This is a genomic window from Helicobacter brantae (assembly GCF_003364205.1).
GTDB lineage: Bacteria > Campylobacterota > Campylobacteria > Campylobacterales > Helicobacteraceae > Helicobacter_G > Helicobacter_G brantae.
This window is the reverse complement of the sequence record NZ_NXLV01000015.1, coordinates 1-41,954: the sequence shown is the minus strand read 5'-3', so window position 1 is coordinate 41,954 and position 41,954 is coordinate 1. Positions and strand designations below refer to the sequence as shown.

The window sequence follows — 41,954 nt, the reverse complement described above, 5'->3', positions numbered from 1 at the left end:
AGTGTAGCACCACCATCTGAAGTGTTTGCAAAATTGATAATGTTGTTTCCAGCATTAAATGTCAACCCATTATTATCTCCATCTACCGCAGCACTATATTGCAATGTAGCATTTTTAGCATTGATATTGAAAACTTGCCCTTTGTCTGCATCTGTTGCATTGTTTGTCAAAGCTCCTGTGATAGTGGCAACAAACTCTGTTGCAGTAGTATCAGCAGCATCAGAGCCAAGATTAAATGTTGTTATTCCAGTAGTTGCTGTGGTAATGCTTGTTGCATTCAATTTCCCCGCAGTTTTATTGAAGTTGAAATTTGCAATATTGTTGTTTGTAAGACCACTAGTGCCAAATGTTAGAGTAGTGCTTGTAGTTCCATTGAGATTGAAAGTGATACCATCACTTGCTCCTACGCTGATGGCACTAGCGAATGTAGTTGTTCCAGAAGCATTGTTGAGGGTAATGATGTTACCCGTAGAGCCAGAAGTAAAAGTAATACCAGATAGCGTATTGTTAGCTCCACCAAGAGTGAGAGTCTTTGCATTACTCCCACTTGCAAAGTTAATGCTTGTAGTTCCATTTGTTGTGGTAACAGCTCCATTGATTGCTCCACTCTTGCCATCAGCAATTGCAATAGTTGTGCTTCCACCATTAGTGCTATTTGTTTCCACTCCTCCTGCAATAGTTCCACTATGATTGAAGTTGATTTGTGTAGTTCCTCCTGTGGTAGTGATAGTTTGAATTGCACTTCCTGCACTATCTTTCCAAGAGAGTGTAGCACCACCATCTGAAGTGTTTGCAAAATTGATAATGTTGTTTCCAGCATTAAATGTCAACCCATTATTATCTCCATCTACCGCAGCACTATATTGCAATGTAGCATTTTTAGCATTGATATTGAAAACTTGCCCTTTGTCTGCATCTGTTGCATTGTTTGTCAAAGCTCCTGTGATAGTGGCAACAAACTCTGTTGCAGTAGTATCAGCAGCATCAGAGCCAAGATTAAATGTTGTTGTTCCAGTAGTTGCTGTGGTAAGTCCATTTGTGAAAGCCAATTTTACACCATCATTGAGAGTGAATGCTAGTGCTTGATTTTCACTTGCTGCCCCTACACTTAAACTACTTCCACCAAAAGTCGTTGTTCCTTGAGAGAGGATAATAGTGTTGTTTGTAGAATCTCCTGTTTCAAAAGCAAAGTTTGTGATTGTGTTATTACTTCCACCAAGAGTGAGAGTCTTTGCATCACTTCCACTTGCAAAGTTAATGCTTGTAGTTCCATTGGTGTTTGTAATATTTCCATTTACACCAACATTTGCATTACCTTGCAAACTAAGAGTTGTGCTGGCACTAGCTCCATTTGTTGTGATTGTTCCTGTGATTGTTGAAGTTCCTGCAAAGGTTAGGGTGTTTGCTCCCTTTGTTGAACTGACATCTCCCTCAATCCCTGCATTGTTTTGGAAAGTCAAACCAGCATTGACAGATGAGAGGGTTACATTTCCTTTAATTCCTTTTCCACCAAAGTTCCCAGTAAAACTTGCTCCAGTGACATTTCCCACTGCTTCTAATTCAAGATTTCCCCAAAGTGCATATTTGTTAGAATCACTATTTGCAAGATTGAGAGTAAAATTTCTATTATTTGAACTATCATATGAGAATTTAAGCGTTCCACTTCCATCTGCTCCCATTTTCAAACCATTTGTATTTGATGTGAAAGTGGTGCTAGTATTATTGATTCTGAGTACATATAAGCTACCGTTATAAGTAAATTGTGCTTGATTTTGAGCCACACTATTCCCACCGCTGTTTGTAGCACCAATATAAAATCTAAAATCGCCGATTGCTGTGTCGTTTTGAATAAAAGAGTTGTAGCCATCAGTAGCATTTAGGGTTAAATCAGTAATTGTAGAACCACTACTTCCAGTTGCACTTGTATTGGTAATCTCTAAATTTGTTGGACTATTTAGTGTATTTGTATTCTGAAGTCCTTCTAGTGTATAAGCACTCGATATACTCACACCCAAAGCAAGAGCTAGAGAGCTAGCAACAAGAGGTTTGAAAAATCTGCTAGGGTTAGCGACTAGGGTTTGAGAAGAGCAAGGGGTTGATTTAGTGCTTACCCCCCCCCCCCTAAGAGTTTTATTGTTCAGCTTATTCATAGATTTCCTTGTGTTGATTTAAAAATGATTGCAATTTTACTATAAAAACTTGACAGATTAAATACAAAATGGTTTTGAGATTTTTTGGCTTGATTTTTGTATCTGTATTTGGAGAGGCAAAAAGTGCAAAAGATATTTGAATTTTGTTGAGATTATGCAATAATGTTTGAAATCACACTAAGGAGGATAAATGAAATTAGTCATCTTAGATTCTTTGACTTTGGGAGAAGTCAATCTTGAGGTTTTTAGAGATTTTGGGGAGTTGAGCATCTATCCTTATACAAGCAAAGAAGAGATTTTGCCTAGATGTAAAGATGCAGAGATTATCATCACTTGCAAAGTCCCTTTTGATGAATCCACTCTCAAATCCCTGCCCTCACTCAAGCTCATTGCTCTAACTTCCACAGGGACAAATATCATCGATTTGGAGTGTGCTCAGAGATTGGGGATAGAGGTTAGAAATGTCGCAGGGTATAGCACTTATGCTGTGGCTCAACATACTTTGATGTTTGCACTTGCACTTCTAGCCAAGCTTCCTTTTTATGATGAGTATTGCAAGAGTGAGAAGTGGTGTGCTTCTCCTGTATTTACTCATATTGTGGAGGGGTGCTGTGAGCTTGAGGGGAGAGAGTGGGGGATTATAGGGCTTGGAAGTATTGGAGCTCAGTGTGCAAGAGTCGCCCAAAGTTTGGGAGCAAAGGTAAGCTATACTTCTACAAGTGGCAAAAATACTAGCTCTTTTATCCCTCATAAGCCATTAGAAGAGCTATTACAAAGCAGTGAGATTATCTCTATCCACGCTCCACTCAATCCTCAAACCTATCATCTTCTCAACTCTTCCAATCTCTCACTTCTCAAAGATAATGCTATCATCATCAATGTAGGTAGAGGTGGGATCATTGATGAAAATGCACTTGCTCAAAGAATGCTAGAGAGTGAGATTAGTTTCGGAAGTGATGTGCTAGAGAGTGAGCCTATGAAACCCAATCACCCACTGCTCAACCCACTTCTAAGCTCAAGATTGCTTCTCACTCCTCATACAGCTTGGGCGTATAGGGAAACGCGAGAGCGATTGATGAGAAGCGTGTATGAGAATGTCAAAAACTTCTTAGCTAGACTTTCCTCATAGCTTTAGAAGTCAAAAAGCTCACTCAAAAAGGATTCTTTTTTCTTGGGCTTGTGATAGGATTTTTCATATCCTCTTTCATAGAGATTACCCATAGGAGGGGTTGGGGTGGTGGAGTTGGCTATGATTTTATCTAGCTCTCCTCTATCTAGCCACACTCCTCGACACTTAGGGCAGTAGTCAATCTCTACCCCACTTCTCTCACTCATCAATAAATCTACATTATCACATACAGGACATTTCATTCTCTCTCCTTAAAAGTTTATAGATAAGGTATTATAATTTCTCTTAAGATAACCAAGAGATAGGAGTAAATATGACAAAAAATGATTTTAGAGCTTTTGTAGAAGAGATGTCAAGCCTAAGCACATACAAAGCCCCTTTGGGGTTTGGTATCTGTCGAGTTGATGTGGGGAGAAAGAGTGGGAAGACTTTGTGTGCGACTTACCCTGTGCTAAATTGGGGGGAAAATTTTGGAAGTTTTGCAGTGTTTCTCAAGGCTTCAGAGAGTGCCATAGAGATAAGCAAGAGCGAGAGTGAGAGTGTCTATGGGATCAATGAAGAGTTTATCGCTCAAGCATTAGAGCTATTCTCTCCTTATATTCCTGAAGCTCTTAGCACCCAAAATCACGCTAATATCAAAGTCTTGCTAGAGCTAAAAAATGCTTATGATAGAGGGGAGTTGTATGCTAGGGGTGGAAAGAGTAGGTATCGATTTTGTGTGATTTATGCTGATAGCAAATGCGAGAGCGTAGAGAGTGCTTATATGAAGCTTCTTGCTCTCTCACTTGGCAAAGCCCCTCTAAGAAGCTTGGTGCTTGATGGGATTTTTGGATTGCTTGAAAATGTCGCTTGGAGTGGCAATAAACCCTATGAGCTTAGCTATTTGAGAGAGAAAGAGATTGAGCTTAAGATGAGAGGAGAGTTCCCAAGTATTGATTTTGTAGATAAATTCCCTCGCTACCTTATGCAAGTGCTTCCACAATATGACAATATCCGACTTCTTGATAGTGCCAAAACTCGCTTTGGTGCTTATCTTGGAAGTGGGGGATATACTCAAATGCCAGGGGCTTCTTATGTGAATTTTAATGCAGGAGCTATGGGGGCTTGTATGAATGAGGGGAGGATCAGTAGCTCTGTAATCATTGGTGAGGGCACAGATGTGGGAGGGGGAGCGAGTATTTTAGGAGTGCTTAGTGGAGGCAATAGCGATCCTATCAGTATCGGCAAAAATTGCCTTTTGGGTGTGAATAGTGCCACAGGAATTAGTCTAGGTGATGGCTGTATTGTCGATGGAGGAATTGCAGTGCTTGCAGGGACGATTTTCTTCATCAGTCAAGAAGAAGCCCAGAAGATTAAGGCAATCAACAAAGATTTTGAAATCAAAGAAAGCAATCTTTATAAGGGCAGAGAGCTTTCAGGAAAGAATGGAATCCACTTCAGGGCAGATTCTCAAAGTGGCAAGATGATAGCTTTCAGAAGCAATCGAGAAATCAAGCTCAATAGTGATTTGCACTAAAAAGGAACAGCTCTTGCTTATCTGTGGGAAAAGTTTTTTAAAACAGGAGTTAAAAATGCTAAGGATTGCATTATTAGGAGTGATTTTTTGTGCGATTAGGTTGTTTGGTGCAGGGGAAGCTCAAGCCCCTCAAACTCCACAAGCCACACCACAAGCCCAAGCCACACCACAGGCTAAAGCTACGCCCCAAGCTGTGGCTCAAGCCCCACAAGAGGCTCAAGCTCTTAAAAAAGGACAGAGAGATCCAAACATTACTTTTCCTCCTAACACTCCTGCACCAAAGGTAACAAGAGATATTGCCCCCACATATCCTGATAATTTCAAAATGGAGCGATTCCAAGCTCAGCCTACACTCAATGCTGCTGTGGATTTGGCAAAAAAGGGACAAATGCAACAAGCCCTAGAGCTTTTTAGACAATCTTGCAATGAGGGTAATCCTGCAGGGTGCTTTGGTTCAGGACTTATGTATATGTATGGACAAGGCACACTCAATAATCCTCAAAAAGCAGTGGCTTACTATTTCCAAGCGTGTTCAGGTGGAGATAGTGTGGCTTGTACCAACCTAGCAATCGCTTATGATGAGGGAATGGGAGTGCAAATGGACAAAGAAAAAGCCTTGCAATATTTTCTTGTAGGTTGTGAGGGAGGAGATAGCTCAGGGTGTAATAATGCAGGGTGGATGTATGCCAATGGTGTAGGCACTCAAAAGAATTACTATCAAGCCCTCAATGCTTATAATAAGTCTTGCAATCTTGGTAATGAGCTAGGGTGCTACAATCTAGGACTGATGAGCAATACTTACAATGTCTATGGAATCGACAAAGACAGACTAGGGGCGATTGATATGAATTATATTGCGTGTTCTCAAGGCGATATGGTCGGATGTGCTAATCTAGGCTATCTGTATGCCACAGGCGATGCAGGATCACCTATCAACTACTTCAATGCTGCCAAATACTTTGATATGGCTTGTCAAGGTGGAGTGATGAGTGCGTGCAATAATATGGGAGTGCTTTATGATAATGGGCGAGGGGTTTTGATGGATAAAATCCGAGCGATGGAGCTTTTTGCCTATGCGTGTCAAAATGGCTTTGAAACAGCTTGTCAAAATTATCGTATTATCAACTCCAATCCCAATGGGGTGCAAATGTTTGGGAGATAAAATCTCTCCCAAATTTGCCTTTTTCTCACTTTTTGTCCTCTAAATTTTTTACCATTCCTTTGATAAAAACTTTGTAAAATTGCATATTATTTTAATGATTGAGGCGAGTTATGAAATTTACACATTTGCACTTGCATACTGAATATTCTTTGCTTGATGGAGCAAACAAAATCAAGCTTTTAGCCAAAAAAGTCAAAGAGCTAGGTATGGATAGCGTTGCGATGACTGATCATGGCAATATGTATGGAGCAATGGAGTTTTATACTGCAATGCTTGAGAATGGGGTTAAGCCTATCATTGGAATGGAAGCCTATATCCACAATCAAGAAGATATAGGAGATAAAAGTGTCAAACAACGCTTTCATCTCTGCCTCTATGCCAAAGATTTAGAGGGCTATCAAAACCTCCTAGCTCTAAGCTCACAAGCCTTTATCAATGGCTTTTATTACTATCCAAGAATCAACAAAAAACTTCTAAGGGCTCATAGCAAAGGGCTTGTCTGCTCTTCAGCGTGTCTAGCAGGAGAGGTGAGCTATCATCTCAATAGCACCAATCCTAGACGCCTCAATCCTAGTGCCTCAAAACCTCGTCCCTACAATGCTGAGGGGTATGCAATCGCCAAAGATGTGGCATTGGAGTATAAAGATATTTTTGGAGAGGATTTCTACCTTGAGATTATGCGTCATGGCATACAAGAGCAATACCATATCGATAATCTTCTTATCAAACTCTCACTTGAGACAGGAATCAAGCTCATTGCTACAAATGATTCTCACTATTCCACCCAAGAAGATGCCAAAACTCAAGAGATTGCAATGTGTGTGGCAATGGGGAAAATCCTCAATGACAAAGATCGCCTAAAGCACTCTGTCAATGAGTTTTATGTCAAATCCCCTCAAGAGATGCTAGAGCTTTTCTCTGATATTCCTGAAGCTGTGAGCAATACTCAAGAGATTGTAGAGAAATGCAATCTTGTGCTTCCTTTGAAAAATACTGATATTGTCAATAAAGCCACAGGAGAGAAAATCCTAAGCTTCACTCCTGCCACCCCTCCCTCATTTCGCTTCACAGCTGAATATGCCAAAGAAGAGGGGCTAGATTTTAGTGATGATGCAAACTACTTTGCTTATAAATGCCATCAAGGATTGGAGGAGAGATTAAAGCTAGTCCCACAAGAAAAGCACTCAATCTATCAAGAGAGATTAGAGAGAGAGATTGAAGTGATTACTAAGATGAATTTCCCTGGATATATGCTCATTGTTTGGGATTTTGTCAATCACGCCAAAAAAAATGGAATCCCTGTGGGGCCAGGGAGAGGGAGTGCAGCAGGGAGCTTAGTGGCATTTTGTCTGAAGATTACAAATATTGATCCGATTAAATACGATTTGCTCTTTGAGAGATTCCTCAATCCTGAGCGTGTGAGTATGCCTGATATTGATATGGACTTTTGTCAGAGGAGAAGAGGAGAGATTATTGAGTATGTTAGCAATCGCTATGGGCGTTTCAATGTCGCTCAAGTTACGACATTTAATGAACTCAAAGCCAAAGGGGTGATTAGAGATGTGGCAAGGGTGCTAGATATGCCACTCAAAGATGCTGATGCAATGGCAAAGCTTATCCCTGAAGAGTTAAAAATCACACTTGAAGAAGCCTATGAAAAAGAGCCAAAGATTAGGGAGCTTGTAGAGAGTGATTCTCTTGCCAAAGAGGTATGGAATCAGTCTTTGAAGTTAGAAAATCTCAAAAGAAATACAGGAGTTCATGCAGCAGCGATTGTGATTGATAGTGAAAAAGAGCTATGGCACAAAACCCCTCTTGCTGTGGCAAAAGATGGAGGGACAACCACACAATACTCGATGAAATGGCTTGAGCCTGTGGATTTAATCAAGTTTGACTTTTTGGGATTGAAAACCCTCACCGTGATTGATGACGCACTCAAACTCATCAAAAAACGCTATGGCAAAGAGATTGATTTCTTAAGCATTGATGTGGAAGATCCTAAAGTGTATGAAACGATGCAGAGTGGAAACACACTTGGATTATTCCAAATAGAATCAGGGGGAATGCAAGATCTCAACAAACGCCTAAAGCCTAGCACATTTGAAGATGTGATTGCGGTTTTGGCTCTCTATCGCCCAGGGCCAATGGAATCAGGAATGCTAGATGATTTTATTGAGCGAAAGCACGGACACAAAAATATTGAATATATGTTCCCTGCCCTTGAGCCTATCCTTAAACCCACTTATGGAGTCATCGTCTATCAAGAGCAGGTTATGCAAATCGTTCAAGCAATTGGTGGATTTTCTTTAGGTGGGGCAGATTTGGTGCGAAGAGCGATGGGTAAGAAAATCAAAGAAGAGATGGATAGACTCAAAGATAGCTTTGTAGAAGGTGCTGTCAAAAATGGCTTTGATGCAGAAAAATCAGGAGAGCTATGGGATTTGATTGTGAAGTTTGCAGGATATGGATTTAATAAATCTCACTCAGCAGCCTATGCGATGATAACTTTCCAAACAGCCTATCTCAAAACCTATTATGAACACGAATTTATGGCAGCAATGCTTACAAGCGAGTCAAACAAAGTCGAAGCTGTGGCTAGGTATATTGATGAGGTTAAGGCAATGGGAATCAAAGTGCGTTCTCCTCATGTCAATCTCTCAGAAAATGATTTTGGTGTAAGTGATGAGGGAGATGGAGAGAAAGCCATTGTCTTTGGACTAAGTGCGATTAAGGGTGTGGGAGAAGCCCCCACAGATAATATCGTAGGAGAGAGAGAAAGGAATGGAGCTTATAAGAGCTTGGAAGATTTTGTGGGGAGAGTGGATTGGAGTAAGGTAAGCAAAAGGGTGCTAGAGCCACTGATTAAGTCAGGAAGTTTGGATAATTTGGGATATTCACGCACTTGTATGCTAGAGCATATTGATGAGATTTGTGAGGCAGGAAGAGCCAAAGAAAAAGCAAGTCAATCGATGGAGAATTCCCTTTTTGCAGATTGTGTGGAAGAAGTGGCAAGTGAGATTGTTTTTTCTTTCAAAGACAATCATCAAAACGAAGATGAGAGCAAATTGCTTCAAGATGAGTATGAGTGTATGGGGATTTATGTATCAGGACACCCACTTGATGCCTTTAGTGAAGAGATTAAATCACTTCAAGGAGTGGCTCAAAGTGATAAGCTAGAGCTTTATAAAAATGGAAGTGAGGTTTTGCTTGTAGGCAAGATAATGGAGCTTTCAAGAAGGATTAGCAAGAAAAACCAAAAACCTTATGGAATTGTGGAGATTATGGATTTGTGGGGGAAAGTGGATTTTATGATTTTCTCTGAGCTTTTTGCTCAACTTGAAAAAATGGATCAAACCCAGCCTTTGGCGTTTAGGTGCAAGATTTTCAACAAAGAAGACAAACCCTCAATCTCTGTGAGTGAGATTCTTAGTCTTGCTCAAGCCAAAGAGGTGGAACTTTCAGCTCCTAAAATGTTTAAAACCCCTCCAAAAAATCACACTCCAGCACCCCAAACCCATACCCCTCAAGAAGCTCTTCCCACTTGCCCCCTAGGGATTATCATCTCTTGGAATGCCAAAGATGAAATGATTAAAACCCTAGCAGAGCAAATCAAAAATTATCAAGGCGATAGGGAGCTAAAAGTTGTGCTTGAGGGGGAGAGTGAGAGTTATATTTTCTCTACTCCTTTAAAAGTAGATAGAGATATTAGAAAGAAACTCCCCAAGCTTCAATGGGTGGATTTATGAGATTAAATCAATATATCTCTCACAATAGTAAATACTCACGCCGAGAGGCTGATAGGCTGATTTTGGAGGGGAGAGTCAATATCGAGAAAAAGAAAGCTACTTTTGCAAGTGTATTGCAAGAGGGGGAGAGAGTGTTTATCGATGGCAAATTTCTCAAGCCCAAAAGTGAGGAGAGCTACACGCTTTTAATCTATCATAAGCCCAAAGGTGAGCTAGTCAGTAAAAAGGACGATAAAGGAAGAAAGACAATTTATCACTCTCTAAGCTCTCAATACTCCCACTTTGTGCCTGTGGGAAGACTTGATTATGCTTCTGAAGGGTTGCTTATCCTTACAGATAGCAAAAAGGTGGCAACTAAGCTTATGGAGAGCAAACTAGAGAGGGTATATCTCCTCAAACTTGATGGAAGCATTACCCAAGAGATGATACAAGCAATGCAAGAGGGGCTAGTCTTAGAAGATGCAAGAGAGGGAGGACATCAAAAAAGCGATATTACCTCAATGGAGTTCTCTCCTTTTGTAGATTTTGCTATCATTAAAAATTCAAGAAATTATTCCAAACTCAAAGTTTGTATCAATGAGGGAAAAAATCGAGAATTAAGGAGGTTTTTCGCTCACTTCAAGCGAGAGGTGTTGGATCTTAAGCGTGTATCTTATGGCTTTGCCTCCCTCAATGCCCTGCCTTGTGGGAAAAGCCGATTTTTTAGCAAAGAAGAATACAAGCAACTTCATCAATTTATGAAACAAAAGGATTAAAATGGATTTTTTGCGTATCAAAGAAACTCCCAAACTTCAAGGAAGTGTGAAAATCTCAGGAGCTAAAAACTCAGCTCTCCCCATCCTTACAGCCACACTTTTATCCAAAAACCCTTTGCATATTTACAATCTCCCCAATGTCGCTGATGTCAATACTTTGCTAAAGCTCTTAGAGATTTTGGGAGCTAGTTTTGAGAGGGTGGGAGAGAATCATATCCATATAGAAACTCTAGGGGTGAGGGAAACCAAAGCCACTTATGATATTGTCAGGAAAATGAGAGCTTCAATCTTGGTGCTTGGCCCACTTCTAGCAAGGTTTGGGTATTGTGAAGTGAGCTTACCGGGGGGGTGTGCGATAGGGGCAAGACCAGTGGATTTGCATATCAAGGCAATGGAGAAAATGGGAGCAGAGGTGAGGATAGAGAATGGCTATATCGTTGCCAAAGCCCCCAAAGGATTGCAAGGGGCAAAAATCATCTTTGATAAAATCACGGTAACTGGGACAGAAAATGTGCTAATGGCAGCAGCTTTAGCCAAAGGCAAAACTACGATTATCAATGCTGCCAAAGAGCCTGAAGTGGTGCAACTTTGTGAAATCTTGCTAAGTGCAGGAGTGCAAATCAATGGGATTGGCACAAGTGAGCTAGAAATCATCGGAAGTGAGGGAGAGCTTTTGGATATGCAAGATATTAGAGTGATTGCTGATAGGATAGAGGCAGGGACTTATCTGTGTGCAGGAGCGATTACAAACTCTTCTATCACCCTGCATTCTGTAATCCCCCAACACCTCCAAGCCATCACTGATAAACTTGAAGAGATTGGGTTTGGCTTTGAGGTGGGGGAGGATTCTCTAACCTTGCTTCCAGCCAAAAAGCTTCAAGCTTTTGAGATTATCACTGCTGAATATCCTGCATTTCCTACCGATATGCAAGCTCAATTTATGGCACTAGCAATGGTGTGTGAGGGAGTGAGTAGCATTGAGGAGAGATTGTTTGAAAATCGCTTTATGCATGTCAGCGAGCTTCAAAGACTAGGAGCTAATATCACTCTAAGAGGGCATATTGCAAATGTGAGCGGAGGGGCAGAGATTAAAGGGGCTGATGTGATGGCAACAGATTTGAGGGCATCTTCAGCTCTTGTGCTTGCAGGATTGATTGCTAAGGGGGAAACAAATATCCATAGAATCTACCATCTTGATAGAGGGTATGAAAACTTAGAGAGCAAACTTAGAGGTTTGGGGGTGAGTGTGGAGAGATTGAGAGAGGAAGTTTAGAGATTTTTTGGATTTTTGATTGAAGTTGCTATAATCCCATAGATTTTAGTGATAAGGAAAAGGTTTGGATAAACTACTGCAAGGTGCAATCAAATTCAAAGAAGAGGATTTCAATGAGCATAAAGAACTCTATGAGAGTTTGAAAAAAGCTCAAAATCCTGATACGCTTTTTGTGGGTTGTGCTGATTCTCGTGTCGTGCCTAGTCGAATCACAGGCACACTCCCTGGTGAGCTTTTTGTAGTGAGAAATGTAGGCAATATCATTCCCCCCTTTACTCACAAAAATGACGCCTACCTCTCCACGACTTCAGCCATAGAGTATGCTGTGGTGGTGCTTGGAGTGCAAAATATCATTGTGTGTGGGCATAGTAATTGTGGGGCGTGTCAAGCACTTTATGATGATAATCTTGGCAAAAATACAGAGCATTTGCAGAAGTGGATAGAACTTCTTGATCCTGTCAAAGAGCAAGTTTCTCTCCTCTCTCCCAAAACCAAAGCAAAACGCACTTGGCTAACTGAACAAATCAATATTGAAGTGCAAATCAACAATCTTTTAAGCTATCCTTTTATCAAAGAGAAATTTGAAAAAGGAGAGCTTAAGATCTTTGGTTGGTATTATATAATTGAAACAGGGGAAATTATGAATTATGATTTAGAGAGCAAAAAATTTAGAGTGATTCAAAAATAAAGGAGTGAAAATGATACTAATGAGCGGACCTTGTGTGATTGAGAGCTATGACAACCTAGCCAAAATCGCCTCAATGCTAGAGCCAATAGCAAAAAACCCAAAAATTGACTTCTACTTCAAAGCAAGTTTTGATAAAGCCAATCGAACAAGCCTTGATAGCTATCGTGGGCCAGGGCTTGAAGAGGGGCTAAAAACATTGCAAAAAATCAAAAATGAGTTTGGTTATAAACTCATTACAGATATTCACGAGAGCCACCAAGCTCAAGCACTCTCTGAAGTGGTTGATGTGATTCAAATCCCTGCTTTCCTCTGTCGCCAAACTGATTTGATCGTGGCTGTGGCAAAGACAGAAAGAATCATCAATATTAAAAAGGGACAATTTATGAATCCCAAAGATATGAAACATAGCGTTCTCAAAGCGATTAAGACTCGAGGAGGCAAAAGTGCCACTTATGAAGAGAGTCAAAAATATGGTGTATGGCTGACTGAGAGAGGAAGCACTTTTGGATATGGCAATCTAGTGGTAGATATGAGAAGTTTAGAGATTATGAGAGAGTTTGCTCCTGTGATTTTTGATGCTACTCATAGTGTGCAAATGCCTGGAGTTGGGGAAGGAAAGAGTGGTGGAGATAGTCGCTTTGTGCCTTCTCTCTCAAGAGCAGCAGTGGCTGTGGGAGTCGATGGATTCTTTATGGAAACCCACTTTGATCCAAGCATTGCTCTAAGTGATGGGCCTAATATGATAAAAACTCAAGAGCTTCAATCTCTTATCAATACACTTCTAGCAATCCAAGAAATCTCAAAATAAGGAAAAAATATGCAAATCATTGAAGGAAAACTCAAACTTGAGGGGAGTGAGAAAATCGCAATCCTCTCAAGCCGATTTAATCATATTATTACAGACAGATTGATAGAGGGGGCAAAGGATTGCTTCCTTAGACACGGAGGAGAAGAAAAAAACCTCTCTCTTATCCTAGCTCCAGGGGCATATGAGATTCCTTTTGTGCTTCAAAGACTTCTAGCAAGTAAGGCTTATGATGGGGTATGCTGTGTGGGTGCGATTATTAGAGGGGGGACACCTCACTTTGATTATGTATCTGCTGAAGCCACCAAAGGAATTGCCAATATGGCTTTGCAATACAATCAAGCTGTAAGCTTTGGAGTGCTAACCACAGATAATATCGAACAAGCTATCGAGAGAGCAGGAAGCAAAGCAGGAAACAAAGGCTTTGAGGCGATGAGCTCTTTGATAGAGCTTGTCAATCTTTACAAAAAGGTTTGATATGGCAACTCGCACACAAGCTAGAGAGGCAGTCGTAAGTCTGCTATATGCTTATGATAGTGGGAATGAGGAGATTGTAAGTCTTGCCCCTGAAATCCTAGAAGAGAAAAAAATCAAAAACAAACAGCAAGAATTTGCACTCTCTCTCTTTAATGGAGTGTTAGAAAAGCTAAGTGGGGTTGATGAGAGAATCAGCCAACACCTCAAAGAGTGGGATATCCAAAGAATCGGAGGGATTGAGAGAGCGATTTTAAGGCTTGGAGTGTATGAGATTTGTTTCACTTCCACAGATGCCCCAATAGTCATCAATGAAGCCATAGAATTAGCCAAACTTTATGGAAGTGATAATGCTCCAAGATTTATCAATGGAGTGCTAGATGCGATTGTAAAGGAGCAAAAATAATGCAACTCTGTCTTGCACTTGATATGAGCTCTAAGAGGGAGAATCTTGCTTTGCTCCAAGAGCTTAGAGAGTTTGAATTGTGGGTGAAAGTGGGATTAAGAAGCTTTATTCGTGATGGCAAAGAGTTTTTGCAAGAGATTAAAGCTATCAATCCAAATTTTAAAATCTTTTTGGATCTCAAACTCTATGATATCCCCAACACTATGGCAACAGCTACACAAGAGTGTATCGCTTTGGGTGTAGATATGCTTACAATCCATTCAAGTTCAGGGACTGAGGGGATGAGAGCTGTGAGTGAAGTAGCAAAAGATAGCAATCTCCTTGTCTTTGCAGTTACGGCTCTTACTAGCTTTGAGGATAGCACCTTTACTCCAATCTATAACGCCCCTATTGCTTCTCACGCCAAGACTTTGGCTCTCCTAGCCCAAGAGGGAGGGTGCAATGGTGTGGTTTGCTCGGTGTATGAGAGTAAAGAGATTAAATCTAGCACCTCTCTTCTCACTCTCACTCCTGCCATAAGATTTGAAGAAAATCCTAAAGGAGATCAAAAAAGGGTTGCCACTCCCAAAAGTGCTAAAGAAGCATTGGCTGACTTTATCGTGGTAGGACGCCCCATATATCAAGCTCCCAATCCCAAAGAAATCACACAAAAAATCCTAAAAGAGATTGTATGAAAACCCCTGTGATTTTGAAAACCATTGAGGAGCTAAAAGAGTGGAGGAGGGGTATCAATGCACCTCTAGGGTTTGTGCCGACAATGGGGGCATTACACGCAGGGCATTTGAGTTTGCTAAAAGCCTCAATGGCTCAAAACCCTCACACTCTCCTCTCAATCTTTGTCAACCCCACACAATTTGGGGCAAATGAGGACTTTGGCAAATACCCTAGAACACTTCAAGCAGATATTGCTCTAGCTCAAGGAGTTGATGCGATTTTTGCTCCTGAGAGCAAAGAGATGTATAAAAGTGATGATGAAATCACACTCAATCCCCCCAAACTTATGGGTTATGTATATGAGGGAGCGATAAGAAAAGGGCATTTTGATGGAGTATTGCAAGTGGTCTTAAAGCTTTTTAATCTCACTTCCCCTACTCGTGCGTATTTTGGACAAAAAGACGCTCAACAGCTTTTGCTTGTGCAAAAAATGGTAAAAGACTTTTTTTTGCCCTTAGAAATCGTGCCTTGTCCTATCATCAGAGATGATGATGGCTTAGCATTGAGTTCAAGAAATATCTACCTCTCTAAAGAGGAGCGACAAATCGCTCTTAAAATCCCTCAAACCTTGCAAAAAATTGCTAGGCTCATCAATGAGGGAGAGAGGGAGGTTGGCAAACTTTATGAGTTTGGAATGAGGGAGCTAGAGGGAATGAATGTGGATTATTTAGCTTTTTGCAACCATACTTTAGAACCTCTAGAGCAAATCATTCCCACTCAAACCCTAATCCTACTGACTTGCAAAGTAGGAAATACTCGATTATTGGATAACTTATGGATATGAAAAAGAAGACTTTGGTATTTTTAGGCTCTCTTGCTTTGGCAAGTGCGTATGATAACATTGATGAGGCTCTGAAAAATGGTGTAACTCAAGGCGATGTGAGTTTTTACTCAGATTATTATGATCCTTTTGCCACAAGTATTGCTGATAGTTTTGGAATGAGAGATGAGAGCTATGTGGCTATTACAATGGGATTGCAATATCGCTCAGCATTTTATAAAAATATGCGACTTTCTGTGGGATTTCGTGCGGCTTATCCTTTGTGGCAATGGCACAAGGGAGATATCAATCTTGATTTTGATAGCTCTAATCCTATTTTGCTCAAAGATACATTCCTAGAGTATTTTGATGGGGATACAAGCATAAAAGCAGGGCGATTTTTTGTCAGCAATGAGTGGATAAGCAACCAAGTAGAAGGATTTTGGGTAAGAAATCGCTCATTAGAAAATCTCCTTTTGGAGCTTTGCTGGATCAACTCCTATGGAGATGTTACCCCCACTTCAATGAGTGCATTCTCTCGCTATACAGAGAATTGGAGTGGATATACTTATGCCTCAAGCAAATACAACTTTACCAACAAAGATTGGGAGTTTTGGGCAAAAGTCTATACCTCTTTTGGATATTCAGTCAATTATGTGCTAGGTGCAAGCACAGGATTTGAGTATAAGTTTTCCAAATCCAAAATCGGACTAGCTCTCAATACTGCAGGAAGCTTTGAGTTTAGCAATGGTGATGATAGAGGTGATGGAGTGGATTTTGATGCCAAACTTTATGTAGAGGCAGCAGGATTGGATTTTTCTTTTGGATATATTCAAAGTGGCAAAGAGAGTGGGTGGGGAAGCCTTAATCGAATCAACAACACCATTTCTCCTCTAGGAGTGGGAAATGTCTTAGATTCTAGCTTTGCAGTGGATACAAGTGTGATTTATACTGCTCTTGCAGGGACATTTGATCAAGTAACTCTTTGTCTGCTCTATGGTGTGGGGCTTTTCACTTCAGCGATTCCTTCTATTGGAGGACGCCATATCCAAAACGAAGTCGATCTTGCAATGAGCTTTAATTTTACAAACAATGTTTCAGCCTTTGTCAATGTCTATAATACCCACTTAGGCAATGATGCGATTCCCAATGTAATTCAAGTCCAAGCAGGAATGAGTTTGTCGTTTTAAGTGAGGGGGAGAGGAGAGGGATTAGGCGATTTTGAGGTGGAGTTTTTTTGTGAGATAACGCAAAAACTCTGTTGCCTTGAGTTTGGGGGTTTTGGAGGGTTGGAGATAGACTTTTATATTTGAGAGCAAGAAAAGCATATCAAATCGTGTGATTTTGTTATCCAAGCCAGAGAAGAATTTGAGATGTTTGAGATTTCTAATCCTTTTGTCAAATTCTGTAACCTTATTATCAGAGAAATCAAAGATTTTTAGCTCGGTGAGATTATAGATAGGGGAAATATCTTTGATTTTGTTATCTGAAGCTAGGAGGATTTTTAGCTCTGTATTTTTGGAGAGGTTTTGCAAAGAAGTGATTTTGTTATTCACAATATCTAGCAAATGCAAAGTTTTGAACTCTTCAAGCCATTGGGGTAATGCCTCAATGCTGTTGTGAGAGATGATGAGGGTGTGGAGATTTCTAAGATTTCTTATGCCTTGTGGAACTTCTCTAAAAAGATTATGAGAGAGAGATACTGCATTTACACGCCTTGGGAGTGGGGGGAGGGTGGAGAGCATATTGTGATCAAGCACGATGCGATAAAGGTTTTTGAGATATGCAATATTTTGATGGATTGAAGTTAGGTTTTTGCCTTTGGCTTCAAAAACTTTAAGTGCCAATAACTCTTCTTGAGTTCTTGGGACGCTGATTTTATGGTGATCACACCAAGAGATGAATTCTTTAGCCCATTTTTCCATAGGGTATCCTTTCTGTTTTAAATTTTGGGCGATTCTACTCTTATAAATTTTTACTTAATTGTTACTTTTTTAAGAAATCAATCAAAATACAAAAAATCTATCAAAGCACAATGGGTATAAAAAAGTTTGAGATAAATGAGATGAAGTGGTACGCCCAAGAGGATTCGAACCTCTGACCTACGGCTTAGAAGGCCGTTGCTCTATCCAGCTGAGCTATGAGCGCATAAAGAAGGGTTATGGTACGCCCGAAGGGAGTCGAACCCCTAACCCCCAGATCCGAAGTCTGGTGCTCTATCCAGTTGAGCTACGAACGCACACTCTTTGTATGGGGTGGGTGATGGGGATCGAACCCACGACCCTCAGGACCACAATCTGATGCTCTAACCAACTGAGCTACACCCACCATAAAAGAGTAGAAAAATGGTCGGGGCGAAAGGATTCGAACCTTCGACCCCTTGGTCCCAAACCAAGTGCGCTAACCAGACTGCGCTACGCCCCGACAAGAAAATAAAAACCGAGATTATAAGGAAACTTTGCCACTTTGTCAAGAAAGAGTCTTGTTTTTGTGAGAAAAATTTGCATTTTCCCTCAAAAAGAGGGGTTTTAGAAAAAGAGTTTTGTGAGATTGTAGCCAATGAGGGCAAAGACATAGGCTGTAAGGGAAGTAAGGAGGAAAAGATAGAAGACATATTTTCTCCCCCCTGCCTCTTTGCCAAAGACGATGGTGGCTGCAAGGCAAGGGTTGTAAAACATTACAAAGAGGATAAAGGCGATTGCTGTGGGGATAGAGATATTTTGAGCTAGAGTGCTTTTGAGATCTTGACTGCTCTCATCTAAATCTTCTCCAAGAGAGTAAAGCACACCCATAGTTGAAATCATTGTCTCTTTTGCTGCTAGGCCACTGATGAGGGAGACTGAAAGTTTCCAGTCAAAATCAAATGGAGCAAAGAGCGGAGCAATGCCCTCTCCAATATAGCCTAGATAACTTTTCTCCAAAAGCAAGGCTTCTTTTTGATGCTCTAGCTCTTCTATCTCTTCTGCTTTTGCACCTTTTTGCTCTAGGGTTTGGACTTCAGATTCATATCTAGCTTCAATTTGAGGGTGTTTGGGGTATTGGGTAGAAAACCAAATCAGCATAGAAGCTCCTAGAATAAATGTCCCTGCTTTTTTGAGATACATTTTTGCTTTGTTCCATACGCTATAAGCGATGAGTTTGGCTGAGGGGAAGCGATACTTTGGCATCTCCATTACAAAAGGCTCATCAATCCCCCTAAAGGCAGTGAGTTTGAGAATCTTTGCCATCACAAGTCCCACTAATGCCCCCAAAATATAAATCCCAAAGAGGATATTTCCTGAGTGCTTTTGAGGGAAGAATGCACCGATAAAGAGCACATACACAGGCAGTCTTGCTCCACAGCTCATAAAGTTGATGATAAAAAGGGTTAGCATTTTATCGCCTCGATTTTTCAGCATTCTTGTGCTCATAAACGCAGGGACACTGCACCCAAACCCCGTAACAAGGGGGATAAAGCTCTTGCCGTGTAATCCAAAGCGATGAAAGAATCCATCAAGCAAAAACGCAATCCTTGCCATATATCCACTCCCCTCCAAAATCACAATTCCAAGGAAGAGAATCAAAATATCAGGCAAGAAGCTCACCACTGCTCCTACTCCACCGATGATTCCATCAGCGATAAGAGAGGAGAGGGCAGGGCTTGGGATATACTCTTTTGCAAGTTCTCCAAAGAAAGCAAAGCACTCTTCAATCCCCTCTTTTGGAATCGCTCCAAGAGTAAATGTGGCTTGAAAAAGCAACCACATCAAGAAAAGGAAAATGGGGATTCCTAGATATTTGTTGAGTAGAATTGAATCAATCTTTTGGGTTTTGTCAATTGGGCGTGGCTTTTGGTTTTGCACTTCAAGACTTGCACCTTTGGCATAAGCATAATGCTCTAGGTTGAAAATATTGCTCACTCTCTCTTCTTCTAAAACTTTGCAAATCCTAGAGATACTTTGAGTAAGCATAGGAGCAAGTTCTACCCAGCAAGGCTTGGAGGAGAGGATTTGATAGATTTCTTCATTTTGTTGGAGCAAAGAGATGGAGAGTTTGCGATAGTTGATGATTTGTCCCTCTTTGATAAGAGTATTCACACAAGGGTATTGTTTGGCAATGAGATGATCGCTTAGGGTTTTTATCTCTTCTTCAATGCACTCACTATAAGTGCGTTTGGAGGGACAAAAAGGTTTTTCATAGAGGCGGATAATCATCTCTAAGAGCTTTTGCATATCAGAAGAATTGCTTGAAGTTACTTTCACACAAGGCACTCCTAAGATATTGCTAAGTTGTTTTTCATCAATTTGTATCCCTTCTTTTTGGGCTTCATCATTCATATTGAGTGCGACAATTGTTTTGCGATCTAGCTCTAGGATTTGGGCTGTGAGGGCAAGGTTTCGCTCTAGGTTTGTAGAATCAAGCACATTTAAAATCACATCATAGTTTTCATTTAAAAGGAAGTCTTGAGTGATTTTCTCTTCTTGGGTGTATTGATTGAGTGAGTAAGTTCCGGGGAGATCAATGATAGTGATTGAGTAGTTTTGATGCTCAAATGTGGCATAGGCTTTCTCAATCGTTACCCCTGTGAAGTTTCCGACTTTGAGATTACTGCCACTGATTTTATTGATGATTGAGCTTTTGCCGACATTGGGTTGTCCTGCAAGAGCGATTGTGATATGTTTTTTCATTTTGTCCTCTTTTTGTGAAGTTTTCTTTCATTCTACACCTTTTTTGTCTTTCTGTCAATAAAATGATAGTTATTATCATTTTTGAGGAGATAATGAAAATTTCTTATTTTGAAATTATTGTGGTGGGTGTTTTTGGTGAAGTGTTGTGGCTCACACCACAAACCCCATACTTTTCTCTCCATCAAAGCTTCCATCTCTCTCTTTAATGATTTCTTTGCTAAAGTCTTCAAGTGAAAATGTGGGATTGTCCCTTGTGGCGACTTTGTAGGCTGTGTTTTTGACAACCAATGAGATTTGCCCACCACTAAGATCATAGCTTGAGAGTTTTTTGACTAGCTCTTTTTTGTCCATAGAGTAGGAAGCATTTTTGGGAAGATGAAGCTCCCAAAGTTTGGCTCTTTGCTCTTGGGTGGGGCGTTTGAACTCAATTTTGTAGTTAAATCTCCTAGAAAACGCACTATCAAGGGTTTCTAGCAGGTTGGTAGTGGCGATGAGGATTCCATCAAATTTTTCAATCTGCTCTAAGAAAATATTTTGCATTTGATTATGCATCTTATCTGCTCCTCCCCCACCTGTGCTTCTTGCACTCAGGAATTGATCGGCTTCATCTAGGAGCAAAATTGGCTCACTTTTGCTTTTTTGTGTGATTTCACGATAGCTATCAAAGATTTTTCTCACATTTTTCTCACTCTCTCCCACATACATTGAAAGGATTTTGGAGCAATCAAAGTTGAGAATCTGCTTTTTTAGGCTTTTGGCTAGTGCTAGGGCTGTGAGAGTTTTGCCTGTTCCTGCTGAACCATAGAAAATGATTTTACTCTCAATCCCACTCTTTCTCTCTTTCACTCCCCACGCTTTGAGTTGAGAGATGACTTTGGGATCCATTTGCTTAAGCAAACTCTCTAGCACTTCCCTTGTTGAGGGGGCTAGGACAATATCTTTGAGGTCTTTTTTTGGCTCTAGGATTTCAAAAGTTTCTTGCTCTTTGATGAGGTTAGTGAGAGTGTTTTTGCTCTTTTTCTTTTTTTTGTTGGGGTAGATGATTTTTTGCAAAATCTCCTCATTGATGAAAAATGTCCTAGCAATCCCTCCAAAGGGGTTGAGAATCTCATCATAATCCACTAGATTTTTCTCAATCAAATTGCTTTTTTCATCAAGCAAGGAGCGGTTTTTGATTTTGTCATATTCATCTTCGCTGATAAGCTCTATGAGGGCATTCATCTCTCTTAGATTCCCCTCTCCCCCTGAATACTCCTCTTTGAGTAATGCAAAAAACAGCGTCTGCTCTTTGCTATCAAGCTCGGCATCTTTGATGAGAGAGACGATTTCAAATGGGGTTTGAGTGAGCTTAAGTCGATATTTGATTTGTTGCTCTAGGGTGTTGAGGCGATATTGGATTCTAGAGAGTGAGGGAGAGTCAAGCTTGTAGGAGAGTTTGAGGTGGTTGATTTGCTGAAGTAAGTCGATTTTGAGAAATTGATCTTTGAGGTATTCTAGGTGATCTTGATAGGGGTTGGCTTTGGGGAGTGCGACTTCAAGTGTGCCATCTTCAAGGAGTCTCAAAAAACTATGAGTGAGATAAATATTTTCATTGAGTAGCTCTAGGAGTAGGGTGTTTGTGGGGCGTGAGAAGTTGCTTTGGGAAACCCAGCCAAGCTCTAAGAGATTTTTGATTTTGGGAAGATAGGCAAGAGTCTCTTCACCCTTAAGCCCAAAGAGATTTTCCACTAAACTTAGCACCATTATTTCTACTTCAGAATTCAGCAAGGCTTTTGCCATATATTGCAAGATTTTTGCCTCGTCTTCATCGCACTTGAGTGAGGGGAAAATGGTGGATTTTTGCACTTCTTTGGTATTGATAAAATCTAAATAGTATTGCATTATCTTTCTCGTTTGTGATTTTTGTTTGCGATTTTATCAAAGGAAAATGTAGCTGTGGGGTAAAATGCCAAGTTTTAATCAACAAAAATGGAGCAAAAATGAAACTGATTTCGTGGAATGTCAATGGTTTGAGAGCGTGTATGAATAAGGGATTTATGGAGTTTTTTGAAAGTGTTGATGCTGATGTGTTTTGTATCCAAGAGAGCAAAATGCAAAGAGATCAAGCAAGTTTTGATTTCAAAGGATATGAGGAGTATTGGAACTCAGCAGAGAAGAAAGGCTATTCAGGAGTAGCGATTTTCTCCAAAAAACCACCACTAAGCGTGAGCTATGATATGGGGATAGAACACCACGACAAAGAGGGGAGAATCATCTGTGCTGAATATGAGAGTTTTTATCTAGTCAATGTCTATACCCCAAACTCTCAGCGAGAACTTACAAGGCTAGAGTATCGAATGAATTGGGAAGATGATTTCAGAGCTTATCTCAAAGATTTAGAGAAGTTTAAGCCTGTGGTGGTGTGTGGGGATCTCAATGTCGCTCATACAGAGATTGATCTAAAAAACCCCAAAACCAATCGCAGAAATGCAGGATTTACTGATGAGGAGAGAGCGAAGTTTTCTGAGCTTTTAGAGAGTGGGTTTATTGATACTTTTAGATATTTTTATCCCACGCTAGAGGGGGCTTATACTTGGTGGAGCTATATGGGAAAAGCAAGAGAGAACAACACGGGGTGGAGAATCGACTACTTCCTTACTTCAAAGAGTTTGCAAGATTCTTTAGTGAGTGCCAAAATCTATCCTGAAATCTTTGGGAGCGATCATTGCCCTGTGGAGTTGGTGATAAAAGGAGCTAAAAATGCCTAAAAGAGTTTTGATTTTTGGGGGTAATGGTGGGATTGGGAAGTGGGCTGTGAAGTATGCACTTGAGGCAGGTTATGAGGTGAGTGTATATCTTAGAAATGCTTCCAAAATGGAGAGTAAAGATTCGTGTTTGAATGTCTTTGAGGGAGAGCTAGTAGATAGGGAATCTGTGGCTAAAGCACTCAGAGGGCAAGATGCGGTGGTTTGGTGTGTGGGAATCACGATGAAATACAGCTACCCCACGATGCATTCCCTTGAGGGGCATAAGATCTTGCTAGAGGAGATGAAAAAAGCAGGGGTCAAAAGACTGATTGATTGGGCGACTCCTAGTGTGAGATTTTGGAGAGACAAAAAGTCTTTGCTTACTTTGTTGCCGAGTTTTTTGGCAAGTATTTTTCTCAAACAAGCCAAAAAAGAGATGCTAGAGATTGCATCTTTGGTTGAAAATAGCGATTTGGATTGGACGCTAGTGCGTTTTGTAGCACCGAGAAATACACCGATTGGAAGTGAAATCAAGGTTAGTTTTGGTAAAAAGAGGATTAATTTTTTAATTTCAAGAGCGGATATCGCACGCTTTATGATTGAACAAATTCAATCAAGAGAATACATTAAATCTATGCCGATTATTGGGAGGTAGTATTGCCTATTGAAAGGGAGGGTAGGGGAGAGAATCTCCCCATAAAAGAGAGATTATTTGTTTTCAATCCAGCCTTTTTCTTCCCATACTTTTTGAGCTTCTTTGCTTTGAATGAAGTTGATGAAATTCTCTGCACTTTGAGCATTGGGTGAATCATTGGTTACAACAATCTCACTTGCTCTATAAATCACGCTTGATTTTCCACTTCTGACAAACTCGGCTTTGTCTTTGCCAATGGTGTTTGCCCAATGCTTCCAGATGATGAGTGCATCAATGCTAGGATCATTATTCCAGCTCTCTACTGCTGATTTAGAGTTGGGAGCAAAGACTTTGATATTTTTTCTTAGAGCGACAAGATTTTCTCTTTTGCCATGTTTAAGTGCCATATCTTCATAAAGCCCCACTTGTCCTGCACCATTAACCACCATAATTTTTACATCTTTTCTAAGCAAATCTTTAAAATTCTTGATTTTCTTAGGGTTTTTGGGGCGAACGATAATCCCTGCCTCACGGATATTGAGAACTTTGATTTTCTCAGCACTAATCTTGCCTCCAAGCTTACTCACAAATGTATCCATCATCGCTGAATTTCCACTAAAGATGATATCAGCCTTTGCTTTTGCCTCATCCATCCAAGCACTTGCAGGTCCTGCTGTGATGATTACTTTTTCTCCACTTTTTTGCTCATACATTGAAGCTAATTCTTTGAGAACTGGAGCAGGTCCCCCTGGCCCATAGACATATACTTCAGCGTTGAGAAACGCACCGATGAGTGCTGTAAATAATGCAATTTTTTTCATTATTACTCCTTGTTTTGAAATTTAAATGGGAGGCAATCATAGGGAGCGAAAGTAAATGTTTAATTAAAACTTAGATATTTTCTATTTCAATCATTCTTGATTTGAGTTGAGTATCTCATACTCTAGCTTTGCCTCTTCAAGGAGCTTTTGAGCTTCATTGAGGTATTGCAAGCCTTGTTTGTAGATTTGCATACTTTCTTTGAGTGAAAGGTTTTGGTTGTTGAGATGATCAAGTGCTTTTTTGGATAGCTCCACAAGTGTTTCAAAATCTTTTTTTTCTTCTTTTTTCTCATTCATTACTCAAACCTTCCTTGATATTTTAATCTTACTAGCAATTGTATATTATAATTTTCTCTCATTATAACTATAAGGACATTTTTTGAGAAAGCTTCAAAATTTTTTGCTGTTGTTGTTTGTGCTTTGTGTGGGTGTGTATCTTTTCAAATCAGGCAAAATCGATTGGGAAAAAAAGCTAAGCCTTGAAGTGCTAGATCTTTTCCCTCAAAGCCAAGAGAGAGAGTGGGTGGATTTGCATCGCAAGTTTGGGGATTCTAAGTTTATCTATGTAGCACAAGAAAATCCCAAAGAGTTTGACTCTTTTCTCAAAGAAGTGGCTCTTCTTCCCAATATCAAAATCATTCATCGCAAAATCGAGCCAAGCCCTGCCCTCAAAGACTTTATAGCCAAAAATTATTTTTATCTAGGGGAGCTTAAACCCAATTCCCAATCTAGCACCCAAATCGCCCAAGCCCTGCTTCAAAACTCTCAACTCCCAAGTTTCAATCCCTTTGATCCCCTCTCTCTCATCTCTATCCCCTCTATCCACAGAGATTTTTTCTTGCAAGGCACACCCTATGTCATCATAGAGATGAGGGATTCTGAAGCAAAGAGCGTGCATAAACTTTACTCAGAATTCCTTCCCCTAGCTCAAAAATACAATATCACCCACTACTTCTCCCCACTTTTTATGAGTGTGGAAAATCCTCAACTCATCTTAGATGAAGCCAATGTCTTGATGGGACTTGCAGGGATTTTCTTTTTTGTCTTGTATTTTGTGATTTTGAGAATGCCATTTTTGACTTTCAATATGATTGCCACGCTTCTTTTCTCTAATGCGACTGCGATTTTGATTATGCTTTTTGCATTCCCACAAGTGAGCGTTATGTCTTTGAGTTTTGGGATAGGTATCAGCAATATTTGTATTGATTATCTTATGCATCACCACTATCTTGGCTACTACCAAAACAGAAAAATATCTTTCAATACTTCAGTTTTCTATGGGTTTCTCACTACCCTCATTGGCTTTTTTGTCTGCCTTTTTGTCCCTTTCCCACTCCTCAATCAGCTCTCACTCTATGCAATCATCAATCTAGGGATTGCCTATCTTTGCTTTGCCTTTATGTTTCAAGGGATTGGCTTTGCAAAGCCCAAATTCTACCCCTTTCTCCACAAGCTCTCATTTCCCTTTTTCCCTGTCCTCATTATCTTGCTTTTCTCTCTTATTGCAGGAGGCGTGGCTTTCACTCATCTTAAAGCCGATTTTGATCTCTCAAAGCTTGATTATCAAAACAAAGCGATGAATGCCCAAAAGGATTATTTCTCTCCACTCTCGCAAAACTATGTCCCCTATCTCATCTTTGCCCCCTCACTTGATGCCCTTATTGCCAAAGCTAGAGAAATCAATCGCCTTGATACCAACAACCCCATAGCTCTAGGAATCTTGCCTACAAAATCAGAAGTCAAAAAGCGTGAGAGATATTTTAAATCAATGTCCTTTTTTGACTTTACCAAACGCTACAAAGACGCTCTGTATGAACTAGAGAGAAGTGATAAGACTTTGAGCCAAACCCTATCAATGAGCTATCGCTATATCCCCTCTTGGCAAGAAAATCTTGATTTGAAGACTTTGCAATCTTTGGGCTTTTTCATCATCTCTTATAAAGGGCAATACTATTATCAAGCCCAAAGCAATGATATTGCCAAACTCAAGCACATTCAAGGAATCAATCTCACCCAAACCCAAGAGTATATCACTTCAATCACAAGCAGTATCTATGCCCCAATGGTGAGTATTTTGACTTTGGCTTTTGTAGCGATGGTTATTCTTTTGGCTATAAGCACAAGGGGAGCATTCCTCAATGCACTCACTTTCATTCTTTTCCCATTTTGTAGCGTAATGCTCTACCTCTCTCTCACTGCTCCAATCAACATTATGCACCTCTTTGCATTGCTTATTGTTGTGGTTGTGGGGGTGGATTATGGAATCTATCACACCAAAGAGGGCAACACACTTGGAGCAACTCACGCGATTTTGTTCTCTACTCTCACTACACTTTTTTCTTTTGGATTTTTCCTCTTTAGCAAAATTAGAGCGTTAAATTCTTTTGGAGAGGTGATTGTGATAGGAATGAGCTGTTTGCTCTTTTTGATTTTCTTTCAAAAAGATATTAAAGGAAACGCCTCTTGAGTATGGATTTTGCTTATAGCTTTGATTGTAGAGCGTGTGAAGAGTGTGGGGGGAAGTGCTGTGTGGGGGAGAGTGGATATATTTTCACTTCCATTGCCGAGCTAGAGAAAATGGCTGATTTTTTGGGAATGGAATTTAACCAATTTACACAAACTTATGTTAAAAAGGTGGGATATAAATTTTCTTTGATTGAAAAGAGTTATCAAGAGGGTTTTGCGTGTATCTTTTTTGATGAGGTGCAAAAAAATTGCAGTATCTACCCCGTGCGTCCTAAACAATGCAGAGATTTTCCATTTTGGGAGATTTTCAAAGAAAGGGAGCATTTGGATTATCTCTTGAAGGAATGCAAAGGAATCCAATTAGAGAGGAAAGAATGAAAAAAGTTTTATGTCTATTATTTTGCTTTTTAACCCTTTGGGGATTCAATGAAGATGATATGGTCAATGAAGCCCTTAATGCAGTAGATACCAAAGAATACGCCAAAGCTAGAGATCTCTATCTTGTGCTATATGAAGAGAGCCATAAATTAGAGTATTTTAGAGAGGCGATTTTGGTTTCCTCTCTCCTCAATGACCCTCAAGGCACAATCAATCTTGTTTTATCCTATCAGAAAAAAAGCAAAGAATATGATTTGGAGATTGAAAAGGTTTTGGCAGATTCTTATCTTAGGCTTGGAGATGTGCCAAACTCTATTGCTATTGTTGAGAGTATCCAAAAAAAAGAAAGCACTCCTTTGGTGCATGAGATATTAGGAAGTTTGTATTTGCAGAGCAATCGCGTTGATGACGCTCTAGCACAATTCAATGAAGCCTATAAGGGAGATCATAGCGAGAGGAGTTTGGAGCAAATCATTGCAATTTATAGCAACTCCCAAAACAATGAGCGTATCGGAGAACTTCTTAATAGTCATCTTGAAAAATATGGTTGCTCTCAAGAGCTATGCAAAAGAAGTATTGAGTTTTATGTCAAAACCAAACAGATTAGCCGTGTAGAAAAACTTCTCAAAGAGATTGAGGAGAAATCCCCCACTATTCAAAACGCCACTAATCTCATCGCAGTTTATGCTTATGAAAAAAAATACGATGAAGCCATTGAGGTTGCCAAAAAATACCCCCTCAATCGCTCTATCCTCCTAGAGCTTTATCTTGGAAAAGGAGATTTCTCCCTAGCTTCCAATCAAGCTAAGCTTATCTATGAGGAGAGCAAAAACTATGAAATGCTTATCCTCTCTCAAATCTATTTTTTTGAAACAATCAAAGATAACCCCAATAAAGACACAATCCTCTCAATCATCAAAAAATTACAATATGCAATCAGTGAGCTAAAAAAACAAAAACAAACCCCGCAATCTTTTGGAGAATATCTCAACTTTTTGGGGTATTTGATGATTGATTATGATGTGGATATCAAAAAGGGAATGGAGTATGTCAAAGAAGCCCTAGCTCTCTCGCCTGAAAATGTAGAATTTATTGATTCCTTAGCGTGGGGGTATTATAAGCTAGGAGATTGTAATCAGGCTAAGAGAGAATTTGATAAGATACCAAAAGCAAAAATACAAGAGCATAATGACTTAAAAACTCACCAAAAAGCCCTTTTGGAATGCAAAACTAAGTAAATTTTGTATTTTTTAGCTCATATTAAGAAAAATTTGGTTAAAAGGGAGCTTTTAAACCAAAAAGTAGGAGAAGAAAATGTCAGTAATGATTGGCGATGAATGTATTGCGTGTGATGCGTGTCGTGAGGAATGCCCCAATGAGGCGATTGAAGAGGGTGATCCAATCTATTGTATTGATCCAGATCGTTGCACAGAGTGTGTAGGGTATTATGATGAGCCAAGCTGTATTGGGGTTTGTCCTGTTGATGCAATCAGTGCAGATCCTGACAATGCAGAGAGTATTGAGGAACTCAAATACAAATTTGAACAACTCCAAGAGAGTGAATAAGAGGGAAAATGGCAAAAATTGTCGCAGTCATTGACATCGGATCAAATTCTGCAAGAATGGCAGTTTTTGCTAGAACAAGTCGCTATGGCTTCTATCTCTTAGAGGAGTGCAAATCAAGGGTAAGGATTTCTGAGGGGAGTTATGAAAACGATGGATTTCTCCAAGAGATTCCGATGCAAAGGACACTCCAAGCACTCAAAAATTTCACCCAAGTTGCCAAAAGCAAAGGAGCTAGGAAAATCTTTTGTGTAGCCACAAGTGCTTTGAGGGACGCTCCAAACTCTAGGGACTTTTTGCAAAGAGCTAAGAGAGAAGCAGGAGTGCAAATCAAAATCATTGATGGCGATAAAGAGGCGTATTTTGGGGCTTTGGCGTGTTTGAATCTTTTGCACCAAAATGAGGGGATTACTATTGATGTAGGAGGGGGATCGAGTGAGTGTGCCCTGCTTAATGGTGGAGCAATCGTGCAAAAAATCTCCCTTGATATTGGAGCGATTCGCATAAAAGAGCTTTTTTTTGATGGCAAAAACGACATTGAAGGAGCGAAATCTTTCATCAAAAAAGAGCTTGAAAAACTCCCCTCAATCTTCTCTCACAAATACGCTTTGGGCATAGGGGGAAGTATCCGAGCATTGAGCAAGATTATTGCCAAAGAGAGGGGAGTGGCGTTTTTGCACGGACTAGAAGTAGAGGCTCAGTATTATCTTGATTTTTGCAAAAAGATTTGCAATGGCTCAAGCTCCAATCTCAAAGATATGGGATTCAATGAAGATAGGCTTGATAGCATTAGAGGAGGGGCATTGATTTTTGCTTCACTTTTGGAGTATTTTGGAGTGAAAAAAGTGATTACAAGTGGGGTAGGGGTGAGAGAGGGGGTGTTTTTGCAAGATTTACTTAGAGGGCATAATGGCAGATTCCCCAAAGGTTTTAATCCCTCTTTCCGCTCTTTGCTTGATCGCTTTGAGGGTAAGCACTCTTTGGGAAAAGAGATTAAAAGAGAAGCTCTAAGACTTTTTGATGTCCTCTCTCCTCTCCACTCTCTCTCCTCTGAGCTGAAAAAACCTCTAGCAATCGCTTCAAGATTGAGTATGCTTGGAGAGGTTTTGGGGTGTCATTCTTGCTCTTTGCATAGCTCTTATTTAGCTTTCAATGGCTTGGAGTACGGATATTCTTATCAAGAAAGACAGCTAGTGAAAACCTTGATTGAGTATTCCAACAAAAAAACCCCCAAAGAAAGCAAATTCAAACACCTCTCTCTCAAAGATTTAAAAATCCTCACAGATATTCTAGCCCTAGCCAAAATCCTAGCCACCAAAGATTGCAAACTAGAATACAGACTTGATAGCGATAATGATTTGCATATCATCGGAGAGAGCTATCTAGCAAGAGATCAAATCCAAAAAATCAGCAAAAATTTTGATTTTGGCATAGAGTTTGGCGAGAAAACCCTAAGCCGAGTCTTTCACAAAACCCATTATCAGGTTTCTTTTTAGTGCGTATTGCGATTGTTAGGCTTTCAGCACTTGGCGATGTCATCGTTGCTCTCTCCTCTCTCCCCACCCTCAAAGCCCAATATCCTCAAAGCCAAATTGATTGGTTTGTTGATGAGCGTTTTGCTCCCATACTTCAAAACTCCCCCTATATTGACAATCTCTACTCAATCCCCCTCAAAAGAGCTTTCTCAAAGTTTGATTTTAAGGCAATCAAGGGGATTTTCTCCACTCTCTCTCAAACTCCAAGGTATGATAAAGTGATTGATATGCAAGGGCTTCTTAAGTCTGCAATTTTGGGGAAATTCCTCAAGAGCAATGCCTTTGTTGGATTTGATTGGCACTCTATCAAAGAGCCTATGGCTTCACTTTTTTATACCCAAAAAATCTCAATCCCCTATGAGAGAAATATTTTAGAGAGAAATGAAGCAGTCTTGCAAATCTCCTCCACCATAGCTCACGCCCAAGCCTTTGGATTTACCCCTCAAGCTCACAAGAAGATTCAGTCCCTTCTCTCTATCTCCACCCAAACCAAAGTCTTGCTAGTCTTAGAAGCTTCCAAGAGGGAAAAAATGTATCCCCTAGAGCAATACGCCTCTTTAATGGAGCTACTCAAAAATCAAAACTTCACATTCTTTCTCCTCTCTCACGCTTACAGAGATGAGGCAGAGAAACTAGGGGGTAGTGGGGTTTTGCTCCCACCCCTCTCTTTAGATGAAGTCAAAGCCTTAGTAAGTAGTGTGGATATTGTAGTGGGGGGAGATACAGGAATCACTCATCTAGCTTGGGCGATGCAAAAGCCCTCAATCACACTCTATGGCAATACCCCAATGCAGAGATTTATCCTCAAAGGAGAAAAAAACTTCTCCCTAAGTGGCAATAATGAGGCAAACTATCAAAAAAATGATTTTTCTATCGCTAAAATTTCACCCAAAGAAATTGCAGATTTGCTTATAAGGATAAGAGAGTGAAGAGTATTGTCGGTAAATTGATTGTATGGAGTTTTTGTGCTTTGGGGTGGATTCTTGCTCATATCCCACATAAGGCATTTTTGGGGGTTGTATATACTTTGAGTGCTTTGATGAGGTTACTTGATAGGCGACGACACAAAGACGCTATGGCAAACCTAGAGTTTGTCTATCCTACAATGCCACTTGAAGAGAAGAGGGCAATCATCAAGAGGTGTTATCAAAACTTCTCTTTTGTCTTGCTAGAGAGTGCAAGGGCGTTATATATGCCCAAAGAAGCTCATCTAGCAAGATTTCATTTTGAAAATCTCCACTATCTCCAAGACATAGTCGCTCAAGAAGAGAGCTTTGTGCTACTTTCGGCTCATTTTGGGTATTGGGAAGCGATGGCAAATGCTCTTCCTCAGTTTGCTCAAGGGTATGGAATGTATTCTTTGGGGAGATTAACCCAATTTGAAGCCGTCAATGAGATGATTATCCAAAGTCGTGAAAACTATGGAGTAAAACTCATCAACAAAAAAGGCTCACTCAAGCAACTTCTCAAAATCTACACCCAACCCAAACAAGCCGTAGGAATCTTGGTGGATCAAAATATGAGTGAGAGTGAGGCAGTATGGGTGGAATTTTTTGGCAAAGAGGTAACCCATAGCCCTGTGGCTTCAATCCTTTCAAGGCGTTATAATATCCCTATCTTGCCTGTATATATTGATTTTAATGAGGACTATACGCAATTTTTTGTCAAATTTTATGCTCCATTTAAAACCCCCAATACCCACGATATGGACAAAGACTTGCTAGAAGCCACACAGATTCAAGCCTCACTTACCCAAGAAGTCATACAATCCTCGCCTTCAAGCTGGTTTTGGTTTCATAAGAGATTCAAAGCCAAATATCCTGAGATTTATTCCTAATGGCATTTGAGATTATCTATTGCAATGAGAGGATACACACCTATCTCCAAAAGCTAGAAACACCTCTTGCTCAAAAGGCATTTGAGTTGATAGAGGATTTATCAAAAAATGGCAATAAACTTGATTTGCTCCATACTAAAACTCGGTGCGAACATATTTTTAAAATCAGAGTGAAATCCCCTAGACAATCCCTAAGAGTGTTTTATACTTTTGTGGGGGAAAATCTCTATATCCTTCACGCCTATATCAAAAAAGATCAGAAGACTCGCAACAAAGAGCTAGATTTGGCAGTGAAGCGATTAAGAAGCATTTAATCGACTTCTATCTGCTAAAACTCTGTAATACTCCTCCACTATCTCAAAGAGGGCTTTTATACCCTCTTGCAATAGGCTAGGGGAAAAACTTTGTGATACTTCCTTGCTTACGCTAAAGAAGTATCAGCAAATCTTTGCTAGAGTGAGCCAAGCCCACTCTAAATAATGAGAAAAACTGACAAGAAAAACAGAGCCTTTTTAAGATAAAAATCTCAACAAAGCAGTAGGCTCTGTGATACCTCCACTTTGAGAACCCTCTTTAATCTCTCATAGAGGTATCAGCAAACCTACTATCTATGATAAGCCCTTTTGATAAGGGCTTGATTTCCACTCCCCTTTTTTCTTTTTTCCCACCCCTCTTTCTCTTTTTTTACTTTCCACCCCTCTTTCTCCCACTCCCTTTTCTCTATCCTTATATCCTAGAAGCTATATCTTGCTCCAAGATTAAACTGCATAAAGGTTCTTTGCTTATCTCCAAAGCTCTTTTCTACATCGATATACATTCTAGCCCCCTTAGTTAGCTCAATATTGCTTCCGATATTAAGAATAGCTCTTCCATTGCTTTCTAGTGATTGCAAAGGATTGCTAACTTCTCCTTGAGAGCTAATGAGTGCATAATCAGAGCTTCCTCCCTCAATGTAATCATACTCATAGAATGCTCCTACATACACACTTGCAAATCCTCTATCAGTATTGAACTTCTTACCTAGACTTAATCCTGCTCTATTTCTTAGAGTGAGGATACTATCTTGAGTAGCTTTAATCATCCTTGTAGCACTTTCATTGAGTGCTTGATTGAAATCGCTTTGATTGAAGTATCCCAAAGCAACCTCTACTTGAGGATCAATATACCAGCTTCCTTTCTCACTCTCACCAAAGCTATATCGATATCCAAACTCATCACTTACAATGAAAGCAAAGTTATTAGTGCTGTTTTGTTGTGAGTTTGCTCCTGTTTTTAGGGTAAAGTCGCTCATAATGTAATCAAACTTAAGGATAGTGTCATTATACCAACCACTATCACTCACATAAGAGTTGTAAAGCCCTACTTCTATCATAGAGGAGCTGATATTATCCAATACTCCATCATTGGGATTGCTTGAAGGGTTGCTTTTGGTGCTAGAAGAGCCATAAGCTAGAGCAATTCCCATAAAGTTTCTTGCACTCTCTCCTACACTAAGTGAATAGTCATATCCTGCTTGAGCTGTGAGATAATCAGTCTTACTTCCCACTCCAAAGTCATTACTCATATTCCCCCCAAACACTCTAGCCCATACTCCATTGCTCTCTTGAGTATTTCTTAGCTCTCCCATTCTTTTATTTAGAGAGTTGAAGTTGGCAAGGTAAAGATCATAATTGACAGCTAGAGCTGAAGTGACTACTTCTTGGATAGATTCATCTACTCCCTTGCTTATCGCTCCTCCGATATAGTATCCCCCTTTTCCATCTGAAGAGAGTGTGATTTGGACAATCTCTCCATCAAGATTGCTTGTGCCACCTGTGGCTTTATCACTTCCTGAATCTCCGATTTGAGCGACTTTGACATTATTACTTCCACCATCTTCATAAGTGATAGAGAAGATTTCATCTGCATTTCCTACTGCTGAGATTGTGAGGACTCCTGTGGAGTTTGTGCCACTCACTGTAACCAAGTTAGCCTTATCGCTTTGGGTGGTATCAACATAAGTGATGACATTAGCATTAGCATTGCAATCTCCTGTGATTGTAAGGGTTTTGCTTGTGTTTGCTCCACTTGAAACAAAGTCAATGCTTCCTCCACTTCCTGCTAGAGAAGTGATTTTTGAATCTGCTCCCAAAGAGAGAGTAGAGTTATTGAGAGTAAGGTTGATTTGATCACTTCCACTACCCGAATCCAATCCAGCCACTGCATAAAGATTTGCACCATTATTGAGAGCAAGGTTAATGTTGTGGGTTGAGGTAGGAGTGATTGCATTAGTTACTTCTACATTTCCTCTCTCAATATTAAGCGAACCACCATTTGCTGAAGTAAGAGAGGTGATTCTTGCACTTCCTACAAGAGTATTGTTATCTCCTTGAATGTCAAGAGAGTTGAGGGTATTGCCATTGAGTGAAAGGGTTGTGGCATTGCTTCCTGAACTGATAAGGGCAATATCAAGACTTCCTACACCTCTTGTAGTTTGAGCAATTAAGTTGATAGAAGCTGAAACACCACTTGAATTGTTTGTAGCGTCAAGAACAAGCTTATTGCTTGTAGTTGCATTGGCATTGAGTGTGTTGATAGTTACATTACTTGCTGTGAGGGTTGTTGTGTTGTCTGCTCCATTGAGGTTGAGATTGCTTAGAGCGATAGAAGTTCCTGCAATGGTGTTAGAGGTTGTTGCACCTGCATTGATAGTCGCACTTCCATTATTGCTCAATCCTTGTGAGAATGTAAGTGTGGCATCAGTCCCTCCTAAGTCAATCGCTAGAGATTGGTTTGCTCCTACACTAACCTTGCTTGAAATAGTCGTGCTAGTAAGTGAGGAGAGATTAAGAGTATTATTTCTTGTAGCACCATTTAGCACGATACCTGCTAGGGTGATTGTTTTTCCTCCACCATTTGCTCCACTAATTGCAATACTTGAAGTTCCACTTCCACTAAATCCTGCTGTGAGGTTATCTCCACTGAGGGCTGTGATAGTAAGAGCTGAATCATTTGCAATCAAAGTCCCTGCATTGCTTGAAACTACACTAGCAAAAGTGTTAGCTCCACTATTGGAAACTGAGAGAGAAGTATTATTCGCAAAGGTTAGAGTATCTACATTGATAGTTTGATTATTGGCAATGATTCCTGCATTTCCTGTAATGCTAAGATTTGCTGAAGTTCCACTTCCCTTAGCGTATCCACCTGTGAGGGTAAGATTTGCATCTCCTAGTTTGATTGTCAAATCACTACCACTTGTTAGAGTTACACTATCTAATGTGCTATTTCCCTTAGTGAATTCTAGTGTGTTGTTTGTAGAAGTTGTGCCAAATGCAACGCCTGTGAGGTGGTTGCCACTAGCAGAGAATGTGAAAGTTTTACTCTCACTTCCATCTCCAAACTTCAATCCCACACTATTGCCCACAACTGCACTTTGGATTGTGGCACTTACAGGAGTAGTGTTTGCTGTGGCATCAAGTGTAAGAGTGTTTGAGATAATTCTAGTTATCACTCTGCCATTTCGAGTATATGTGCTAGGAGCTGTAAATCCTGTGAGTGAAGTGATTGTGCTATTTCCTCCTTGAAGTGTCAAATCTGCATTGCTACTAGTGAAAGTGATAGAAGCGTTTGAGAGGCTTCCTGTGATGACTGAATTACTTCCTGCTACATTTACCCTTGCACTTCCATTCCCACTTGCTCCAAAGCTTCCCTTTAGAGTTGCATTGCTTCCATTGAAGTTAAGAGTGTTATTGAGTGAAGTGATGATAGAGCCTGAACCATCTCCACTACCACTTCCTGATTTTAGATTGATTGTAGAGTTAGCTCCTAGATTGATAGTGTTATGCACTCCACCTACTGCACTTGTATTTCCAATAGTGGCTGTTATACCATCAGCGACATTGAATGTGTTGTTTCCACTTGTGAGAGTGATTTTATCAAGCTCTGCGTTTTGGTTGAAGTTGATTGTGTTGCTTCCACCATCAAGAGTGAGGGCATTAGCTAGAGTTCCATTTGTGCTATTGAAGTCAATGATACTGCTTTCCCCTTTTCTGATAGTGATACCATTACCATCTCCTAGAGTAACAGTTGCATCTCCTCCTGCATAATTGACATAAAGTGTCCCTTTGCTATTGAGATTGATATCGCCCTCAACTTTTTTAGCTCCACTTCCACTAATAATCACTCCCAAAGTTCCATCAATGACAAGCCCACCTGTGGTAGCGATTGTAGAGTTTTGATCTCCTTTGAAATCAAAGCTGAGAGATTTGCCTGTGTTGATAGTGGTAGCTCCTGAGATTGTGGCATTGACTGCACCATTTCCACCTGTGGTTGAAGTATCAAGCACCAAGACACCATCTGTGGCTTGGCTGTTGATTGTCTTGAAAGTATTATTTGTAGATTGGAGAGTGAGGATAGATTTCCCTGCATTGAAGGCTAGTGTTGCATTGCTGACTGCCCCTGTGATTGTCCCACTGACAATTTCTTTATCAGCACTTCCGACATTGATGGTCGCACTTCCTTGTGTCGCACTTGTCGCTCCAAACCCACCCTTAAATGTCGCTTCATTTCCTTTGAAGTTGAGAGTGTTATTAAGTCCTGAAGAAGTGAGTGTTCCACTTCCATCAGCTCCACTTCTTTCCTTTAGATTGAGAATCGCATAGTCATCTAGGTTGATTGTATTAGATACGCTTCCGACTTGGTCTGTAACGATTGTAGCTGTGATTTTATCGGTTTTAGCCCCACTTTTTGGAGCATAGACATTGATTGTATTTGTTCCACTTGTGAGAGTAAGAGAGCTAATCTCAGCCGAACCTAAGAAGTTGATAGTATTATCTCCCCCATCAAGCGTAATCCCACTTCCATTGAGTGTAGAAGTGCTTGCTCCGTGGAAGTTGATGATACTTTTTCTATTTGCTCCAATCACGATAGCTTGTCCATCACCCAAAGTAACTTGAGCGTCAGAGCCTGAAAGAAAATCTATAAGGAGTGTTGAGCCTGTATCAAATGTGATATTTGCACTACCTTCAGCCAAGAGTTTTTTCTCTCCATTTCCACCAATTGATACTCCAAGAGTTGAGCCACTTCCCACTGTGATTCCATTGCTAAGAGTTACAATCGACTCCCCACTTCCACTAAATCCAAAGACTAGAGAACTATTTGAGCCAATTGTTGTAGTCTCAATCGTCGCCCCTGCTGTATCTTTCATCGTGATTCTTGCATTTTTTGCATTGCTTGTAACAGAGCTCAGGGTGTTATTGGCTTGAGTGAGGATAAGGTCTGAGTAGTAGTGCTGATTGTCTGTCCCACCTGTGAAAGTTACTTTTGCTACTCCTGAGTTTTTGGTAATCGCACCATTTAGCGTAACGCTTGTTTCACTTGGATTAAGTCTATCTGCACTTGAGGTTAGGGCAAGTGTGAGGTTTTGGTTTGCATTTACGCTGATAGCATTTGTAATAGTTGTATTTCCTGCATTTTGAGTGAGGATATTGTTTGCATTACTCAAAATAAGAGAGGTGATTGTATTTGTTCCCCCATTGATTTGTAGGCTTTGAGTTCCATTTGTCCCACTGAAAGTCAGAGTTCCAAGATTTGAAGTGTTGCTTCCTGCTTCAATGAGTGCATTAGCTGTTTGTGTAGTAACTCCTGTGAGGGCGTTATCACTAGCTCCTAGAGTAAGTGTGGCAAGATTGCTAGAGGCTGAAGTGCTTCCTGTGAAGATAACATTAGCTATACCTTGTGTGCCACTACCTGTATTGGCTGTTGTGATTGCACCTGATAGATTGAGTGTCGCACTCTTTGAGCTATCAGATGAGCCGATTTGTAGAGTGAGATTGTTGCCTGTATTTGAAGTGATAGCATTAGTGATTGTCGTGCTTCCTCCACCGATAGAGAGGGTGTTGTTTTGAGTGTTGAGCGTAAGGGTGGCAATCGTATTCTCTCCCCCATTGATAGAGAGAGTTTGAGCTGAATTGCCTGAGAAAGTAGCATTAAATGTGCTATCAGTGGAGTTAATCGTTACTGCACTTGAACCCTCTCCAAGTGTCAATGTGCCATTGGTGCTTGTAAGAGTGGCAAAAGTTGAATTTGCATTTTTGAATGTTGCATTAGCCGATGAATTGAGGATGAGATTTGTAGCGATAATATCTCCACCACTGAGAGTCCCTGTGTTGCTGACATTGATTGTAGAGATACCTGAACCTGTGGTTTTTAGTCCTAGATTATCGATATCCTTAGCAAGAGCTAACTCTGTGCCACTAAGATTGATAGCAAGTTGTTGAGTGTTGTCGATGGCAATCTTAGTGTTGATTGTCGTTGTGGTGGTTTGGGATAAGTCAAGAGTGTTGTTGGTTGAATTATCATTGACAACCACTTGCTTGAGGGTAGGAGTGGATTTGAGATTGAGGGTTGCTCCTTTGCTCTCTCCTTGTCCATTGAAATTAACAATAAGCTTATCCCCATTAGTCAATGTATCAATCGTTGTATTATTTGCATTGAGAGAGCCATCGATGATGAGTGTATCTCCATTTGTCGCAGTGCTTAGAGCTGTGAGGGTGGAGATAGCGTTAGATGAGCCTTTGAGGGTGAGGGTGGAGTCATCGCCTGTGAAGGTGAAATTATTTTTCCCTGTATTTGAAGTGATGTTTCCTGTTACCAAAATAGAGCTATTTGCTCCTACACTGATTAGGTTGTAGCTATTAGCGTTTTGTGTTGCATTCATTGTGTTGATGACAAGATTGCTATTTGCTCCACCCGTAAGAGTGTTGGTTTTAGCTCCATTGTTATGATTTCCAGCCGTTATAGAATCAATATAGGCTGTAAAAACACCTGTTGTGGTGATTGAAGTTGTAGCGTTTGCTCCACCATTTGTCAAGATAGTAATTTTTGAAGTGCTTGAGCCAAGAGTGAGGGCATTGCTTCCTGCATCGATTGTGTTTGTCCCTGCATTATTGGAGATATTACCATTGATAGAGTTTGCTTTTCCTTTTAGAGTGATTGTGTTTGTTCCACTTGCTGTGATACTTGCAATCGTTGTGCCATTGCCTGAAGAAACATAAATACAGTTACTTCCTCCACTATTGGCTGTGATAGCTCCTGTGGAGGTAAGATTTTCTACATTGATATAGTTTCCTCCATCACTTGCTGTGATTGAGCCAAAAGTATAAGTCCCACTTGCTGTGTAGGTGTCAGACATAAAGGTGGAGGCAAGATTGTTCTGTATCGTTGCATTATTAGCACCTGTAAATAATGCTGTGTTATACCCACTGCTATTGACAAGATTTTTACCAATGATATTGTTTCCATAGTTTGAGTTGATTGTGGTGATATTGGATGTTGTTGCACCACTATTGATACTGATGATATTGAGATTTTTAGACTTATCACTTCCAAGTCCCCAATTTGCTGTAGCAGAGAGTTCGGATAGCTTGATTGTATTAGTAGTTGCTCCTAGTAGAATGGTGTTGTTTGAATATCTCCCATGATTTTTTCCTTCATTATTTTTGACTTTAATGGTGCTACTGCCATTGCCTAAGGTTGCAGAAGTTCCCCTAAGGATGATAAGATTGTTGTAGTTGCCTAAACCAGTTGCTGAGTTTGTCATAGAGGAGAGAATATTTCCTGAAATATTGCTTACCCCATTGGCAAAGATATAGTTTTTACCCCCAAACCCACCATTTTGATTTGCATGGTCATCGTAGGTGGTTGAGATTGTGCCTGTGATATTGAGATTTTCTACATTGATATAGTTTGCCGAACTTCCCCTCTCTATGGTAATATCACCGATTGTATAAGTGCCTTTGGCTGTGTATTTATCTTGGGCAAATTCAGATAGGGCATTGCTCTTTAGTCGAATAGACTTGTATTGTGTTCCACCATTGCCACCTGTAAAAGTAGTCGTGGCTACTTCAAATAGATTATCATTATAATAGAAAGAATAGTCATCAAGATTTGTAAATCCTGCAGTTGCACTATCTTTGACTAATCCTGCACCGATGATTGTTGTCCCTCTATTGTTGGTGATTGATTCAATGGTTGCTTGATTTGTCAAGCTAGAACCTCCACTGAAATCTAAGAGGTTAAAAGTGCTTCGTCCTGTATCTCCTGTATAGTCAGGATCTCCTTTGATACCAAGATTTGTGAGATAAAGAGAGTTTGATGAACTTGCATTGAATAGAATAGTATTGTTTGAGGATTTGTTATATTGGCTTGCACTACTCGTTTTGTTTGTATTGTCAATCGTTATATTAACCTTAGCATCATTAGCCCCAATTGTTCCTGAAGTTCCTTTGAAAACAATGTAGTTGTTTTGATTGGCATTGAGAGTTTCAAATTTTTGATATCCTGAGATAATGTTGCCACTTATGATTCCTTGTGTGTTTCCTGCAAAAGTGATGATATTTCTAGAAGCTTCAAGAGAAGTGATATTTCCACCGATTGTAGCTGTGCCATTGCCTGTGAAGTTGATTTTATTGATTGCTCCATAGTATTGGTTGGCTGAACCTGCTGTTACATCCCAATTGCTCCAAGTATATCCATTGTGAGCACTGACATTTCCTGTGATTCCTACATTGTTGCCATTGAAGGTAAAGGTATTAACTCCTGTGTAGCCAATGATATCTCCTTGCAAAGAGCCACTTTGGAAAGTAAAGGTGGATTGAATATCTCTAAATCCTGAAGCCTTATTACCAGTATTGTAGTTGTTTCCTGCACTTTGATCTGTTTTATTCCATAGTGGAACTTTATTATCCTTGATATCTGATACATCAATAGTAATATTTCCTATCATATCCCCACCAAAAGTGGCTTCAAAAACATTGGTATTGATTCTGTTTCGATAATCAGGGCGAACAAGGGAGTTTGTATTGTCTTGATTGATATCCATTCCTGCTTTGATGAGGAGATTTCCGATAAGGGAAACGGCTCTGCCATCTTTTTGGCTTGTGCCTGTGAGGTTGAGAATCATCTTTCTTTTGTTTGTGCCATCGGAGCCGTTCCAATTGGCATTGCTAGTTTGATCGCTTGCTAGGAAATCAAATGTCAAAGTTTTGTCTTGCATATCGATTCCATTGGTTGAGGAAGCGAAAGACAATACAGGGGAGTTGGAAGTGGCATTTCCATTTTGGGTGATTGTATAGGTTGTCCCACTCAAAGAGCCTGTGCCTGTGCCATTAGCGTTGAATTGCAGAATAATATCTACAGGAGTTCTGTTGGAGCTATCAATTAGAGTATAGAAACTATTTGTTCCTCCACCATTGCTCCCATTCCAAGAAGCACCTGTAAGTGTCGCATTTTGTAAAGAATCATTTGTGCCATATTGGATACTAGGTTCTGTCGCTACTGCCACACTCACACCAAGTGCCAAAGCCAAAGAAGTGGCGATGAGGGGTTTGAAGCTAGTTTTTTGTATAGAGGGGTTTTGCTCTAATCTCTTATCTGCCCCCCCCCCCCTAGAGCAATTTTGGGTAACATTTTCATCTTACTTTCCTTTCGGTATTGAAATAAAATGCTCGGATTCTATCCAAAAACCAATAAAGAATAAACCAAAAAACAATCAATAGCAAATCAAATCTAGTGCTATTCCCAAAATGGCTCAAGAGATTCTTGTATTATTTTCAAGAGATTTTCCCATTATTTAATGTATCTCTCCCACCCCATTTTCTCCCTCTTTTCCCTCATTTTTCACTAAATTTGCAATTTTTTTCAAATTTTTTGCAATTTCTTGACTCATTTTCATTTTTTTGTTGTATTATTCCACTTCCCAATCAGTGAGA

The 41,954-nt window shown here is 40.1% G+C and carries 31 protein-coding genes and 4 tRNA genes; 23 read left to right on the top strand and 12 right to left on the bottom strand.

Annotation, left to right across the window (positions count from 1 at the left end):
* Window positions 1-2,150: beta strand repeat-containing protein (locus CQA58_RS07050; protein WP_147288622.1), on the bottom strand; the 2,150-nt coding region annotated here is incomplete at its 3' end.
* Window positions 2,151-2,340: 190 nt separating this feature from the next.
* On the opposite strand from CQA58_RS07050, the gene CQA58_RS07045 reads away from it, so the two are divergent.
* Window positions 2,341-3,279, top strand: coding sequence for a D-2-hydroxyacid dehydrogenase (locus CQA58_RS07045; protein WP_115570012.1), 939 nt, complete (start codon window positions 2,341-2,343; stop codon window positions 3,277-3,279).
* A 2-nt stretch (window positions 3,280-3,281) separates the two neighbouring features.
* Here the strand turns inward: CQA58_RS07045 and CQA58_RS07040 are convergent, their stop codons facing one another.
* A complete protein-coding gene (locus CQA58_RS07040; RefSeq protein WP_115570011.1) occupies window positions 3,282-3,521 on the bottom strand; it encodes a TFIIB-type zinc ribbon-containing protein in 240 nt (79 codons plus the stop codon).
* Window positions 3,522-3,592: 71 nt separating this feature from the next.
* Between CQA58_RS07040 and CQA58_RS07035 the strand changes: the two genes are divergently transcribed.
* The 12 genes from CQA58_RS07035 (at window position 3,593) to CQA58_RS06980 (ending at window position 16,768) form a co-directional block, all read left to right on the top strand.
* Entirely contained in the window at window positions 3,593-4,795 is a 1,203-nt protein-coding gene (locus CQA58_RS07035) for a 2,3,4,5-tetrahydropyridine-2,6-carboxylate N-succinyltransferase (protein ID WP_115570010.1), read from the top strand.
* A 55-nt stretch (window positions 4,796-4,850) separates the two neighbouring features.
* A complete protein-coding gene (locus CQA58_RS07030; protein ID WP_147288621.1) occupies window positions 4,851-5,957 on the top strand; it encodes a tetratricopeptide repeat protein in 1,107 nt (368 codons plus the stop codon).
* A 98-nt stretch (window positions 5,958-6,055) separates the two neighbouring features.
* Entirely contained in the window at window positions 6,056-9,703 is a 3,648-nt protein-coding gene (gene dnaE / locus CQA58_RS07025) for a DNA polymerase III subunit alpha (RefSeq protein ID WP_425454673.1), read from the top strand.
* Entirely contained in the window at window positions 9,700-10,458 is a 759-nt protein-coding gene (locus tag CQA58_RS07020) for a pseudouridine synthase (protein WP_115570007.1), read from the top strand. Before dnaE ends, CQA58_RS07020 begins: the two co-directional genes overlap by 4 nt.
* A 1-nt stretch (window position 10,459) precedes the next feature.
* Window positions 10,460-11,731 (top strand): UDP-N-acetylglucosamine 1-carboxyvinyltransferase, encoded by a 1,272-nt coding sequence (murA, locus tag CQA58_RS07015; protein WP_115570006.1) that lies wholly within the window; start codon window positions 10,460-10,462, stop codon window positions 11,729-11,731.
* A gap of 64 nt (window positions 11,732-11,795) precedes the next feature.
* Window positions 11,796-12,419, top strand: a complete 624-nt coding sequence (locus tag CQA58_RS07010; protein WP_115570005.1) for a carbonic anhydrase — start codon at window positions 11,796-11,798, stop codon at window positions 12,417-12,419.
* Window positions 12,420-12,429: 10 nt separating this feature from the next.
* Entirely contained in the window at window positions 12,430-13,227 is a 798-nt protein-coding gene (gene kdsA / locus CQA58_RS07005) for a 3-deoxy-8-phosphooctulonate synthase (protein ID WP_115570004.1), read from the top strand.
* A gap of 9 nt (window positions 13,228-13,236) precedes the next feature.
* On the top strand, window positions 13,237-13,701 hold the full coding sequence (gene ribH / locus CQA58_RS07000; RefSeq protein WP_115570003.1) for a 6,7-dimethyl-8-ribityllumazine synthase: 465 nt from the start codon (window positions 13,237-13,239) through the stop codon (window positions 13,699-13,701).
* A gap of 1 nt (window position 13,702) precedes the next feature.
* Window positions 13,703-14,104 (top strand): transcription antitermination factor NusB, encoded by a 402-nt coding sequence (gene nusB / locus CQA58_RS06995; protein WP_115570002.1) that lies wholly within the window; start codon window positions 13,703-13,705, stop codon window positions 14,102-14,104.
* Entirely contained in the window at window positions 14,104-14,778 is a 675-nt protein-coding gene (gene pyrF / locus CQA58_RS06990; RefSeq protein WP_115570001.1) for an orotidine-5'-phosphate decarboxylase, read from the top strand. The genes nusB and pyrF overlap by 1 nt, the downstream gene beginning before the upstream one ends.
* Window positions 14,775-15,602, top strand: a complete 828-nt coding sequence (gene panC, locus CQA58_RS06985) for a pantoate--beta-alanine ligase (RefSeq protein WP_115570000.1) — start codon at window positions 14,775-14,777, stop codon at window positions 15,600-15,602. The genes pyrF and panC overlap by 4 nt, the downstream gene beginning before the upstream one ends.
* On the top strand, window positions 15,593-16,768 hold the full coding sequence (locus tag CQA58_RS06980; RefSeq protein WP_115569999.1) for an Opr family porin: 1,176 nt from the start codon (window positions 15,593-15,595) through the stop codon (window positions 16,766-16,768). The genes panC and CQA58_RS06980 overlap by 10 nt, the downstream gene beginning before the upstream one ends.
* 21 nt (window positions 16,769-16,789) lie before the next feature.
* Here the strand turns inward: CQA58_RS06980 and CQA58_RS06975 are convergent, their stop codons facing one another.
* The 7 genes from CQA58_RS06975 to CQA58_RS06945 all read right to left on the bottom strand — a co-directional run bounded on the left by CQA58_RS06975 (window position 16,790) and on the right by CQA58_RS06945 (window position 22,126).
* On the bottom strand, window positions 16,790-17,503 hold the full coding sequence (locus CQA58_RS06975; RefSeq protein ID WP_115569998.1) for a leucine-rich repeat domain-containing protein: 714 nt from the start codon (window positions 17,501-17,503) through the stop codon (window positions 16,790-16,792).
* Window positions 17,504-17,649: 146 nt separating this feature from the next.
* Window positions 17,650-17,726, bottom strand: a tRNA-Arg gene (locus CQA58_RS06970).
* A gap of 14 nt (window positions 17,727-17,740) precedes the next feature.
* A tRNA-Arg gene (locus CQA58_RS06965) sits at window positions 17,741-17,817 on the bottom strand.
* 12 nt (window positions 17,818-17,829) lie between these two features.
* Window positions 17,830-17,906, bottom strand: a tRNA-His gene (locus tag CQA58_RS06960).
* Window positions 17,907-17,924: 18 nt separating this feature from the next.
* Window positions 17,925-18,002: transfer RNA gene (locus CQA58_RS06955), tRNA-Pro, on the bottom strand.
* Between the two features lie 104 nt (window positions 18,003-18,106).
* On the bottom strand, window positions 18,107-20,245 hold the full coding sequence (gene feoB, locus CQA58_RS06950; protein ID WP_115569997.1) for a ferrous iron transport protein B: 2,139 nt from the start codon (window positions 20,243-20,245) through the stop codon (window positions 18,107-18,109).
* 150 nt (window positions 20,246-20,395) lie between these two features.
* Window positions 20,396-22,126: an ATP-binding protein gene (locus tag CQA58_RS06945; RefSeq protein ID WP_115569996.1), complete on the bottom strand. Its 1,731-nt coding sequence runs from the start codon at window positions 22,124-22,126 to the stop codon at window positions 20,396-20,398.
* Between the two features lie 98 nt (window positions 22,127-22,224).
* Here CQA58_RS06945 and CQA58_RS06940 point away from each other — a divergent pair, with 98 nt between their 5' ends.
* Window positions 22,225-22,992, top strand: coding sequence for an exodeoxyribonuclease III (locus tag CQA58_RS06940; protein ID WP_115569995.1), 768 nt, complete (start codon window positions 22,225-22,227; stop codon window positions 22,990-22,992).
* Window positions 22,985-23,626, top strand: coding sequence for an NAD(P)H-binding protein (locus CQA58_RS06935; RefSeq protein WP_115569994.1), 642 nt, complete (start codon window positions 22,985-22,987; stop codon window positions 23,624-23,626). Before CQA58_RS06940 ends, CQA58_RS06935 begins: the two co-directional genes overlap by 8 nt.
* A 53-nt stretch (window positions 23,627-23,679) precedes the next feature.
* Here CQA58_RS06935 and CQA58_RS06930 read toward each other — a convergent pair whose 3' ends face one another.
* Both CQA58_RS06930 and xseB read right to left on the bottom strand, forming a co-directional pair.
* Window positions 23,680-24,426 carry an extracellular solute-binding protein gene (locus CQA58_RS06930; protein WP_115569993.1) on the bottom strand — a complete coding sequence of 249 codons (747 nt, stop codon included), beginning with the start codon at window positions 24,424-24,426 and terminating at the stop codon, window positions 23,680-23,682.
* A gap of 90 nt (window positions 24,427-24,516) precedes the next feature.
* Window positions 24,517-24,723, bottom strand: a complete 207-nt coding sequence (gene xseB / locus CQA58_RS06925; RefSeq protein WP_115569992.1) for an exodeoxyribonuclease VII small subunit — start codon at window positions 24,721-24,723, stop codon at window positions 24,517-24,519.
* An 82-nt stretch (window positions 24,724-24,805) separates the two neighbouring features.
* Between xseB and CQA58_RS06920 the strand changes: the two genes are divergently transcribed.
* The 8 genes from CQA58_RS06920 (at window position 24,806) to CQA58_RS06885 (ending at window position 32,519) form a co-directional block, all read left to right on the top strand.
* Window positions 24,806-26,893 (top strand): MMPL family transporter, encoded by a 2,088-nt coding sequence (locus CQA58_RS06920; RefSeq protein WP_115569991.1) that lies wholly within the window; start codon window positions 24,806-24,808, stop codon window positions 26,891-26,893.
* Window positions 26,894-26,895: 2 nt separating this feature from the next.
* Complete coding sequence (locus tag CQA58_RS06915) at window positions 26,896-27,270, top strand: YkgJ family cysteine cluster protein (protein ID WP_115569990.1); 375 nt, start codon at window positions 26,896-26,898, stop codon at window positions 27,268-27,270.
* Window positions 27,267-28,508 (top strand): tetratricopeptide repeat protein, encoded by a 1,242-nt coding sequence (locus tag CQA58_RS06910; RefSeq protein WP_115569989.1) that lies wholly within the window; start codon window positions 27,267-27,269, stop codon window positions 28,506-28,508. Before CQA58_RS06915 ends, CQA58_RS06910 begins: the two co-directional genes overlap by 4 nt.
* Before the next feature lie 76 nt (window positions 28,509-28,584).
* Window positions 28,585-28,836, top strand: coding sequence for a YfhL family 4Fe-4S dicluster ferredoxin (locus tag CQA58_RS06905; RefSeq protein ID WP_115569988.1), 252 nt, complete (start codon window positions 28,585-28,587; stop codon window positions 28,834-28,836).
* An 8-nt stretch (window positions 28,837-28,844) separates the two neighbouring features.
* On the top strand, window positions 28,845-30,329 hold the full coding sequence (locus tag CQA58_RS06900) for a Ppx/GppA phosphatase family protein (protein WP_115569987.1): 1,485 nt from the start codon (window positions 28,845-28,847) through the stop codon (window positions 30,327-30,329).
* Window positions 30,329-31,297 carry a lipopolysaccharide heptosyltransferase I gene (gene waaC / locus CQA58_RS06895; protein ID WP_115569986.1) on the top strand — a complete coding sequence of 323 codons (969 nt, stop codon included), beginning with the start codon at window positions 30,329-30,331 and terminating at the stop codon, window positions 31,295-31,297. Before CQA58_RS06900 ends, waaC begins: the two co-directional genes overlap by 1 nt.
* Complete coding sequence (locus tag CQA58_RS06890; protein WP_245942797.1) at window positions 31,294-32,205, top strand: lipid A biosynthesis lauroyl acyltransferase; 912 nt, start codon at window positions 31,294-31,296, stop codon at window positions 32,203-32,205. Before waaC ends, CQA58_RS06890 begins: the two co-directional genes overlap by 4 nt.
* The gene (locus CQA58_RS06885; protein WP_115569985.1) at window positions 32,205-32,519 is read left to right on the top strand and encodes a type II toxin-antitoxin system RelE/ParE family toxin; all 315 of its coding nucleotides are present in this window, start codon (window positions 32,205-32,207) and stop codon (window positions 32,517-32,519) included. Before CQA58_RS06890 ends, CQA58_RS06885 begins: the two co-directional genes overlap by 1 nt.
* 419 nt (window positions 32,520-32,938) lie before the next feature.
* On the opposite strand, the gene CQA58_RS06880 is transcribed toward CQA58_RS06885, so the two are convergent.
* The gene (locus tag CQA58_RS06880) at window positions 32,939-41,527 is read right to left on the bottom strand and encodes a hypothetical protein (protein WP_115569984.1); all 8,589 of its coding nucleotides are present in this window, start codon (window positions 41,525-41,527) and stop codon (window positions 32,939-32,941) included.
* Window positions 41,528-41,954: the final 427 nt, after the last annotated feature.

Bases quoted from the DNA above. Each gene is read 5' to 3' on its own strand.
- CQA58_RS06930 (WP_115569993.1), bottom strand. From the start codon at position 24,426: ATGAAAAAAATTGCATTATTTACAGCACTCATCGGTGCGTTTCTCAAC.
- CQA58_RS06975 (WP_115569998.1), bottom strand. From the start codon at position 17,503: ATGGAAAAATGGGCTAAAGAATTCATCTCTTGGTGTGATCACCATAAA.
- ribH (WP_115570003.1), top strand. From the start codon at position 13,237: ATGCAAATCATTGAAGGAAAACTCAAACTTGAGGGGAGTGAGAAAATC.
- xseB (WP_115569992.1), bottom strand. From the start codon at position 24,723: ATGAATGAGAAAAAAGAAGAAAAAAAAGATTTTGAAACACTTGTGGAG.
- CQA58_RS06980 (WP_115569999.1), top strand. From the start codon at position 15,593: ATGGATATGAAAAAGAAGACTTTGGTATTTTTAGGCTCTCTTGCTTTG.
- kdsA (WP_115570004.1), top strand. From the start codon at position 12,430: ATGATACTAATGAGCGGACCTTGTGTGATTGAGAGCTATGACAACCTA.
- CQA58_RS06940 (WP_115569995.1), top strand. From the start codon at position 22,225: ATGAAACTGATTTCGTGGAATGTCAATGGTTTGAGAGCGTGTATGAAT.
- CQA58_RS06905 (WP_115569988.1), top strand. From the start codon at position 28,585: ATGTCAGTAATGATTGGCGATGAATGTATTGCGTGTGATGCGTGTCGT.
- CQA58_RS06945 (WP_115569996.1), bottom strand. From the start codon at position 22,126: ATGCAATACTATTTAGATTTTATCAATACCAAAGAAGTGCAAAAATCC.
- CQA58_RS06885 (WP_115569985.1), top strand. From the start codon at position 32,205: ATGGCATTTGAGATTATCTATTGCAATGAGAGGATACACACCTATCTC.
- CQA58_RS06935 (WP_115569994.1), top strand. From the start codon at position 22,985: ATGCCTAAAAGAGTTTTGATTTTTGGGGGTAATGGTGGGATTGGGAAG.
- murA (WP_115570006.1), top strand. From the start codon at position 10,460: ATGGATTTTTTGCGTATCAAAGAAACTCCCAAACTTCAAGGAAGTGTG.
- feoB (WP_115569997.1), bottom strand. From the start codon at position 20,245: ATGAAAAAACATATCACAATCGCTCTTGCAGGACAACCCAATGTCGGC.
- CQA58_RS07030 (WP_147288621.1), top strand. From the start codon at position 4,851: ATGCTAAGGATTGCATTATTAGGAGTGATTTTTTGTGCGATTAGGTTG.
- CQA58_RS07040 (WP_115570011.1), bottom strand. From the start codon at position 3,521: ATGAAATGTCCTGTATGTGATAATGTAGATTTATTGATGAGTGAGAGA.
- CQA58_RS07035 (WP_115570010.1), top strand. From the start codon at position 3,593: ATGACAAAAAATGATTTTAGAGCTTTTGTAGAAGAGATGTCAAGCCTA.
- CQA58_RS06900 (WP_115569987.1), top strand. From the start codon at position 28,845: ATGGCAAAAATTGTCGCAGTCATTGACATCGGATCAAATTCTGCAAGA.
- pyrF (WP_115570001.1), top strand. From the start codon at position 14,104: ATGCAACTCTGTCTTGCACTTGATATGAGCTCTAAGAGGGAGAATCTT.
- CQA58_RS06915 (WP_115569990.1), top strand. From the start codon at position 26,896: ATGGATTTTGCTTATAGCTTTGATTGTAGAGCGTGTGAAGAGTGTGGG.
- panC (WP_115570000.1), top strand. From the start codon at position 14,775: ATGAAAACCCCTGTGATTTTGAAAACCATTGAGGAGCTAAAAGAGTGG.
- CQA58_RS07045 (WP_115570012.1), top strand. From the start codon at position 2,341: ATGAAATTAGTCATCTTAGATTCTTTGACTTTGGGAGAAGTCAATCTT.
- nusB (WP_115570002.1), top strand. From the start codon at position 13,703: ATGGCAACTCGCACACAAGCTAGAGAGGCAGTCGTAAGTCTGCTATAT.
- CQA58_RS06910 (WP_115569989.1), top strand. From the start codon at position 27,267: ATGAAAAAAGTTTTATGTCTATTATTTTGCTTTTTAACCCTTTGGGGA.
- CQA58_RS07020 (WP_115570007.1), top strand. From the start codon at position 9,700: ATGAGATTAAATCAATATATCTCTCACAATAGTAAATACTCACGCCGA.